This is a genomic window from Flavobacterium branchiarum, from assembly GCF_030409845.1.
GTDB lineage: Bacteria > Bacteroidota > Bacteroidia > Flavobacteriales > Flavobacteriaceae > Flavobacterium > Flavobacterium branchiarum.
Window position 1 is genome coordinate 2131737 of the sequence record NZ_JAUFQQ010000003.1, and the last position, 57671, is coordinate 2189407.

At 32.2% G+C, this 57671-nt stretch carries 52 protein-coding genes (1 of these 52 only partly in view); 42 read left to right on the forward strand and 10 right to left on the reverse strand.

Annotated elements, in window-relative coordinates; translation table 11 throughout:
- The 3 genes in view from QWY99_RS09975 to QWY99_RS09985 are tightly spaced (at most 35 nt apart) and all read right to left on the reverse strand, a layout consistent with a single transcriptional unit that may run on beyond the window.
- Positions 1–2052 carry the 5' portion of an efflux RND transporter permease subunit gene (locus QWY99_RS09975; protein ID WP_290264382.1) on the reverse strand. 1119 nt of this gene lie to the left of the window's left edge, so the window shows 2052 of its 3171 coding nt (coding positions 1–2052); its start codon is at positions 2050–2052; its stop codon lies beyond the left edge, outside the window.
- A gap of 8 nt (positions 2053–2060) precedes the next feature.
- Positions 2061–3182 (reverse strand): efflux RND transporter periplasmic adaptor subunit, encoded by a 1122-nt coding sequence (locus QWY99_RS09980; protein ID WP_290264385.1) that lies wholly within the window; start codon positions 3180–3182, stop codon positions 2061–2063.
- 35 nt (positions 3183–3217) lie between these two features.
- Complete coding sequence (locus tag QWY99_RS09985; RefSeq protein ID WP_290264387.1) at positions 3218–3712, reverse strand: GbsR/MarR family transcriptional regulator; 495 nt, start codon at positions 3710–3712, stop codon at positions 3218–3220.
- A 237-nt stretch (positions 3713–3949) separates the two neighbouring features.
- Between QWY99_RS09985 and QWY99_RS09990 the strand changes: the two genes are divergently transcribed.
- The 13 genes from QWY99_RS09990 to QWY99_RS10050 all read left to right on the forward strand — a co-directional run bounded on the left by QWY99_RS09990 (position 3950) and on the right by QWY99_RS10050 (position 17064).
- Positions 3950–5179, forward strand: a complete 1230-nt coding sequence (locus QWY99_RS09990; RefSeq protein WP_290264391.1) for an HD domain-containing protein — start codon at positions 3950–3952, stop codon at positions 5177–5179.
- 40 nt (positions 5180–5219) lie between these two features.
- Positions 5220–6263 carry a UDP-3-O-(3-hydroxymyristoyl)glucosamine N-acyltransferase gene (gene lpxD, locus QWY99_RS09995; RefSeq protein ID WP_290264394.1) on the forward strand — a complete coding sequence of 348 codons (1044 nt, stop codon included), beginning with the start codon at positions 5220–5222 and terminating at the stop codon, positions 6261–6263.
- A complete protein-coding gene (locus QWY99_RS10000) occupies positions 6256–7644 on the forward strand; it encodes a bifunctional UDP-3-O-[3-hydroxymyristoyl] N-acetylglucosamine deacetylase/3-hydroxyacyl-ACP dehydratase (RefSeq protein WP_290265385.1) in 1389 nt (462 codons plus the stop codon). Before lpxD ends, QWY99_RS10000 begins: the two co-directional genes overlap by 8 nt.
- Positions 7645–7716: 72 nt before the next feature.
- Positions 7717–8502, forward strand: a complete 786-nt coding sequence (gene lpxA, locus QWY99_RS10005; protein WP_035624097.1) for an acyl-ACP--UDP-N-acetylglucosamine O-acyltransferase — start codon at positions 7717–7719, stop codon at positions 8500–8502.
- 84 nt (positions 8503–8586) lie between these two features.
- On the forward strand, positions 8587–9153 hold the full coding sequence (gene efp / locus QWY99_RS10010) for an elongation factor P (RefSeq protein ID WP_290264400.1): 567 nt from the start codon (positions 8587–8589) through the stop codon (positions 9151–9153).
- A 97-nt stretch (positions 9154–9250) separates the two neighbouring features.
- Positions 9251–10180, forward strand: coding sequence for a UDP-3-O-(3-hydroxymyristoyl)glucosamine N-acyltransferase (locus QWY99_RS10015; protein ID WP_290264402.1), 930 nt, complete (start codon positions 9251–9253; stop codon positions 10178–10180).
- A gap of 2 nt (positions 10181–10182) precedes the next feature.
- Positions 10183–10545, forward strand: coding sequence for a nuclear transport factor 2 family protein (locus QWY99_RS10020; protein ID WP_290264405.1), 363 nt, complete (start codon positions 10183–10185; stop codon positions 10543–10545).
- 86 nt (positions 10546–10631) lie between these two features.
- Complete coding sequence (gene sucD, locus QWY99_RS10025; protein WP_072945941.1) at positions 10632–11504, forward strand: succinate--CoA ligase subunit alpha; 873 nt, start codon at positions 10632–10634, stop codon at positions 11502–11504.
- A 150-nt stretch (positions 11505–11654) separates the two neighbouring features.
- Entirely contained in the window at positions 11655–12083 is a 429-nt protein-coding gene (locus QWY99_RS10030; RefSeq protein WP_290264414.1) for a hypothetical protein, read from the forward strand.
- A gap of 122 nt (positions 12084–12205) precedes the next feature.
- On the forward strand, positions 12206–12952 hold the full coding sequence (fabG, locus tag QWY99_RS10035) for a 3-oxoacyl-[acyl-carrier-protein] reductase (RefSeq protein ID WP_195736546.1): 747 nt from the start codon (positions 12206–12208) through the stop codon (positions 12950–12952).
- Positions 12953–13019: 67 nt separating this feature from the next.
- Positions 13020–15047 carry a hypothetical protein gene (locus QWY99_RS10040; RefSeq protein ID WP_290264421.1) on the forward strand — a complete coding sequence of 676 codons (2028 nt, stop codon included), beginning with the start codon at positions 13020–13022 and terminating at the stop codon, positions 15045–15047.
- A gap of 79 nt (positions 15048–15126) precedes the next feature.
- Positions 15127–16023 carry a LysR family transcriptional regulator gene (locus QWY99_RS10045; RefSeq protein WP_290264423.1) on the forward strand — a complete coding sequence of 299 codons (897 nt, stop codon included), beginning with the start codon at positions 15127–15129 and terminating at the stop codon, positions 16021–16023.
- Positions 16024–16098: 75 nt separating this feature from the next.
- Positions 16099–17064, forward strand: coding sequence for a YeiH family protein (locus QWY99_RS10050; RefSeq protein WP_290264425.1), 966 nt, complete (start codon positions 16099–16101; stop codon positions 17062–17064).
- A gap of 228 nt (positions 17065–17292) precedes the next feature.
- Here QWY99_RS10050 and QWY99_RS10055 read toward each other — a convergent pair whose 3' ends face one another.
- Both QWY99_RS10055 and QWY99_RS10060 read right to left on the reverse strand, forming a co-directional pair.
- Positions 17293–17784 (reverse strand): hypothetical protein, encoded by a 492-nt coding sequence (locus QWY99_RS10055; RefSeq protein WP_290264428.1) that lies wholly within the window; start codon positions 17782–17784, stop codon positions 17293–17295.
- Positions 17785–17866: 82 nt separating this feature from the next.
- Complete coding sequence (locus tag QWY99_RS10060; RefSeq protein WP_290264430.1) at positions 17867–18256, reverse strand: hypothetical protein; 390 nt, start codon at positions 18254–18256, stop codon at positions 17867–17869.
- Between the two features lie 149 nt (positions 18257–18405).
- Between QWY99_RS10060 and QWY99_RS10065 the strand changes: the two genes are divergently transcribed.
- The gene (locus QWY99_RS10065) at positions 18406–19404 is read left to right on the forward strand and encodes a zinc dependent phospholipase C family protein (protein ID WP_290264432.1); all 999 of its coding nucleotides are present in this window, start codon (positions 18406–18408) and stop codon (positions 19402–19404) included.
- 578 nt (positions 19405–19982) lie between these two features.
- Here QWY99_RS10065 and QWY99_RS10070 read toward each other — a convergent pair.
- Positions 19983–22076: an LTA synthase family protein gene (locus QWY99_RS10070; protein ID WP_290264433.1), complete on the reverse strand. Its 2094-nt coding sequence runs from the start codon at positions 22074–22076 to the stop codon at positions 19983–19985.
- 296 nt (positions 22077–22372) lie between these two features.
- Between QWY99_RS10070 and QWY99_RS10075 the strand changes: the two genes are divergently transcribed.
- The 11 genes from QWY99_RS10075 (at position 22373) to hisIE (ending at position 32717) form a co-directional block, all read left to right on the forward strand.
- Positions 22373–23035, forward strand: a complete 663-nt coding sequence (locus QWY99_RS10075; RefSeq protein WP_290264436.1) for a response regulator transcription factor — start codon at positions 22373–22375, stop codon at positions 23033–23035.
- A gap of 4 nt (positions 23036–23039) precedes the next feature.
- A complete protein-coding gene (locus QWY99_RS10080) occupies positions 23040–24440 on the forward strand; it encodes a sensor histidine kinase (protein WP_290264439.1) in 1401 nt (466 codons plus the stop codon).
- A 338-nt stretch (positions 24441–24778) separates the two neighbouring features.
- On the forward strand, positions 24779–25636 hold the full coding sequence (gene hisG, locus QWY99_RS10085; RefSeq protein ID WP_290264441.1) for an ATP phosphoribosyltransferase: 858 nt from the start codon (positions 24779–24781) through the stop codon (positions 25634–25636).
- 120 nt (positions 25637–25756) lie between these two features.
- On the forward strand, positions 25757–27052 hold the full coding sequence (hisD, locus tag QWY99_RS10090; RefSeq protein ID WP_290264443.1) for a histidinol dehydrogenase: 1296 nt from the start codon (positions 25757–25759) through the stop codon (positions 27050–27052).
- A 3-nt stretch (positions 27053–27055) separates the two neighbouring features.
- Positions 27056–28105: a histidinol-phosphate transaminase gene (hisC, locus tag QWY99_RS10095; RefSeq protein WP_290264445.1), complete on the forward strand. Its 1050-nt coding sequence runs from the start codon at positions 27056–27058 to the stop codon at positions 28103–28105.
- 125 nt (positions 28106–28230) lie between these two features.
- Complete coding sequence (gene hisB, locus QWY99_RS10100) at positions 28231–29367, forward strand: bifunctional histidinol-phosphatase/imidazoleglycerol-phosphate dehydratase HisB (RefSeq protein ID WP_290264449.1); 1137 nt, start codon at positions 28231–28233, stop codon at positions 29365–29367.
- 46 nt (positions 29368–29413) lie between these two features.
- Positions 29414–30070 carry an imidazole glycerol phosphate synthase subunit HisH gene (gene hisH / locus QWY99_RS10105; protein ID WP_290264452.1) on the forward strand — a complete coding sequence of 219 codons (657 nt, stop codon included), beginning with the start codon at positions 29414–29416 and terminating at the stop codon, positions 30068–30070.
- 88 nt (positions 30071–30158) lie between these two features.
- Positions 30159–30908 carry a 1-(5-phosphoribosyl)-5-[(5-phosphoribosylamino)methylideneamino]imidazole-4-carboxamide isomerase gene (gene hisA / locus QWY99_RS10110; RefSeq protein ID WP_290264454.1) on the forward strand — a complete coding sequence of 250 codons (750 nt, stop codon included), beginning with the start codon at positions 30159–30161 and terminating at the stop codon, positions 30906–30908.
- 9 nt (positions 30909–30917) lie between these two features.
- Positions 30918–31283, forward strand: coding sequence for a four helix bundle protein (locus QWY99_RS10115; RefSeq protein ID WP_290264456.1), 366 nt, complete (start codon positions 30918–30920; stop codon positions 31281–31283).
- Positions 31284–31316: 33 nt separating this feature from the next.
- Positions 31317–32072 carry an imidazole glycerol phosphate synthase subunit HisF gene (gene hisF / locus QWY99_RS10120; protein WP_290264458.1) on the forward strand — a complete coding sequence of 252 codons (756 nt, stop codon included), beginning with the start codon at positions 31317–31319 and terminating at the stop codon, positions 32070–32072.
- Positions 32073–32117: 45 nt separating this feature from the next.
- Positions 32118–32717 (forward strand): bifunctional phosphoribosyl-AMP cyclohydrolase/phosphoribosyl-ATP diphosphatase HisIE, encoded by a 600-nt coding sequence (hisIE, locus tag QWY99_RS10125; protein ID WP_290264460.1) that lies wholly within the window; start codon positions 32118–32120, stop codon positions 32715–32717.
- Position 32718: 1 nt separating this feature from the next.
- On the opposite strand, the gene QWY99_RS10130 is transcribed toward hisIE, so the two are convergent.
- Positions 32719–33417 carry a carbohydrate-binding family 9-like protein gene (locus tag QWY99_RS10130; protein WP_290264462.1) on the reverse strand — a complete coding sequence of 233 codons (699 nt, stop codon included), beginning with the start codon at positions 33415–33417 and terminating at the stop codon, positions 32719–32721.
- A gap of 153 nt (positions 33418–33570) precedes the next feature.
- On the opposite strand from QWY99_RS10130, the gene QWY99_RS10135 reads away from it, so the two are divergent.
- A complete protein-coding gene (locus tag QWY99_RS10135; RefSeq protein WP_290264464.1) occupies positions 33571–35226 on the forward strand; it encodes a M1 family metallopeptidase in 1656 nt (551 codons plus the stop codon).
- 260 nt (positions 35227–35486) lie between these two features.
- The gene (locus QWY99_RS10140) at positions 35487–35696 is read left to right on the forward strand and encodes a hypothetical protein (RefSeq protein WP_290264466.1); all 210 of its coding nucleotides are present in this window, start codon (positions 35487–35489) and stop codon (positions 35694–35696) included.
- A gap of 255 nt (positions 35697–35951) precedes the next feature.
- Here the strand turns inward: QWY99_RS10140 and QWY99_RS10145 are convergent, their stop codons facing one another.
- Positions 35952–37496, reverse strand: a complete 1545-nt coding sequence (locus tag QWY99_RS10145; protein ID WP_290264468.1) for a hypothetical protein — start codon at positions 37494–37496, stop codon at positions 35952–35954.
- A 155-nt stretch (positions 37497–37651) separates the two neighbouring features.
- Between QWY99_RS10145 and QWY99_RS10150 the strand changes: the two genes are divergently transcribed.
- The 15 genes from QWY99_RS10150 (at position 37652) to QWY99_RS10220 (ending at position 55007) form a co-directional block, all read left to right on the forward strand.
- Positions 37652–38827, forward strand: a complete 1176-nt coding sequence (locus QWY99_RS10150) for a 2-isopropylmalate synthase (protein WP_290264470.1) — start codon at positions 37652–37654, stop codon at positions 38825–38827.
- Positions 38828–38870: 43 nt separating this feature from the next.
- Positions 38871–39989 (forward strand): 3-isopropylmalate dehydrogenase, encoded by a 1119-nt coding sequence (gene leuB / locus QWY99_RS10155; RefSeq protein ID WP_290264472.1) that lies wholly within the window; start codon positions 38871–38873, stop codon positions 39987–39989.
- 278 nt (positions 39990–40267) lie between these two features.
- Positions 40268–41941 (forward strand): dihydroxy-acid dehydratase, encoded by a 1674-nt coding sequence (gene ilvD, locus QWY99_RS10160; RefSeq protein WP_290264474.1) that lies wholly within the window; start codon positions 40268–40270, stop codon positions 41939–41941.
- Between the two features lie 120 nt (positions 41942–42061).
- Entirely contained in the window at positions 42062–43747 is a 1686-nt protein-coding gene (gene ilvB / locus QWY99_RS10165) for a biosynthetic-type acetolactate synthase large subunit (protein WP_290264477.1), read from the forward strand.
- A gap of 71 nt (positions 43748–43818) precedes the next feature.
- A complete protein-coding gene (ilvN, locus tag QWY99_RS10170) occupies positions 43819–44346 on the forward strand; it encodes an acetolactate synthase small subunit (RefSeq protein WP_290264479.1) in 528 nt (175 codons plus the stop codon).
- 17 nt (positions 44347–44363) lie between these two features.
- Entirely contained in the window at positions 44364–45833 is a 1470-nt protein-coding gene (gene ilvC / locus QWY99_RS10175; RefSeq protein ID WP_290264480.1) for a ketol-acid reductoisomerase, read from the forward strand.
- Positions 45834–46397: 564 nt separating this feature from the next.
- Entirely contained in the window at positions 46398–48305 is a 1908-nt protein-coding gene (gene acs / locus QWY99_RS10180; RefSeq protein WP_290264484.1) for an acetate--CoA ligase, read from the forward strand.
- Between the two features lie 197 nt (positions 48306–48502).
- Entirely contained in the window at positions 48503–49411 is a 909-nt protein-coding gene (locus tag QWY99_RS10185; RefSeq protein WP_290264485.1) for a GNAT family N-acetyltransferase, read from the forward strand.
- A gap of 189 nt (positions 49412–49600) precedes the next feature.
- On the forward strand, positions 49601–50731 hold the full coding sequence (locus QWY99_RS10190; RefSeq protein WP_290264488.1) for an NAD(P)/FAD-dependent oxidoreductase: 1131 nt from the start codon (positions 49601–49603) through the stop codon (positions 50729–50731).
- Between the two features lie 2 nt (positions 50732–50733).
- Entirely contained in the window at positions 50734–51447 is a 714-nt protein-coding gene (locus QWY99_RS10195) for a methyltransferase domain-containing protein (RefSeq protein WP_290264490.1), read from the forward strand.
- Positions 51444–52496, forward strand: coding sequence for a type III polyketide synthase (locus tag QWY99_RS10200; RefSeq protein ID WP_290264492.1), 1053 nt, complete (start codon positions 51444–51446; stop codon positions 52494–52496). Before QWY99_RS10195 ends, QWY99_RS10200 begins: the two co-directional genes overlap by 4 nt.
- 14 nt (positions 52497–52510) lie before the next feature.
- Positions 52511–52939: a 3-hydroxyacyl-ACP dehydratase FabZ family protein gene (locus QWY99_RS10205; RefSeq protein WP_290264495.1), complete on the forward strand. Its 429-nt coding sequence runs from the start codon at positions 52511–52513 to the stop codon at positions 52937–52939.
- Positions 52940–52963: 24 nt separating this feature from the next.
- Positions 52964–54241 (forward strand): beta-ketoacyl-[acyl-carrier-protein] synthase family protein, encoded by a 1278-nt coding sequence (locus QWY99_RS10210; protein ID WP_290264498.1) that lies wholly within the window; start codon positions 52964–52966, stop codon positions 54239–54241.
- Positions 54242–54261: 20 nt separating this feature from the next.
- On the forward strand, positions 54262–54519 hold the full coding sequence (locus QWY99_RS10215) for an acyl carrier protein (protein ID WP_290264502.1): 258 nt from the start codon (positions 54262–54264) through the stop codon (positions 54517–54519).
- On the forward strand, positions 54516–55007 hold the full coding sequence (locus QWY99_RS10220; RefSeq protein WP_290264505.1) for a 4'-phosphopantetheinyl transferase family protein: 492 nt from the start codon (positions 54516–54518) through the stop codon (positions 55005–55007). Before QWY99_RS10215 ends, QWY99_RS10220 begins: the two co-directional genes overlap by 4 nt.
- Here QWY99_RS10220 and QWY99_RS10225 read toward each other — a convergent pair whose 3' ends face one another.
- Both QWY99_RS10225 and QWY99_RS10230 read right to left on the reverse strand, forming a co-directional pair.
- Positions 55008–55604 (reverse strand): 3'-5' exonuclease, encoded by a 597-nt coding sequence (locus QWY99_RS10225; RefSeq protein ID WP_290264508.1) that lies wholly within the window; start codon positions 55602–55604, stop codon positions 55008–55010. It abuts the gene before it with no gap.
- Position 55605: 1 nt separating this feature from the next.
- Positions 55606–57522 (reverse strand): DUF294 nucleotidyltransferase-like domain-containing protein, encoded by a 1917-nt coding sequence (locus tag QWY99_RS10230; RefSeq protein ID WP_290264511.1) that lies wholly within the window; start codon positions 57520–57522, stop codon positions 55606–55608.
- Positions 57523–57671: the final 149 nt, after the last annotated feature.

Sequence of the window (57671 nt, forward strand, 5' to 3'; positions counted from 1 at the left end):
AATTTTTAATTCAAATCCATCCGCAGATCCAAAACCCTGTACACTTGGAGGTGTAAAGAATAATGCTTTGGCATCTTTAAAATGAGCTGTTCTTCCGAATAGTTCACCAACAACTGCGTCTACAGATTGATTGGCTTCTTTACGATATTGCCAGTCTTTTAATTTAATTACTGTAAATGCGTATGAACCTCCATTTACACTGTTTAATAAACTAAAACCAACAACACTCATTCTTGCTTCAACGATATCCATTGAGGCTAAAATCGAATCCAATTCATTAACAGCCTTTTGAGTTTTCTCAATTGTTGTTCCTGGAGGAAGCGTTAAATCTGCCATGATAATTCCTCTATCCTCATTAGGAATAAATCCAGATGGTGTAGTTTGAAATAAGAAAATAGTAATAGCTGTAAAAACTAATAATCCAGATATTGCTACCCATTTTTTTCTTGCTAAGAATCCTAGAGACTTAACATATTTATTATTCATTCTGTCAAAACTAGTATTGAAAGCAATAAAGAATCTATCTTTAAAGTTTTTCTTATGGTGTTCTGAATTTTCATGAGGTTTCAAAAACAAGGCACATAAAGCTGGACTTAAAGTCAATGCATTTACGGCCGAAATTAAAATCGCAATCGCCAATGTAATTGCAAACTGTTGGTAGAATACTCCTGATGGTCCGCTTAGGAAAGATACAGGTATAAATACCGCCGACATTACTAATGTGATAGAAATAATCGCTCCTGTAATTTCGTTCATTGCAGAAACAGTAGCTTCTTTTCCAGATTTAGCTCCTTCATCTAACTTGGCATGTACAGCCTCGACGACGACAATCGCATCATCGACCACAATACCAATTGCTAAAATCATTGCAAACAATGTTAACATATTGATAGAGAATCCAAATACTTGCAGGAAGAAAAATGTACCCACAATTGCTACAGGAACCGCTATCGCAGGAATTAATGTAGAACGGAAATCCTGTAAGAATAAAAACACTACTATAAATACTAATATAAAAGCTTCAATCAAAGTTGAAATTACTTTTTCTATAGATGCATCAAGGAACGTTTTTGTGTTATATGGAATAACATAATCTACACCTTTAGGAAAATCAGGTTTAGCATCATCCAGAATAGTCATAACTTCAGTAATAATATCTTGTGCATTCGAACCTGAAGTTTGAAAAACCCCAACGGCAACACCTTGTTTACCCATTGCGATATTCTTATTACCATAATTAAAAGCGCCCAATTCTACAGTTGCAACGTCTTTTAAATGAACAAAATTTCCGTTACCAGTAGCTTTGATTACAATATCTTCATAGTCTTTAATTTCTGAAAGACGTCCTTTATATTTAATTACATATTCATAAATACCATCCGCATTTTCTCCAAATTTACCTGGAGCGGCTTCTACATTTTGCTCTTGTAATGCTGCTTGAATATTTGCAGGTGATATATTGTAGGCAGCCATTTTTTCTGGATTGATCCAAATTCTCATTGAATAATCTTTGGCTCCAAAAACATTTATCTGTCCAACACCTTTAACACGTTGCAATTTTGGTACAAGGTTAATCTTGGCATAATTCTGAATATAAGTTTCATCGAAATCTTTATTGTTCGAATACAAAGCAAAGAACATCAAAGCACTCGTTTGACTTTTCAGTGTAGTAACTCCAGTTTGCACAACTGCTTGTGGTAATTTACTAGTAGCACGAGAAACTCTATTTTGAACGTTTACCGCAGCAATATCTGGGTCAACTCCTAATTCAAAATAAACAGATATTTTTGCAGATCCATCATTCGCAGCAGAAGAAGTCATGTATGTCATTCCTTCCACACCATTAATCTCTTCTTCTAGAGGAATTACGACACTATTTAATACTGTTTCAGCATTTGCTCCAGTATATGTTGCAGTTACCTGAACAGTTGGAGGTGCAATTTCGGGGTATTGTTCTACAGGTAGCGACATCAATCCTAAAACCCCAAGTATGGTGATTAAGATAGATATAACCGTCGAGAGAACTGGTCTTTCTATAAACGTTTTTAACATCTTGTATATTATTTTTTAGCTGAAGTATTTTTTGTTTCTGTTGTTTCAACAGCTGGATCCTTAACAGGTTGTGGTGTAATTTCCATATCATCTTTTAACTTAGATGCACCTTCTACAACTACAACATCTCCATCTTTAAGACCACCTGTAACGATAAAATCTAAACCTGATGTTCCGTTTGTTTCAACAATTGCAGATTTTACTTTATTACCTTTTTCAACAACATAAAGTGTTTGTTTTCCTTGCACTTCGAAAATTGCATTTTGAGGAACCAACATTACATTTTTTTGTTCAATAGGTAAGCGGATAATTCCAGTACTACCACTTCTTAAAATACCTTGAGGGTTATTAAAATCAGCTCTAAATTTTGTATTTCCAGTAGCAGGATCTACTAAACCATTCATTGCAGTAATTTTACCTTTTTGATCATATTCAGTATTATCTACTAAAATCAATGAAACTGGTGGTGCTGCTTTCAATTTTTCAGCTGTAGTTGCTCCTTTAAATGTTTTATTAAACAATAACAATTGTTTTTCATTCATTGAGAAATAAGCACGAACAATTTTAGTATCAGAAACTGTTGTCAAAGGCACTTCGCTAGTAGCGCTTACTAAGCTTCCTTCTCTAAAAGGTAGGCCTCCAATTACTCCACTTACAGGAGAAACTATTGTACCATATCCAATATTCGCGGCAATGCTACCATAATTGCTTTTTGCTTGTGCTAGTTTAGCTTTGGCAGTTTCTAATTGAACAATGCTAATAATTTTTCTATCTACTAGTGGTTTTAATCTATCAACTTCTACTTGAGCAGCTTGAACAGCAGCTTTAGCAGCAGATGCATCTTGATTTAAAGTTTGAGTTTCAAGTTTAAAAAGTAATTGTCCTTTTTTTACAACTTGACCTTCATCAACATAAATTTTTTGAATATACCCATTCACTTTTGGGCGAATTTCAACATTATGCTGTCCTTCTAGATTTGCACTATACTCTTGATATACTACAGCATCTTGCACTGAAATTGTTCTAACTGGGAACGGAGCTGGACCTTGTGGTGGAGCTTGTTCTTCCTTTTTTTTACATGAAGCAAAAACCAGCATTATAGCTATTAGGGAGAATGAAATATTCTTCATTTGAATTTAAATTTGATTTATAGATTTATTAATTATTATTGATTATTATTTTTTTCTATTTCTACGAATTCTGTAATAGTTTCGTGCAGTAACTCTTCGACTTTAATAACATGGCTTTTATAGGATTTTGCATGTTCTAGACTAATTATTTCCTCAGGACTATTCATAGTTTTCTCTCTGTAAGTAATCATTTTATCAATTATTTTCTTTTCGATCTCTATTATTTTCAAATAATTAGCAAATCGTTCACTAAAAGGGAATGGTCTAAAGTATTTCTTCCTATCACCATGTAATGTATAATAGTCAATCTTACCCATTTTTAAGAGGAAATTCAAGTTTGTTGATACTGAACTTTTACTTGCTCCAACTTTCTCAACTATTTGTTCAAATGTTAAACCTTCTTTACAAGCTTCAACTATTAACAATCCTAAAATTCTTGAACCAAGTGGTGGTAGATGATACACAGATTCGAAATGAATACCGAATAACTCAATAAGCTCTTCTTTTTCTTTTTGTGTATTATTATCCATGGCTTTTTTTTTACAAAGATAAAATTGGTTCGTAATTTACCGAACTAAACGAACTTAAATTTGTGTTAATTATTTCTTATCTAAAAAAAAACGTATTTTTGTTCATTGCATGTACTAATTTAAAGAATTTTGATAACATTTCATCAAAAAAATTTATTTGTTTACGTATTTGCATAAATGTAAAAGATAATAAGTCTGTAATTAGTTATATTTGTTGACCTAAAAAAGAACCAAATAGTGAATGTTATTAATAAGCTAAAAATTTTCAATGATCCCATTTATGGTTTCATTTCCATTCCAAATGCTTTTATATATGATTTAATTGAGCACTCCTATTTTCAGCGTTTACGCCGAATATCTCAAATGGGTTTGTCTTATTTGGTATATCCTGGAGCAAATCACACCCGTTTTCACCATGCATTAGGCTGTATGCATTTAATGCAAAAAGCAGTTGAAACATTGCGCTTTAAAGAGGTTGTAATTTCAGCAGAAGAAGAGAATGCACTATATGTAGCTATTCTACTACATGACATCGGTCATGGTCCATTTTCGCATGCAATGGAGAAAAGTATTGTTGAGGATGTAAATCACGAGGCTATCTCTTTATTATTTATGAATCAATTAAATGTTGAATTCGAAGGCAAATTAAGCTTAGCAATTCAAATATTTAAAGGAGATTACCATAGAAAATTCATGTTGCAATTGATTTCTAGTCAATTAGACATGGATCGAATGGATTACCTTAAACGTGATAGTTTTTACAGTGGTGTAGCCGAAGGAAATGTAAATTCAGGACGATTAATTCAAATGATGAACGTTGTAGATGATGTTCTTGTTATTGAAGAGAAAGGAATTTACTCTGTCGAAAAGTTTTTACTTTCTCGAAGATTGATGTATTGGCAAGCCTATTTACATAAAACTAGTCTTGTAGCAGAACTTATTTTAACGAAAGTATTAAAAAGAGCCAAAGAATTAACTTTAAAAGGAATTCACCTTCCTTGTAGCGAACCTTTGTTATTTTTTATGCAAAACAAGATTACCTTAGAAACATTTACTCCAGAAACATTGGATTTATTTGCTCAATTGGATGATTTCGATATAATAGGTGCTCTAAAATCTTGGCAAAAAAATGACGACTTTATACTTTCAACTTTAAGTAAGATGATAGTAAACAGAGACTTACTAAAAATAAAACTAACAAGCGAAAAAGTTTCTTTGGAAGAATTGCAAGTTTTAAAAGAAAAATTTGCTACTCAAAATAATATCTCTGCAATGGATGCTAGTTATTTTATATATAGAGGAAAAATAAAAAATCAGGCTTATAGCAAAGAAGCCGAACCTATACGAATATTAAAAAAAGATAAGACAATTGAGGACGTTGTAGAAGCCTCAGACCAGCTGAATTTGAAATCGTTATCTAAATTGGTAACGAAGTATTACATCTGCTACCCAAAACAACTGGCCTAAAATTAACATTTAAAACCTATTTTTTTATATTTTTGTCGCAATGAAATTTACAGCAGAACAAATAGCAGAAATTTTAGGAGGAGAGGTTGTTGGGAATCCCAATGCAGAAGTTTCTCGCTTATCTAAAATTGAAGAAGGTACTGAAGGATCTCTTACTTTCTTAGCTAACCCTAAATATATCAATCATATATATTCGACAAAAGCATCAGTAACAATTGTTAATGATACTTTTGTACCCGAAACAGAAATTAGCACAACATTAATTAAAGTTGACGATGCTTATGCGTCGTTTTCTAAATTATTAGAGTTTTATAATCAAGTAAAATTGAATAAAAACGGAATTGAGCCACAGTCTTTCTTATCTGAAAGTGTTAAATATGGAGAAAATCTTTATTTAGGTAGCTTTAGTTATGTTGGGCAAAATGTTGTTTTAGGTAACGATGTCAAAATTTATCCTAACTCTTTTATCGGAGACAATGTTGTTATTGGCAATAATGTACATATTTTTGCAGGCGCTAAAATTTATTCCGAAACGATAATTGGAAATAATTGTACAATTCATTCGGGAACAATTATTGGTGCTGACGGATTTGGTTTTGTACCAAACGAAGAAGGTATTTATAGTAAAGTTCCTCAAATTGGGAATGTAATTATTGAGGATAACGTTGATATTGGAGCAAATACAACAATAGACAGAGCTACTTTAGGATCAACAATTATCCGAAAAGGAGTAAAGCTAGACAATCAAATACAAATTGCCCACAATGTAGAAATTGGTGAAAACACCGTAATTGCTGCTCAGTCAGGAGTTGCTGGTTCTACAAAAATTGGTAAAAATGCTATGATTGGTGGACAAGTGGGTATAGCAGGACATCTAACTATTGGAAACAATGTTAGATTACAAGCTCAATCTGGCGTTGCCAGAAACATAAAGGACGACGAAATTTTACAAGGAACGCCTTCACTTGGATATAGTGATTTCAATAAATCATATGTTCATTTTAAGAATTTGCCTAAAATCGTTGCTGAATTAGAAGAATTAAAAAAACAAATATTAAACCAAAAAAATGGAAATAATGGTTAAACAGAAGACCATCAAAGAGGAAATCTCACTAACAGGAGTTGGACTACACACTGGGAAAGAAGTAACAATGACTTTTAAACCTGCTCCAATAAATAATGGATTTACTTTTGTGAGAGTTGATTTGCAAGGTCACCCAATTATTGAGGCTGATGCTAATTATGTAGTAAATACTCAAAGAGGTACAAATTTAGAAAAATTAGGTGTTAAAATTCAAACTCCAGAGCACGTTTTAGCTGCATTGGTTGGTTGTGATTTAGACAACGTTATAATCGAATTAAACGCATCAGAACTTCCGATAATGGATGGTTCATCAAAATATTTTGTTGAAGCAATTGAAAAAGCTCAAATAGAAGAACAAGATGCAAAACGTAATGTATATGTTGTAAAAGAAGTTATTTCTTTTACAGATGAAGCTACAGGAAGTGAAATTCTTGTAATGCCAAGCGACGATTACCAAGTAACAACAATGGTTGATTTTGGCACTAAAGTTTTAGGTACTCAAAACGCAACATTAAAAAGTATTGCTGACTTTAAAGCAGAAATCTCTAATTCAAGAACATTTAGTTTCTTACATGAATTAGAATCTCTTTTAGAGCACGGATTAATCAAAGGTGGTGATTTAAACAACGCAATTGTATATGTCGATAAAGAAATATCTGACTCTACAATGGAGAATTTAAAGAAAGCTTTTGGTAAAGATAAAATAACTGTTAAGCCAAACGGTATTTTAGATAACCTTACATTGCATTACCCAAATGAAGCTGCAAGACATAAATTGCTAGACGTAATTGGAGATTTAGCTTTAATTGGAGTAAGAATCCAAGGAAAAATTATCGCTAATAAACCAGGTCACTTTGTAAATACTCAGTTTGCTAAAAAATTAGCAAAAATCATAAAAATTGAGCAAAGAAATCACGTACCTGTTTATGATTTGAATCAAGAGCCATTGATGGATATTCATAAAATCATGTCGGTTTTACCTCATAGACCTCCATTTTTATTGATTGATAGAATTATCGAAATGTCTTCTAATCATGTTGTAGGATTGAAAAATGTTACCATGAATGAGAACTTTTTCGTAGGACATTTTCCTGAAGCTCCAGTTATGCCGGGTGTTTTAATTGTAGAAGCAATGGCACAAACAGGAGGAATCTTAGTATTGAGTACAGTTCCAGATCCAGAGAATTACTTGACTTATTTTATGAAAATAGACAATGTTAAGTTCAAACACAAAGTATTACCTGGAGATACTTTAATATTTAAATGTGAATTAATTTCTCCAATAAGAAGAGGAATTTGTCACATGCAAGCAAATGCTTATGCGAATGGTAAATTAGTTACCGAAGCAGAGCTAATGGCGCAAATTGCAAGAAAACAATAAAAAGAATCGTTAATTATTTAGATTTATTGTTTCAAAAAAAGACAATTTTAATTTAAAATACAAAAAATACAGATGAATCAACCGTTAGCTTATGTTCATCCTGGCGCTAAAATCGCTAAAAACGTTGTAATTGAGCCCTTTACAACAATTCACAATAATGTAGTTATTGGTGATGGCACTTGGATTGGTTCAAATGTAACCATAATGGAAGGCGCACGAATAGGAAAAAATTGTAATATTTTTCCAGGTGCAGTTATTTCTGCAGTTCCTCAAGACTTAAAATTTGGAGGAGAAGATTCTCTAGCAATTATAGGAGATAATTGTACAATTAGAGAATGTGTTACAATTAATCGTGGTACAGTTGCTTCTGGACAAACAATCCTTGGTAACAATTGCTTAATTATGGCTTACGCTCATATTGCTCACGATTGCGAGATTGGTAATAATGCAATTATTGTAAATGGTGTTGCTTTAGCAGGACACGTTGTAGTAGGAAATCATGCCGTAATTGGAGGTTTAGCAGCAATTCACCAATTTATTCATATCGGAGATCATGCAATGATATCTGGAGGTTCTTTGGTAAGAAAAGATGTTCCCCCATATACCAAAGCAGCAAAAGAACCATTATCATACGTAGGAATTAATTCGGTAGGTTTAAGAAGAAGAGGTTTTAGCACTGATAAAATCAGAGAAATTCAAGAAATCTATAGAATTTTATACCAAAAAAATTACAATACAACCCAAGCACTTAGCATAATTGAAGGCGAAATGGAGGCGACTCCAGAAAGAGATGAGATCTTAGATTTTATCAGAAATTCATCACGTGGAATTATGAAAGGGTATTCAGGAAATTACTAGAAAAAGTTCTATCGTTGATTTGTTTAATCGAAAACAAAAAAACGGTTAAACGATTAAACAAACATAAAATAAAACAAAATTACAATGGCATCAACATCAGACATAAGAAACGGACTTTGTATCAAATACAATCACGATATTTATAAAATCATCGAATTTCTTCACGTAAAACCAGGTAAAGGTCCTGCTTTCGTTAGAACAAAATTAAGAAGCTTAACAACAGGAAAAGTACTTGATAATACATTTTCTGCAGGTCATAAAATCGAAGATGTTCGTGTTGAAACACAAACGTTCCAGTTTTTATATGCTGAAGGTGATGATTTTCACTTTATGAATAATGAAACATTCGAACAAATTTCTTTGAATAAATCAATTTTGGATGCTCCAGGATTATTAAAAGAAGGAACTAATGTAATGGTTCAAATTAACACTGAAACAGATTTACCTTTATCAGTAGATATGCCAGCTTCAGTAATCCTAGAAGTAACTTATGCTGAGCCAGGAATTAAAGGAAATACGGCTACAAACGCAACTAAATCAGCAACTGTTGAAACTGGTGCTACAGTAAACGTTCCTTTATTCATTAACGAAGGTGATAAAATAAAAGTTGATACTGCTTCTGGTTCTTACATGGAGCGTGTAAAAGAGTAGTTTTTACAAGTTTTCAGTTTTCAGTCGCAGTTGGCAATTTGTTGATATAGATTGAAAACTGAGACTGAAAACTGAAGCTAAAAACTAATTTAGATATATGAAATTTCAAAAAGTTTACTCTTTAGAAGAAATTGCAAATTTGCTTAATTGCGAATTTGTTGGTGATAAAAACTTCCCAGTTTTAGGTATGAATGAAATTCATGTTGTTGAACCTGGAGATATTGTTTTTGTAGATCATCCAAAATATTATGACAAAGCTTTAAATTCGGCAGCAACTATAGTTTTAATTAACAAAGTAGTAGATTGTCCCGAAGGTAAAGCATTATTAATCTCTGACGATCCCTTTAGAGATTTTAATAAACTTACAAAACATTTTAAACCTTTTCGATTTGCTAATGTTGCCGTATCTGATTCAGCAATAATAGGGGAAGGTACATTAATACAGCCTAACTGTTTTATTGGAAACCATGTCACAATTGGTAAAAACTGTTTGATTCATTCTAATGTATCAATATACGACCATACTATAATTGGTGATAATGTTATCATTCATGCTGGAACTATATTAGGTGCAGATGCTTTTTATTACAAAAAACGCCCTGATGGTTTCGACCAATTAATTTCAGGAGGAAGAGTTGTAATAAAAGACAATGTTGGAATTGGAGCGCTATGTACTATCGATAAAGGAGTTACAGGCGACACAACCATTGGTGAAGGAACCAAACTTGATAATCAAGTACACGTAGGACACGACACTGTCATTGGAAAAAAATGTTTAATTGCCTCTCAAACTGGTATTGCTGGTTGTGTAATTATCGAAGACGAAGTGACTATTTGGGGACAAGTGGGTACGACAAGTGGGATTACAATAGGAGAGAAGGCAGTAATAATGGGACAAACAGGAGTTACTAAATCTGTAGAAGGAGGAAAATCTTATTTTGGTACGCCAATAGAAGAATCTAGAGAAAAGTTAAAACAATTAGCTAATATCAAGAAAATTCCAGAAATTCTAAATAAATTAAAATAACTATGACTGCTAAAGAATTTATTCAAAAATTTTATAAGTCGGATGCTTTAATTGATAGCGAAACCTTCAAATTATATTTGCATCCGGAAGTAATTATTGATTGGAATAGTACAAAAGGCCCTATCCAATTAGATTACAATGGAATATTAGATTTATCAAATGAATTAAGTAGAGCCTATGTGCGCTCTAAAGTTCGAATTAGTCATATTATAGAAGAAGATGATTTAGTTTCGGTACGTTATTCACATTATGTAAAAACTATCGAAAATCCAAGAGAAGAAATGTTATTAGCCCATTTTATGGCTATTTGGCAAATAAAGGACAATAAATTATACCGTGGTTATCAAATGAGTCAATTATTATAAGATATTTTGATAATAAAAAGGTTCAAAATAATTTACAAAACCTTACTTTTGCATTACAATTTTAAAAACTACATAAAATATATATCATGAGTGTTTTAGTTAATAAAGATTCCAAAATAATAGTTCAAGGATTTACAGGAAGCGAAGGAACTTTCCATGCTTCTCAAATGATTGAGTACGGTACTAATGTTGTTGGTGGTGTTACTCCAGGAAAAGGTGGAACTTCACATTTAGATCGTCCAGTTTTTAACACAGTAAAAGACGCTGTAGAACAAGCTGGAGCTGATACAACAATTATTTTTGTACCACCTGCATTTGCTGCTGATGCTATTATGGAAGCTGCTGACGCTGGAATTAAAGTTATCATTGCTATTACTGAAGGAATTCCTGTAGCAGATATGATTAAAGCGAACAGTTATGTAAAAGAAAGAAATGCTAGATTAATTGGTCCAAACTGTCCTGGTATTATTACTCCAGGTGAAGCAAAAGTTGGAATTATGCCAGGTTTCGTTTTCAAAAAAGGAACTGTAGGAATTGTTTCTAAATCAGGAACTTTAACTTACGAAGCAGCTGACCAAGTTGTAAAACAAGGATTAGGAATTACTACAGCAATTGGTATTGGTGGAGATCCAATTATTGGAACTACTACAAAAGAAGCTGTTGAGTTATTAATGAATGACCCTGAAACAGAATGTATCGTAATGATTGGTGAAATTGGTGGACAATTAGAAGCTGATGCTGCTAAATGGATCAAAGCTGATGGTAACCGTAAGCCAGTTGTAGGTTTCATCGCAGGAGTTACTGCTCCAGCTGGACGTACAATGGGTCACGCAGGTGCAATTGTTGGTGGTACTGATGATACAGCTGAAGCTAAAAAGCAAATTATGAGAGACAACGGAATTCACGTAGTTGATTCTCCAGCTGAAATTGGTAAAAAAGTAAAAGAAGTATTAGGATAATCTCTAGTATTCAAAAATAAAAAATTCCATAAAAAAGTCTCAATTTCTGTTGAGACTTTTTTTACATTAATAAAATGTATGGAATATAACAAACACTTAGTAACTTAGTTTCTTAGAATCTTAGAACCTTCGTGAAAAATCTGAAGAATTATGTACAAAGAATTAGAAAAGTTTGCAGTAAAAGGAAATTTTACTTACACACAAGACGATAGCCTAGAAGAAGTATGCAATGCATCTGAAACTGGAAGTGGAGTTTTTGTTGTTTACGCTATTGAAGGTGAAAACAAAGAATTAATTATGGTAGGTTCTACTGGAACTGTTCAAAATGATGGAACTCTAAAAAGTAAAAATGGTGGATTACATGATAAAATTGTAAACGGTCACCAATTTGCAAAAACAGGAAGAAAATATTCTTGGCCAGCACAAATGAAACTTGAAGGAATCGAAAGATTAGAAGTTTCTTGGTATGAGACATTTAATGAAGATATAAAAGCTATCCCAACAACTGTTGAAGGGCAGATTTTACAAAACTTCTTAGATGAAAATGGAAGATTGCCAAGATGGAATGTTGCTTTCTAGTCACATTTCTCTCAATATTATAAAAAAGCTTCATTTCGGTGAGGCTTTTTTGTATTACAAATTTTATAAAACGCCTAAATAATCTATATTTGTATTTAGAAAATAAAAAAGAATACCATAATATGAAATTACTAGAAGGAAAAGTTGCCATTATAACTGGCGCAAGCCGTGGAATAGGAAAAGGAATTGCTGAAGTTTTTGCAAAACATGGTGCAAACGTGGCTTTTACATACAGTTCATCTGTAGAATCAGCTTTGGCTTTAGAAAAAGAGTTAAATGCTCTTGGTATAAAAGCAAAAGGATATCAATCGAATGCGGCAGATTTTACAGAAGCACAAACTTTTGTTGAAGCTGTTTTGGCTGACTTTGGAACTGTAGATATTTTAATTAATAATGCTGGTATTACAAAAGATAATCTTTTGATGCGTATGTCTGAAGCTGATTTTGATCAAGTTATTGATGTAAACTTGAAATCAGTTTTTAATATGACAAAAGCAATTCAAAAAACATTTTTGAAACAACGTTCTGGTTCAATCATCAACATGAGTAGTGTTGTTGGAGTAAAAGGAAATGCAGGTCAAACAAATTATGCGGCTTCAAAAGCTGGTGTTAACGGATTTACAAAATCAGTAGCATTAGAATTAGGTTCTCGTAATATTCGTTGTAATGCAATTGCACCAGGATTTATTGAAACTGAAATGACTGCAAAATTAAGCGAAGATGTAGTAAAAGGTTGGAGAGAAGGAATTCCATTAAAACGTGGTGGAACTACTGAAGATGTTGCTAACGCTTGTCTTTTCTTAGCTTCAGATATGAGTGCTTACGTTACTGGACAAGTACTTAATGTTTGTGGAGGAATGTTAACCTAAAAAAAGTCGCAGTATAAAGTTTTCAGTTTGCACTGATTACTAAAAACTGGCACTGAACACTATAAATATGACTACAAACACGATTCTATTATTGGTACTTTCATTAGTAGTTGCAGGAGGTTTGTCATTTTTTCAATATTATTATAAAGCCAAAAGCAAATCAAAACTGAATTTGTTTTTGGCTTTTTTACGTTTTCTAGCTATTTTTGGAATATTAGTTTTATTGATAAATCCTATAATCACCAAGAATTCATTAGAAATCATTAAAACACCATTACCAATTGTAGTGGATAATTCCAGTTCAATTACAGCTTTAAATTCTAAGGAAAAAGTAATTGAATTGTATAAAAAATTAACTTCGAATAAAGAGTTACAAGATAAGTTCGAAATCCAATCTTATCAATTTGATGCCGATTTTAAACAATCGGAGGAATTTGATTTTAAAGGAACTCAAACCAATCTTGACGTAATTGCGAAGAATTTAAAAAACATCAATAAGAATGTAGTTTTCCCTACTGTAATTATTACTGACGGAAATCAAACTACAGGAAATGATTATGTTTATCGTTTTGATCCAAACAATAAAGTTTATCCTGTAATTGTAGGGGACACTACAACTTTTTTGGATTTAAAAATAAACCAACTCAATGTAAACAAATATGCCTTTTATAAGAACAAATTTCCAATTGAGGTATTCTTGCAATATTCGGGAACAAAAAATATAAATTCTGATTTATCGATTTCTCAGGGAGGTACTGTTTTAGCAAAAGAAAAGGTTTCATTTTCACCTTCAAAAAAAACGGCTACTTTAAATATATTGTTACCTGCAGATAAAGTTGGAACACAAATTTTTAAAGCTACTATATCGTCAAGCGAAAAAGAAAAAAACACCTATAATAATACCAAGAATTTTGCTGTTGAAATTATTGATCAAAAAACCACAGTAGCAATTGTATCGGCAATAAACCATCCAGATATTGCAACATTAAAACGTTCGATTGAGTCTAATGCACAACGCAAAGTTGTTTTAGTGAAACCAAACGAAATCAAATCACTGCAGGATTATAATATATTAATTTTATACCAACCAACTGGGGCTTTTAAACCAATTTTTGATTTAAATAAAGCAGTTGGAATTAATACTTTTATTATAACTGGAAATAATACTGACTTTAATTTCCTGAATCAACAACAAACTGCTTTCACATTTAAAATGAGTAATCAGAAAGAAGATTATTTAGCCGAATTTAATACGCAATTTAATCTATTTGCAGCTGAAGAAATTGGATTTGAAAATTTTCCTCCTTTGCAAAATTCATTTGGAACAATTACTACAAACGAAAATGTTTCAGTTTTACTTTCATCAAAAATTAGAAATGTAGCTACCAATGCTCCGTTACTCGCTTTTACTGAAAATCAAGGAAAAAGAAACGCTTATCTTTTGGGAGAGAATACTTGGAAATGGCGTATGCAAAGTCATATTGACAATCAATCATTTGCCAAATATGATATTTTTATTGATAAAATCATACAATATCTAGCTTCAAACAATACAAAAAAATCATTGGTTGTAAATCATGAGAGTTTTTACAACTCAGGAGATGCCTTAGAAATCAACGCTCAATATTTTAATAAAAATTATGAATTTGACGAGAAAGCAAATCTCACTATTTCAGTAACTAATACTGAAACTAAGCAAACCAAAAATTATGATTTATTAAAAGGGAACAGTTCTTATTCTGTAAATCTAGATGGACTTTCGGCTGGAAAATATACTTTTTCGGTTAAAGAATTAAATTCAAAAACTACATACTCAAGTCGTTTTGAGGTATTAGATTTTGATATCGAAAAGCAATTTGTAAATCCTGATGTTCAAAAATTACAACAACTGGCATTACAAACTAATGGAACAGCTTTTTTTCAAGATCAATCGGATGCACTGATAAAATCTCTTTTAGAAAATCAAGAATACAAAGCAATACAAAAAAATGTGAGTACTAAAACTCCTTTGATTGATTGGGTATGGCTTTTGATATTAATTGCTATTGCATTAGCAACCGAATGGTTTGTTAGAAAATACAATGGATTACTGTAAAAGAGAAACAAAGAGTAGGAGTTGCAAAGACTCAAAGTTAAATACTTCATTATCTTTATAATAATTAATACATTTTTCAATGGATTTTAGGCTAAAAGTTTTTTATGCTGTCGCAAACAGGTTGAGTTTCACTAAAGCTGCTGCCGAATTATATATCACGCAACCAGCTGTTTCCAAACACATTCAAGAATTAGAAGAGACCTATAAGACCAAACTTTTTGAAAGAAATGGATCTAAAATTACCCTAACCAAAGCAGGTGAAATTCTTTTAAAGCACACTAAAGACATATTCGAAATTTACCGCGAAATTGATTTTGATATGAGTACATTCCTCAATCAACGTCAAGGATTATTGCGATTGGGAGCAAGTACAACAATCTCACAGTATATAATTCCACCATTGTTAGCACGCTTTCATCAAAAATTGCAAGACATAAAAGTCAATTTATTAAACGGAAATACAGAACAAATTGAAAGCGCATTAATCAATAAAGAAATCGAAATTGGTATTGTAGAAGGACAATCTAGAAATCAATCAATCAAATATACTGAATTTTTAAAAGACGAATTAGTGTTAGTTTGTAGTAGTAAAAATCCGTTAGCCAATAAAAACGAAATTTTATTAGAAGATTTACAGAACTTACGTTTTATAACTCGTGAAAGAGGTTCTGGAACACTTGAGGTTATTGAATACGCTTTAAAACAATTCAATATCAAGTTATTAGAATTACAAATTGAAATGCAATTAGGAAGTACAGAAAGTATAAAGTCTTACCTGTTAAATTCTGACTGTGTTGCCTTCATGTCAATACACGCGGTAGGTAAAGAATTAAAAAATAATGAGTTAATAGTTTTAGATGTTGAAAAATTAACAATTGAAAGATACTTCTACATCATAACATTACACGGAAAATCAGATGCGCTTACCGAACTATTCATAAAAAACATGGCGAACTATTATAACTTGAAGTTATAGCCTATCGCCAATTACAATTGGTAATTGTTGCAATAACTACAGATCTTTGTACTGTAATTATTAAATACCATTACCTTGAAAACGAAACAACATACAACAAGTCATTTATTCGAAATTAGTACAATTTCGAAACAGATTATTTTTGTCATCTTATTATTGCTTTGCCTAACTTCAATTATATCACCACCAATAGCTTTATTATTGGGATTATTGGTAGCAAATTTATCTGGAAATCCATTTTTACATTTCAACCATAAAGCAATTACTATTTTACTGCAGTTCTCTGTAGTAGGATTAGGATTTGGAATGAATGCTACAAGCGCATTGGCGGCTGGTAAAGATGGGTTAGTTCTTACAATTGCCTCAATATTCAGTACTATAATACTAGGATATTTTATAGGAAAGTGGTTTAACATCGATAAAAAAACATCTCACTTAATCTCTTGTGGTACTGCTATTTGCGGAGGAAGTGCCATTGCTGCAATCGCTCCTGTAATAAAATCTGATGAGAAACAAACCTCTGTAGCATTAGGAGTAATTTTTATATTAAACTCAATTGCCTTGTTTTTATTCCCTTATATCGGACATGAATTAAACTTATCTCAGAGAGAATTTGGATTATGGTGTGCTGTGGCAATTCACGATACTAGTTCAGTTGTTGGAGCAGCAAATAAATTTGGGGCCGAAGCTTTACAAATTGCTACAACAGTAAAACTTGCACGTGCGTTATGGATTATTCCTATTGCATTGATTACAACAGTACTTTTTAAAAACAAACAAACCAAAATTAAAGTTCCTTACTTTATTGTATTATTTATTTTGGCAATGTTATTAAATACTTATGTACCACAAACTGCAATCATTGCACCATCATTGGTTCTGCTTGCAAAAATTGGATTAACTGTTACTTTATTCTTAATTGGAGCAGGATTGAACCTTAGCGTTTTAAAAACGGTAGGAGTGAAGCCCCTAGTTCAAGGTATTTTACTTTGGATTGTTATTGCTAGCTTGAGCTTAGCGTCAATTTTATACTTTAATTAATCCCCGTTGGGCATAATTATATTAACGCACATAGTTTAACAAAATCTAAAAAAAACGTTTCACTTAAAATAAATCACATCAGCTATGCGTAAAAAAATATTTTTCTTAAATACTCTTTGATTATCAAATTAAAGTCTATTTCTCTATGTGTTAAATGCTATTTTATGACCCGACCAAAGCGAATTGACGAAGTAATTTCAACCAACTGTTGCAACTTACAAATGAAAATTATTTTATATTAGAGAATTTAACAACAGGCTTACCAACAATTATGTACCACTTGCCATTAAATGAAAGACGTTTTACAATCATAAAATCAAATTGCTTTTTAGACTTTGACATTTCTCTTATTTCTAAAGGAAGATCTACTTCATAGTCATCATCATTCCCTTTAGCTTTTTGATAAAATCCTTTTGTAGTAATAATAAAATCTTGAAAAAACTTTTTCTTTCCATCGTTAACAACAACATAAGTACTCGACCATTCTGTATTTATTGGTCCGTTGTTGATGAGACTATAATAACCAAGTTCCATTATAGGCTGGTATTTTCCTCCAAAGCCTGCAATAAGATAAAGGTAACCAGAATAAGGAGCACCCGCTCCACCGTTTGCTTGAACTAATGTAAATGCGTATTGATCTTCTCCTATTTGCACCAATTTGGGAGAAGGAGCTCGAGAGAATGCACCAAAGGCCGCAATTGCAGGCTGAAATGATCTCATTTGCCAAATAGTACCGTTTTTTGCAAACTTAGTAATTCCTATTAGACCTCCCGAGAATCTTCCGGTTTGAGCACCATCTGTATCATATATTAGAATGATTAAATAATAGTAGCTTAAACTGATTTCCTTTTGAATCTACATAATTTATATTTTCAAGAACTCTTGTAGCAACGCCACCTTCGTAAGGAAATAGTTGATCACCTTCAATTTCATTAGCATCTTTATAAAGAGCAGGTTTGCAGTTATTACATTTCCAACTTGTAAAAGTATTATCATCTGAGAGTTTATACAATTTACCTGGGAATAATTGCTGCATTGTTTTTACAGCATTAAACGGATCAGGCATATTTAATTTTCTGTTGGTGTTTAAAATCGTATCACTAACATTTTTTAATTGTATAATGTCATCTTCTTGTGCAGAACTAACAAAAGAGAATAAGAACAAAAAAACGTTCAAGTAGATGGAGCGCATATATTAAAATTTAGAGTAAAAATAAGACATAATGTTAAATGACTTAAATAAATATGAAAATTAAAGGAATAAAAATTAACATAATCTCATTCATATTCTTTCAAATCATATTTATTAAATTACATTTGTAGCCCTAATAAATATACAAAATGAAAAATTTCAAAATGAAACCTAAGTTTATTGCAATAATTGCAATTGCAATTGGTTTTTTATCATTATCGTGGGGAAATGTTGGCCATGAACGCATCAATAAAGCGGCAGTTATGGCACTTCCACGACCATTACTAGTGTTTTTTTATAATCATATCGATTTTATCACACAAGAAGCATCAGTACCGGACATTCGTAAATATGCATTAAAATACAAAGAAGAAAATCCAAGACATTATTTTGACATGGAAAACTTCGGACCTATCGATAGTTTACCTAAAACACTAGAAGAAGCTACTAAAAAATACGATCCTAAATTCTTATCTGATAACGGAATTTTACCTTGGTACATCGAAGAAATGATGATCAAACTTACCAAAGCTTTTAAAGATAAAAACCGTGCAGAGATATTATTTCTTGCTGCAGATTTAGGCCACTATATTGGTGATGCTCACATGCCTTTACATACATCTGTAAATCATGATGGACAACTTACAAACCAAAAAGGAATTCACTCACTTTGGGAAAGTAGATTACCTGAAATATTTGCTAAGAACTATAAGTTTAACGCTCCATCTGCTCAATATATCGAGAACGTAAACAAAGCTACATGGGCTATTATTACTGATACACATAGTTTAATTGAACCATTATTGGCCGCTGATAAAAAAGTTAGAGCAACAACTAATGAAAAAGATATGTTTATCACTGACAAAGACGGAAATTTCATCAAAAGTAAATACAACTCTTTACAATATACAGACGAATATGCTAAAAAATTCAACGCTGCTTTAGATGGTATGGTCGAAAAACAAATGAGAAAAGCAATCACTGCTACATCTAGTTTTTGGTACACTGCTTGGGTAAATGCTGGAAAACCAGATTTAAGCGATTTAGATTCACCAGCGGTTACACAAAGAAACAACCAAGCTTTAAAAGATGATTTAAAATTATTTGAAAGTGGTAATCTTTTCGGAATGAAAAATCAAAATGACTAATTTTTTTTAGGCACAAAGCTTCAAAGTCTCAAAGGTTCTGAGGTTCTGAGGTTCTGAGGTTCTGAGGTTCTGAGGTTCTGAGGTTCTGAGGTTCTGAGGTTCTGAGGTTCTGAGGTTCTGAGGTTCTGAGGTTCTGAGGTTCTGAGGTTCTGAGGTTCTGAGGTTCTGAAATAAAAAAAGCATCAAATTCAATTGAATTTGATGCTTTTTTTATTTAGTCTCAGTTTTCAGTGACAGTGATCCGTGAAAGTCTCAGCATTCAGTCTCAGTATTTAATCTTATTATCAGCTCCTTAGTTTTAGTCGCAGTCTTAATATTCGGTTGTGGTTAGCGTTGCAGTGATAACTTGAAACAAATAAAACTTGAAACTTGAAACTTTTTTAACTGCAAACTGAGACTGTGACTGAATACTGAGACTGTGACTGAATACTGAGACTGAGACTGAGACTGAATACTGAGACTGAATACTGAGACTGAATACTGAGACTGAATACTGTGACTGAATACTGTGACTGAATACTGTGACTGAATACTGTGACTGAGACTGTAAACTGAGACTGTAAACTAGAAACTAGAAACTACTTATCATATTTTTTATGTTTCAGCATATCTGAAGCCGTTTGATAATACGAAATTGTTTCATTTTCTAAATCCGTTCTTTGTTTAGTTAATGGAGTTTGATCATAGTAAATCTGATATTCAGGTGCAATACCTTCTTTTGGAACTAGCTTTAACTGAAACTGTTTAACCACCTGTTTAGGCGAAAGTATAGTTAATACATTGTCTTTTATCAATCCCATATCCTGATATGTCGCAATAAAAGCTCTTGGCTTATAATCTGATTTTAAAACATCTTCACCATAAAACTTGCTTTCATAGCTAAAGTTCAGTAAACCAAATAGAGTAGGCATTACATCAATCTGTGACATTAAAGTATTGTACTTTTGAACTGGAACAAAACCTGGACTATAGATAAACGCAGGAATTCTATATTTATCAAGAGGAAGTTCTGTTTTTCCTGCACTCGATGCACAATGATCGGCTACTATTACAAAAACAGTATTCTTAAACCAAGGCTGTTTACTTGCCATATGAAAGAATCTTTTCAGTGCATAATCAGTATATTTCACACCTCCATCGCGAGATTTAGCATCTCCTGGTATATCAATTTTACCATTTGGATAGGTAAATGGTCGGTGATTACTAACTGTCATAATATGATTAAAGAAAGGCTTATTTAGTTTGGCCTCAGCATTCATAACCTTTATTGCTTTATTAGACATATCTTCATCACAAACCCCCCAAACATTTGAGAATGTAATTTCATCAGGAGTAAAACTAGATTTGTCTACAATATCATAGTGATTCCCAGAAAAGAAATCTCGCATATTGTCAAAATAAGCATCACCGCCATAAAGATATTTAGTTGTATATCCCTTTTTTATAAAGACAGAACCTGTAGTGAACTTATTCTTATTGTCTTTTCTTTTAACAACACTTTCTCCCGCGGTAGGGGGGATAGATAAAGTTACAGCCTCTAGACCACGAACCGTTCTATTTCCAACAGCATACAAATTGGTAAATTCTAAGCTTTTATCAGCTAAGCTATCTAAGAAAGGTGTGATATTCTCATCATTACCATATCTTTTCATAAACTCAGCACTATAACTTTCAATTGTTATTAAAACAACATTTTTACGATTCTCGGGTGCGTCACTTTGTATATTTCGTAAAGTACTTTCGCCAGAAATAGTGGGTAATTGTTCTTTTAATATCCCATATGCCTGAGCATTAGGAATAGTTTTATAAAATTTAAAATAATCTAAACTACTATTTACATAAGCTAAATAAAATTTATATAATCCGTTTGATTGTAATTCATCCGAAAATGTATTCTCTGAATTTTCAGTAAGTGCCAAACGTGGAATCACAAATAAAGAAAAAATAAAAAGTGTAATGTACAATGCTGAAATTTTTATCTTTTCAATAAATGAAGGAATACTATAAATGTAAGCACTTGTTCTTTTTACAATAAAATAAGTTACCGTTCCTGCAATTACAAATAAAGCCGAAAACAACGGAACAACAGGATATGACTGCATAATATTACCAATAACTTCATTAGTGTAAACCAGATAATTTACTGCAATGAAATTATATTTTACTCCAAATTCATTCCAGAAAAAATATTCACTAATTCCATTTTGTAATATTAACAGTACATACAGAAAGATTACAAATGAAAACAACCAAAATCTAATCTTATCGCGGTAATTGGGAAGAAAAAGTAACAAACCAAATAAAAATATTTTAATACCTAGAAATATAAGTACAATTCTAGGCAATCCTCCACCATATTCGTTTAAGATACTTTTGCCACTAGCTATATAAATAAATAGAGCTAAAAATATACCCAAAATAATATGCCCTGTAGGTTTTAAATATTTAGAATTAGATATAAAAATAAGATACAGCCACAAAAAAACACTGGCTATAACAAATACAAATACATCTGAAACCAATCCAAGTCCAAAGATTTTTATAGAATCGATAAAACTAAATGAAGTTTCGGTTATGGGATGAAAATATAAAACGAGTCTCAATAAAAAGCTTACTAGCAAATAAAATAAAGTGAGATAATAAAACGGGGCAAGTTTTTTATATAATGTCATAATTAAAAAGTTTGTTGCAAATTTAATTTTTTCTTCTTGTCGGCTATTAATCTAATCTTTTGTATCACTTAGTGTTAGCTTAAGATTAACTTAGGAAGTTATTATTTGTAAGAATTTACAGATTGCTAATGTAATAAAATTTAAGAGTCTTTTTCTTGTAAAAAAATTTTTTTTTTATTTGAAATTATGAGTAACAACCAATACGTACTAAAAACATTTATCTTTGAAAATAATTTGGTATGCAACTAAATTACTAGAGGCCATCGTATAATCTTATAATACAAATAAATTAAAAAATGCATATTTTAATTGTCGAAGATGAAGCTGGAATTGTGCAATTTCTAAAGCAAGGCTTAGAAGAAGAAGGATACAAAATCACCGCTGTTTCTGATGGATTGGCAGGATTCGAACTAGCTCAAAAAGAAAAATTTGATCTCATTTTACTTGATTGGATGCTTCCAAAAATCAATGGATTAGATTTATGTAAAGCCATTAGAATTAAGGATACAACAACTCCTGTAATCTTTTTAACAGCAAAAGATACTGTTCTCGAAACTATTGAAGGATTAAAAGCAGGTGCAAATGATTATATTAAAAAACCTTTTAGTTTTGATGAGCTGATTGAGCGAATTAAAATTCATTTTAGAAACCAAATTACTCCCGAAATACTAACCCTTGGAACTATCAAAATTAACTTAGCGCAACATACTGTTTGCACCAATGGAATTAAAGTTTCGCTTACACAAAGAGAGTTTGATTTATTAACTTATCTAGTAAAGAATAAAGGAACTGTGTGCACTCGAAATCAAATACTACAAGCTGTATGGCAGATTAATTTTGAATACGATACGAGTGTAATTGATGTTTTTATGAATGCAATTCGAAAAAAATTGAATTTAAAGATCGAAGAAGATTACATCAAAACAATTCGTGGTGTTGGTTACATTGCAAACGACTAATTAGATGCTACAATTATCATTTAAGGACCGAATCGCTTTCAACTATATTGCGATTACCGCACTATTAATTTTTGTGGTGTTTTTTACCATATACACCATTGTAAAACAAAATGTTTACAGTCATATTGATAATGATATTAGTGTAGAAATTAAAAATCATCTAGATGAGATAAACGTTACAAACGGTGTTTTAACTTTAATAGATGCAGAGGAGTGGAATGAACGAGAGCATAATACTGTGGATGTAAATCCAGTTTTTGTTCAATTTTTGGATTTAAATGGAACGATCATAGAAAAATCACCCAATTTAAAATCAGAAACCTTAGTTTTTCATAATCAAAAAGATAATTTCGAACTGTTTGATACTAACTTATTAGACAATCTTATAAGGCAAATTCAAGTGCCTATATATGTAAAGAACAATAAAATAGGATATTTAATAATCGCCATGTCTCTAACAAATTCTACGTTGGTACTTGACAATTTATTCTACATATTAGTTGTTGCTTTTCCGCTTATCTTACTATTATTGTTTTTTATAGCTCGTTTTTTTGCAGGAAAAAGCATTAAGCCTATTAATACGATCATAGAAACATCTAATATTATCACTAAAGACAATCTAAAAACTAGAATTCCGTTACCAGGAAATCGTGATGAATTACATGTATTGTCAAAAACAATAAATAGTTTGTTAGAAAGAATTGAGAATGCGCTTGAAAGAGAAAAACAATTTACATCTGACGCTTCTCATGAATTAAGAACACCTTTAACCATAATTAAAGGAACACTTGAAGTTTTAATTCGTAAACCACGTGATAATAAAGAATATGAGGATAAAATAAACTTTTGTATTTCTGAAGTTGACCGACTAAATACACTCGTTGATCAGTTACTATTATTAGCTCGATTTGAGAATACAGATCAAGGTTTAAAGACAGAAAAAGTATATTTAAATGCATTAATTCTAGATACAATCGCACGAAATTCTAATGCCATTCAATCTAAAAAAATTCATCTTTTAACAAAATTCCAAAAAGATTATTGTTTGGAAACTGATCCTTATTTGCTAACTATAATTTTAAACAACTTAATTTCGAATGCACTGAAATATTCTAAGCAAGATGGGACGTTAGACATTGTGGTAACTGATGTTTTAAATGGATTTGAATGTGAGATTATCGACTCCGGAATAGGAATCCCATCTGAAGATATGCAAAAAGTATTCAATCAATTTTTCCGCTCACATGCAGAGTTGCATCCTGAAATAAAAGGAATGGGCTTAGGTTTATCTATTGTAAAAAAAATAAGTTTGCTGTTAGATATTCCAATTTCTGTTTCAAGTAAGTTAAATGAGGGAACGGTAGTAAAACTTACTTTTCATCAAAATCACCTACTTAAAACTTAATAAAGTAAAAACTATTTTCCTTGAACAAATAGCAATGTTTACAGCACTTCCCCTTGTAGAATTACTTAATTTAACAATAAAATCATTTAAAGTTAAATTAAAAATTGCTTTCTAATTAATTTATCTGCTATATTTGCAAACGAATCGAAGAACAAAAACAATTCAAGTTATGCCATTAATTCAATTACATCATCATCATTTTCATTATTGCTCTCAGGCGATGTGTTAATGATATGCGTGTAAATCATCATATTTTAAAACCCGTTTGAGTACTCAAACGGGTTTTTTTATATCCAATTCTTTGTACTCAGACTAATAATTTAAACTAAAAAACTAAAATGAGTACATTAAAAATTGCAATTCAAAAATCTGGTCGTTTAAACGAAGAAAGCATTCAAATCCTAAAAGATTGCGGTATTTCGATAGACAACGGTAACGACCAATTAAAAGCCGAAGCAACAAATTTTCCTTTAGAAGTTTTATTTCTGAGAAATTCAGATATCCCACAATATTTAATCGATGGCGTTGTAGACGCTGCGATTGTTGGAGATAACCTATTAGTTGAAAAAGGAAATGGAATTCAAATTGCACAAAAATTAGGATTCTCTAAATGCAAAGTTTCAGTTGCAGTACCTAAAGCTTTCGAATACAAATCTATAAATGACCTAAACGGATTACGCATTGCAACTTCATATCCTAACACTGTTACCGATTATTTTAACTCATTCGGATTAAGTGTTGACATTCACCAAATCTCGGGTTCTGTAGAAATTGCTCCAAATATTGGTCTTGCAGATGCTATTGTAGATATCGTTTCTAGCGGAAGTACATTGTTTAAAAACAACCTAAAAGAAGTAGAAGTAATTTTAAAAAGTGAAGCTGTTCTTGCTGTTTCTCCAAAAATAACCCCAGAAAATCAAAAACTAATTGATACGCTAAAATTCAGAATAGAATCTGTTCTTAGAGCCAGAAATTCAAGATACATCTTGATGAATATCCCGAATGATAAAATAGAAGAAGTTGGAAAAATACTTCCTGTTTTAAGAAGCCTTACCGTATTACCTCTAGCACAACCTGGGTGGAGTAGTGTACACTCAGTAATAGAGAAAGATACTTTTTGGGATGTAATTGATAAACTAAAAGATGTTGGAGCAGAAGGAATTTTAGTTTGTCCGATTGAGAAAATGGTACTATAATCCCCCTAACCCCCAAAGGGGGAACCTCACAAACAAGTGTAAAATAAAATACTGATAAATATTAAAAAATACAGGTACCTCTCCTGTAACAATTCCCCCTTTGGGGGCTAGGGGGATAAAATGAACAAGATATATAGTCCAAAACCAGAAACTTGGTCAGAAATTTTAAAAAGACCAACCAAAACAATCGATGATATCGAAGTTACGGTTAAAGAAATCTTTAAAGAAGTACAGAAAAAAGGAGACGAAGCTGTTTCTAAATATACTGCCATCTTTGATGGAACTGTTTTAGATTCTAATGAAGTAACACAAGACGAAATAAACGAAGCTATAGCAACGATACCTGAGGATCTTAAAGAGGCAATTCAGTTAGCAAAAAGCAATATATACAAATTTCACTCAGCACAAAAAACAGAAAGAATAACTATTGAAACTACAGAAGGAGTTAATTGCTGGCAAGAAAAAAGACCGATTCAAAAAATTGGTTTGTATATTCCAGGAGGAACAGCTCCTTTGTTTTCGACAGTTTTAATGCTTGCTGTTCCAGCTACAATTGCAGGTTGCAACGAAATCGTTTTGTGTTCACCACCTGATAAAAACGGAAAAATAAATCCTGCTATTTTATATACGGCAAATTTATGTGGTGTTACCAAAATTATAAAAGTTGGAGGAATTCAGGCTATTGCAGGAATGACTTTTGGAACTGAAACAATACCTAAAGTATACAAAATATTTGGACCTGGAAATCAGTTTGTAACAGTCGCAAAACAATTAGCAACTCAGTTTGGTGTAGCTATAGATATGCCCGCTGGTCCATCTGAATTATTGGTTGTTGCCGATGATAGTGCTGTTCCAGCTTTTGTTGCTTCCGATTTATTATCGCAGGCAGAACACGGTACAGATAGTCAAGTAATTCTAGTTTCTACTTCAAAAAAAATAATTGATGCTGTAGAAACTGAAATTCAATCTCAGATTGCTGTATTACCTAGAAAAACGATTGCTGAAAAAGCAATTGCTAATTCAAAATTAATTTTTGTTGAAAGCAATACCGTCGCGCTTGATTTGATTAATGAATATGGTCCTGAGCACTTTATTATTTGCACAGAAGATGATGATTTTTATTCTGATGGAATATATAATGCTGGATCTGTTTTTATTGGTAATTATACTCCAGAAAGTGCTGGTGATTATGCTTCTGGAACCAATCATACCTTACCAACAAATGGATATGCTAAGAATTATAGTGGCGTAAATCTTGATAGTTTTATGAAATCAATGACTTTCCAGAAAATAACCGAAAAAGGGATTCTGAATATCGGTAAAGCAATCGAAGTCATGGCTGAAGCAGAAGGTTTACAGGCGCATAAAAATGCAGTAACACTTCGTTTAGCCGAGATTAATTCTTTAAAAAATTAAACTATGGGAAATTTTGATATAAATAACTTAGTTCGTAAAAATGTAAAGTCTTTAAAACCTTATTCGTCTGCTCGTGATGAATTTGAAGATTTTGATACTGCTAATATGGTTTTTCTGGATGCTAATGAAAATCCATTTGAAAATGGTGTAAATCGCTATCCAGATCCACAGCAAAATAGCGTAAAACAGATTTTGGCTAAACAAAAAATGATTAACCAAAATCAGATTCTATTAGGAAACGGAAGTGATGAAGTACTTGATTTATTGTTTCGTGCTTTTTGCGAACCTAAAAAAGACAATGTAATTTCATTACCTCCAACTTATGGAATGTACGGTGTTTTGTCCAATATAAACGATGTAGAAAATAGAGAAGTTTTACTTTCTGAAGATTTTCAACCTCAGATTGAGAAAATCTTAAGTTCTGTGGATGAAAACACTAAAATTATCTTTTTATGCTCACCAAATAATCCAACAGGAAACTCATTTTCTGATGAAAGCATTGTCACTTTATTGCAGAATTTTAGAGGATTAATTGTTATCGATGAAGCGTATATTGATTTCTCTAAAAAAGAAAGTTGGATTAATGAATTGGATGCTTATCCTAATTTAGTAATCACTCAAACACTTTCTAAAGCTTATGGTTTAGCTGGAATACGATTAGGGATTTGTTATGCTACAGAAGCGGTTATCTCCGTTTTGAATAAAATAAAACCTCCTTATAACGTAAACGAACTAACGCAACAAAGAGCCGGTTTACGATTAAAAGAAACGGCTAAAATAAATACTGAAATAGCGTCTATTATAAAGCAAAGAGAGCAATTACTTAAAGTATTACTTAATATAAGTTTTATAGAAAAAATATATCCTACTGAAGCCAATTTTATACTGGTAAAAGTGGACGATGCTAATAAACGATACGATGAGTTAATTGCAAAGGGAATTGTAATTAGAAATAGAAATTCTCAACCTTTATGCGAAAATTGCCTTCGTTTAACAATTGGAACTGAAGCTGAAAATGCGATTTTGATTAAAGAATTGAAGTCGCTAAAATAAAAAACATTAACCTCTAAACCGATATTGCGTGAGGGATAGAGGCGGTATCCTTTTACCAGCGAAGCAAGGTAAAAGATTAAGCCGAAAGCCCGACCCTGAGGGGCACGCCCAAAATATAATTAATTATGAAAAAAGTACTTTTTATTGATCGTGACGGAACAATGGTTCTAGAACCTGCGGATTACCAATTGGATAGTTTTGAAAAATTAGAGTTCTATCCAAAAGCATTCCAATATTTGGCCAAAATAGCTACTGAGTTGGATTACGAGCTTGTAATGGTAACCAATCAAGACGGATTAGGAACTGAATCTCATCCTGAAAGTACTTTCTGGCCGACACACAACTTTATCTTAAAAGCTTTTGAAAATGAAGGTGTTGTATTTGATGCTGTTTTTATTGATAAAACCTTTCCGCATGAAAATGCGCCAACACGAAAACCTAGAACTGGAATGCTAACACAATACTTAAACAATCCAGCATATGACTTAGAAAATTCATTTGTTTTAGGAGATCGTTTAACAGATGTTGAATTGGCTAAAAACCTTGGCTCAAAAGCTATTTTTATCAATACAGATGAAGGTTTAGGAAGTGCTGAAGTGGCTTCAAAAAGAGAAGAATTAGATTCTGTTATTGCTTTACAAACCACGGATTGGAAGACTATCTATGAGTTTTTAAAACTTGAGGCCCGTTCGGCTTCGATTACTCGTAAAACCAACGAAACTGATATCTACATCAACTTAAATCTTGATGGAACTGGGAAGAGTAAAATAGAAACCGGAATTGCCTTTTTTGATCATATGCTAGACCAAATTGCTCGTCACGGACAAATGGACCTTGAAATTTTAGTAAAAGGAGATCTTGAGGTCGATGAACACCACACGATTGAAGACACTGCAATTGCACTTGGTGAGGTCTTTGCCAAAGCTTTAGGTAACAAATTAGGTATTGAGCGTTATGGTTTCTGCTTGCCAATGGATGATTGTTTATCGCAAGTTGCTATAGATTTTGGAGGTAGAAACTGGTTGGTTTGGGAAACGGAATTTAAACGTGAAATGGTTGGTAAAATGCCTACTGAGATGTTTTTCCATTTCTTTAAATCTTTCTCGGATGGTGCCAAAGCAAACATCAATATTAAAGCTGAAGGAACTAACGAACACCACAAGATAGAAGCTATCTTTAAAGCTTTTGCAAAAGCAATAAAAGTGGCTGTAAAACGTGATACTGAGAAAATGATTTTACCAAGTACAAAGGGAATGTTGTAAGCCCCCTAGCCCCCGAAGGGGGGACTAAATTGTAAAAGAATCAAACATGAATAAAAATAAAACAGAATCAGTTTCAACTCCCCCTTCGGGGGCAGGGGGGATTGTAATTATAAATTACGGCGCAGGAAATATTCAAAGTATAATCTTTGCCATTGAAAGGCTGGGATTTAAAGCAGTTTTAAGCAATAATCCTGACGAAATACTAGGAGCGGATAAAGTTATTTTCCCTGGAGTTGGCGAGGCAAGCTCGGCAATGAAAATGTTAATTGAAAGCGGTTTAGATACTTTGGTACCTAAATTAAAGCAACCCGTTTTAGGAATTTGCTTAGGAATGCAATTAATGTGTAAATCGACAGAAGAAGGAAGCACATCGGGATTAGGAATTTTTGATGTTGATGTAATCAAATTCACCCCTGCGGTAAAAGTGCCTCAAATGGGATGGAATACTATTTATAATTTGCAATCGCCTTTATTTACTGGAATTAGCGAAAACGAATATATGTATTTGGTACATAGTTTTTATGCTCCACTTTGTAAAGAAGCAATTGCAACAACAAATTACGAAGTAGAATACGCATCGGCATTACAGAAAAATAATTTTTATGGAACTCAATTTCACCCAGAAAAAAGTGGTGATGTCGGAGAGAAAATCCTTGGGAATTTTCTAAAAATCCCCCTAGCCCCCAAAGGGAGAACACAGTAGAGATAAAGAAATAATAATAATAATAATAATAACATAAACCCTATTTACCCCTAATAGGAATTCCCCTTTCGGGGGCTAGGGGGAGAATATGAGAATAATACCAGCCATAGATATCATAGAAGGAAAATGTGTTCGCTTATCTAAAGGGGATTACAATACCAAAATTATATACAATGAAAATCCGCTTGAAGTAGCTAAATCATTTGAAGCGCATGGAATAGAATACCTACATTTAGTTGATTTAGATGGGGCAAAATCAAGCCAAATTGTGAATTATAAAATTCTAGAACAAATTGCTACTAAAACCAGTTTAAAAATTGATTTCGGCGGTGGATTAAAATCAGATACCGATTTAAAAATTGCTTTCGAAAGTGGTGCAAATCAAATTACTGGTGGAAGTATTGCAGTTAAAAACAGAGAATTATTCGAAAAATGGATTGCAGAATATGGGTCGGATAAAATAATCCTTGGAGCCGATGCTAATAATGAAAAAGTAGCTGTTTCAGGTTGGTTAGAAGATTCAGATGAAGATTTAATTCCGTTTATTCAGAATTATCAAAGCAAAGGAATTCAATACGTGATTTGTACTGATATCGCCAAAGACGGAATGCTCGAAGGTCCTAGTTTTGATTTATATGCAAAAATTTTAGAAGAATGTAATGTCAAATTGAGCGGAATCGAGATTAAACTAATCGCTTCTGGCGGAATTTCAACTTTTGACGAATTACCCAAACTAGCTGAATTAGGTTGCGAAGGAACAATTATAGGAAAAGCAATTTATGAAGGAAGAATTTCATTAAAACAACTTGAAAACTATGTATTAAGTAGTAATTATTAAGGATGAAGTATGAATGAGAACAAAGATGTTATAAAGAGTAAAAGTTTTTCTTTTGCAATAAGAATAGTTAACTTTTATAAAATATTAAATAGTAGAGGTGAATATGTCATGAGTAAACAAATACTCCGATCTGGAACTTCTATTGGAGCAAACATAAGAGAGGCTAAAAATGCGGAAAGCAAAGCTGATTTTATCCATAAAATGGGAATTTCTCAAAAAGAAGCAGATGAAACTTTATACTGGTTGGAGCTTTTACATGCGACGGATTATATTTCGCAAGAAGAGTTTTTAAGCATGAACAATGATGGAATTGAAGTTTTAAAATTGGTAAAAAGCATTATAATAAGTGCTAAAAGCAATCTTAAAAAAACTTAATACTTCATCCTTAATAATTAATACTTAACATAAATGCTTGCAAAAAGAATCATTCCTTGTCTTGATATCAAGAATGGAAGAACTGTAAAAGGCGTAAATTTTGTAGATTTACGTGATGCTGGAGATCCAGTTGAATTGGCAAAAATATACTCAGATGAAGGCGCCGATGAATTGGTTTTCCTTGATATTTCGGCAACCGAAGAAAGAAGAAAAACCTTGGTTGACTTAGTTCGAAAAGTAGCTTCTACAATTAATATTCCGTTTACTGTTGGCGGTGGAATTTCATCTGTAGAAGATGTTGCTATTCTACTAAATAATGGAGCTGATAAAGTATCAATTAATTCTTCTGCTGTAAAAAATCCGCAGTTGATTAATGATTTAGCGCAGAAATTTGGAAGTCAATGTGTGGTTGTCGCAATCGATGCCAAACAAATTAACGGACAGTGGATTGTACATTTAGTTGGTGGAAAAGTTCCAACAGAATTAAATTTATTCGATTGGGCTGTAGAAGTTGCACAACGTGGCGCAGGTGAAATACTGTTTACATCGATGGATAATGATGGTACAAAAAACGGATTTGCAAACGAAGCTTTGACTAAACTTTCAGAACTGGTTAATATTCCGATAATTGCATCGGGTGGAGCAGGAAATATCCAGCATTTTATTGATACATTTAAAGAAGGAAAAGCTGATGCTGCATTGGCTGCAAGCGTGTTTCACTTTAAAGAAATTGAAATTAAAACCTTAAAACAAACCCTAAAAAATAACAATATAGAAATTCGAATCTAGTTTTTCATTTAAGACTTTCGACTTTAGAACCTTCAACTAAATATTATGAATATAGATTTTTCAAAAAATAACGACGGGTTAATCCCAGCAATAATTCAAGATAGCGAAACTAAAAACGTTTTGATGTTGGGTTATATGAATGAAGAAGCCTACCAAAAAACAATAGAAACTCAAAAAGTTACATTTTATAGCCGTACAAAAAAACGATTGTGGACAAAAGGAGAGGAGAGCGGTAATTTTTTGCACCTAAAAAGCATCAAAAACGACTGCGATAATGACACTTTGCTAATCCTAGTACAACCTGAAGGACCTACCTGTCACACTGGTGCCGATACATGCTGGCAAGAAGAAAACAAGCAAGATTATGGATTTATCTCAAACCTTGAAAACACTATTAAATCAAGAAGGGAAAATGCCGATTCAGAGAAAAGTTATGTCGCTTCATTATTCAAATTGGGCATCAATAAAATTGCTCAGAAAGTAGGTGAAGAAGCGGTAGAAGTAGTTATTGAAGCAAAAGACGATAATGATGACTTATTCTTGAGTGAAAGTGCCGATTTATTGTTTCATTATCTTATTCTATTGCAAGCAAAAGGATTTCAATTGAACGATGTTGTAGATGTCTTGAAAAACCGCCAGAAATAAATTACTCAACAAACTCAAAAGTTTTAAACTGGTTAGGTTGATGAAATCCATATTCAGAACCACTATAAGGAGAAATTGCCTGATATTCGGTTTTATTACCATAATCAATTCTAAAAAGATTGCCTTTCCATTTTGTACCAACAACTGGAGTTACAAATCCTGAATCTTTAATAGAAATCAGACTAGAAAACGGAATCATAATTTCGACATCATAACCGTCAGTAGTAATTTTACTGGCGGTTTTCATTCCTAAAATATCCAATGAAATATCAGTATCCCAACCACCGCATGAAGGCGAGATACAATGAATAATCATATCATAATTACTCGAAAAAGCATTCACACCAATCTCTATATAATTTTGAGAATCTCCATCGGGATCTAGAAACAATTCGACTAAATCATCAGTTCTAAATAATTGTGTATCATTCTTTTTGGCTGAGCCAATAATCTTAGAATCTTTACTATTATAGGCTAGATATAAGTTTGAATTATCCCAAGAAAGAGAAACGTAGGTTTCCTGCGTAGCTTTTAATCCAGAATTATGAATAACAAATGGCCCAATGAAAGGCGTCTTCCAATCGGATAAATCTCCATCAATGGATAAAGAATGTATTATTCTATGAATAGGAAAAGTTTGAGATTGTGACGAGAAAGAAATACAAAAACATACAACATAAAAAAAACGGGGGAGCTTCATCACTTGAATTATAGTTTATACTGCACTAAAATAACAAGAATTATTAGATATTAATAAATTAAAATCAAATTAGCTTGAATTTAATTCGATTGGTTACATTTGTTGAAATAAAAATTTTACCAGAAAATTAACGACAATCCAAAACTACAATTCATGAAAAAATGTTTTAGCGCTATTTTTTTCGCTGCATTTATTTTTAATTATGCAGGTGCACAAGGACTACTTAACAAGTCCGAAACTACCTTTACAAGACAAGATACCTTACGTGGCAGTATTACCAAAGAAAGAGCTTGGTGGGATTTAAAATACTACCATTTAGATGTAAAAGTAAATCCAAAGGACAGCACAATTACGGGATCAAACACCATTAGATATACCGTTTTAAAGGATTACAACAAAATGCAAATCGATTTGCAACAACCAATGGATATCTACAAAGTAATCCAAGATGGAAAAGAATTAAAATTTGAAAGAGAAGGAAATGCATTTTTCATTCAATTAATTGCAAATCAAAAAGTAGGTGAGGTAAAAGAAGTAAAAGTCTTTTTTGGAGGAAAACCTAAAGTTGCTGTGCGACCACCTTGGGACGGAGGTATTACATGGAGAAAAGATAGTAATGGAAATGATTTTATCGCTTCATCATGTCAAGGATTAGGAGCAAGCGTTTGGTGGCCAAATAAAGATCATATGTATGACGAGGTCGAAAATATGCTTATTAGTGTAAATGTTCCTGGGCATTTAACTGATGTTTCTAATGGACGTTTGCAAAGTATTAAAAAAGAAAAAGACGGTACAAAAACCTTTAATTGGTATGTTGCAAATCCAATTAACAATTATGGCGTAAACATAAACATTGGAGATTACGTTAATTTCTCTGAAAAATACAAAGGAGAAAAAGGCGATTTAGATTGTAATTATTACGTTTTAAGAGAAAATTTAGCGAAAGCTAAAATACAATTCAAAGATGCCCCAAGAATGCTCAAAGCATTTGAACATTGGTTTGGTCCTTATCCATTTTACGAAGACAGCTATAAATTAGTTGAAGCACCTTATTTAGGAATGGAACACCAAAGTAGCGTAACATATGGTAATGACTATAAAAACGGATACAAAGGACGTGATTTGAGCGGAACTGGTTGGGGGTTAAAATTTGACTTTATCATTATTCATGAATCTGGACACGAATGGTTTGCTAACAATATCACTTATAAAGATATTGCTGACATGTGGATTCATGAAAGTTTCACTAACTATTCAGAAAGTCTGTTTGTAGAATACTATTACGGTAAAGATGCAGGTGCAGAATACGTGAGAGGATGCAGAAAAAACATCAATAACGATAAACCTATAATAGGTAACTACGATGTAAATAACGAAGGTTCTGGAGATATGTATCATAAAGGAGCAAATATGCTACACACGATACGCCAAATTATAAATAACGATGAAAAATGGAGAGGTATTTTAAGAGGCTTAAACAGTACCTTTTATCATCAAACAGTTACAACAGAACAAGTAGAAGGTTACATAAACAAAGAGGCTGGAATGAACTTAACACCTGTTTTTAATCAATATTTAAGAACAACAATGGTTCCAACATTAGAGTATTTCTCTGTTGATAATAAATTAACATACCGTTGGGCAAATGCAGTAGCGGGTTTTGATATGCCAATCAAAGTTACCTTGAATGGAGTTGAAACTTGGTTAAAACCAAAAACAGAATGGACTAATCTTAAAGTAAATTCTAAGATTACTGATTTAAAAATAGACCTTAATTTTTATGTTGCTGAATTAAACATCACTAAATAAATTAATTATTCAAACATTACCAAAGGCTTCCGATATTTAACGGAAGCCTTTTTTGTTGGTTATAATTAAGATTAAACTCTTTTATTTATTTCACTTCAATAGAACAAAAACAACTAGTACAATTTTATTTTTTGTCAATTTCATTATACTTATGATTTATTTATTTAATTTAGATAATCATAAACGTTTAACTATAAGGTAATTAAACAAAAAAGCGTAATCCGAAAAGCTGACGAGTAGGAAAATTAAATCCCTAAATTATGAAAAATTTAAAAAACCTAACAAACTTTGAAATTGTATCTAGTAATGCTCAAAAATCTATATTCGGAGGTGCACGTCTGCCTTATGTAAATCCTACAATCGGCTTATGCGATCGCCTTTGTGGTGAAGGAGGAGGAGTGTTATCAAATACTCCAGGTAAAGGTGACGTTTGCTTGCAAGGAACATCAACTTGTTGTTATTGCAGATAAAATATAACAAAAGGCTTCCAGTTTGGAAGCCTTTTTGCTTTTCTACCGATGCATTGAAGTAACCATATAGACATATAGTTAACCATCAAAAAAATAATATCCATATCGCTCACGCCATGTTTATATATTTATTTGAAATTTCGTTTTATAAAACCCCAACAGGGATGATTGGGTTAACAAGCAGCTAATATAAATCACTTCACAGTGGATCACAATTCAAAAATTGTATATACTTTCATTCTTAACCAAACAAAATTATCTATTAATAAGTTTTGCTTTTTCTCTCATGATATCAGCAATTTTACGATTCTCAATTTTACTCTCAAGCCAAGAAATAATGTCTAGATACAAAAAAGCTCTTTTTTCGTAGGTGTTTTTTTCTAACTCAATAAAGCGCTCTCGCATCTTTATAAATTCCTTCTTAATATCGTTAGGATAAAAATTATTCAAATTCTTTAAGAACTTAATAATCTCTTTCTGCACTTCGTGTAAGTCATTCATCTTTAATAAAAACTTATACGTGTTCTTTAATTGATTCTCCAAATAATAGTCTTTCCCTAATTCGTAATGAACAATGAGACATAATATTCGAGAGAAACACATTAAATCTTCTCGCATCGAAAGATTTTTATTATTTATAATTTTTTCCAAATAAAAGATAGATTCATTGTACTTCTCATTACCGAAATAAATACAAGCAATTTTATAAAAGAACAACATTTCATGATGCTCATCAAGATGTTCGTTATGCAACTTTATTTTATCTAAAATTTCAGGAATTAAATATTCGCTTTCAGCAAAAGAAGCATCAAGAATATGATAATTTAGTTTATTGTTATACAAATACAAGAACGATAAGGAAGCAACATTATCATTAACTGGAAAACGAGGATCATTAATAGTTTCTTCTAACAAATTCAAATATTTCTTGAAATTAGACTTATATTTTAGCATATAAAGTGACTCCAAGAAATAATTATTCCCTTTTAAAAAGAAAACTGGATTCAGGTAAATCATATTTGGATTATCATAAAATAAGGTAACCCATTTATAAGAATATTTATAGCTAGCTAAAAAATCCTGAACCAAGAAACTACGCCATAAATTGGCATTATAAAACCAATATTTTTCACGGAAACCAAACTTACTTTCGTCTAATTTAGCAATATGTTTATTAAAATAGTCATCAATATATTTGTATTCATCATCACTCTTTACATACCCAGTTTTCAGCATTATACCGTATAACTGCAATGATAAATTAGAAAGTTTACTAGAAATTGTATTGCGATAATTTAATTCTTTAGCCTGAATTACTAATTCATCTGCGCGTCCTTGAATACTTCGTGTGATATATTGAGACTCGATTAGTTTCTCGAACTCAACAATTTCATACGCCATGTATTTTTCGTCGTTCTCTAATGCTTGTAACTTGGTTTTATCCAAAATCTTCAAACTTTGTTTGTACAAACCTTTATTGTATAGGATGGCAGCGAAATCAATTTGCTCACGCAGTTGATAACGAATGTTTTGACTAGGAATATTCAAACGAATACTAACCAAAATCTGTTTGTATAAATACGATTTCAGATTAGATAATTGCACTTTTTTAATAATTCCACTTTTCAAAATGAGCTTCTCGTCATAGACTTCAGATTTGTCTAAAATATTAAAAAGTTCGATAAATTTTGTATTTGAGCTCGTCTCTAATCGACTAGCAAAAATCTTAAATTGTCGTTTTTCTGATTTGGAGAGGGATTTTATTAATACAAATAAAAAATCTTTTTGATGGTTAGCCATTGTAAAATATAATAATGTAATTTATTGATATTTAGATAGTTGATAGTGTTTAAATTGCGTTATGAACAGTATATTTTCATTATAATGAATTTCATACCTAAGTAATACAATATATGTTTGTTATCAGGATGTGAAATTACATTAAATATATTAAAATGAATAGAGAGAAAGTTCAAATTTTTGACACCACCTTAAGAGATGGCGAACAAGTCCCAGGATGTAAGTTAGATACAAAACAAAAGTTAGTGATAGCTGAGCGACTGGATGAAATGGGAGTTGATATCATTGAGGCTGGTTTTCCTGTGTCTAGCCCAGGAGATTTTTTATCAGTCTCTGAGATTTGCAAAATTGTAGAAAACGCTACTGTCTGTGGACTAACAAGAGCTGTAAAGAATGATATTGATGTTGCAGCTGCGGCACTAAAACATGCAAAGAAACCAAGAATCCATACTGGAATCGGAACCTCTGATTCACACATCCTCTATAAATTAAACACAACCAAAGAAGATATTATAGCAAGAGCAAAATTCGCAGTATCACATGCAAAATCTTATGTAGAAGATGTAGAATTTTATGCAGAAGATGCTGGAAGAACGGATAATGCATTCCTTGCAAAAGTTTGCGAAGAAGTAATCAAATCTGGTGCAACCGTACTTAACATTCCTGATACAACTGGATATTGCTTACCAGATGAATACGGTGCTAAAATTAAGTACTTAAGAGAAAACGTAAAAGGTATTGAGAATGTAATTCTTTCATGCCACTGTCATAATGATTTAGGAATGGCAACAGCAAACTCAATTGCAGGTGCTATAAACGGAGCAAGACAAATAGAATGTACTATTAATGGTATTGGAGAAAGAGCTGGTAATACTGCTCTAGAAGAAGTGGTGATGATATTTAAACAACATCCATATCTAAATCTAGATACAAACATTAATACACGTCAGTTAAACGAAATGAGTCGTTTGGTTTCTGAAAGCATGGGAATGATGGTACAGCCTAACAAAGCAATAGTTGGTGCTAATGCTTTTGCACATAGCTCAGGAATTCACCAAGATGGTATTATTAAAAACAGAGCTACTTATGAAATCATGGATCCGTTAGATGTTGGAGTAAATGAATCATCGATCATACTTACAGCAAGAAGCGGTAGAGCAGCATTGGCATACCGAGCTAAAAAAGTAGGTTATGAACTTACCAAAGTACAATTAGACATTATATATCTTGAATTTTTAAGATTCGCAGATATAAAAAAAGAAGTAATCGATGAAGACATTCATCAAATCATTGAAGCTTGTAAAATAGAAACTGAATTAGTTAGAAGCTAATTTTAAAAAAAATAGGATTTAAATACATAAAGAACGAGGCATTATGAATTTGAAAATAGCAGTTTTATCGGGTGACGGAATCGGGCCAGAGGTAATATTACAAGCCAAGAAAGCATTATATGCTATAGGCGAGGTGTACAATCATGAATTTGTTTTTGAAGATGCACTCATGGGAGCGATTGCAATCGAAAAAACAGGAAATCCATTACCAGAGCAAACTTTAAATCTTTGCCTGAATACTGATGCCGTTTTATTTGGCGCAATCGGAGATCCAAAATATGATAACAATCCAAATGCAAAAGTTCGTCCAGAGCAAGGATTATTAAAACTGCGTAAAGAACTTGGGTTATTTGCAAATATTCGTCCAATAAAGCCATACAAGGCATTATTAGATGCATCACCTCTAAAAAGAGAAATCATTGAAGGGGCTGATTTTACTATTTTCAGAGAATTAACAGGAGGATCTTATTTTGGTGAGAAAAAACTAAACGAAGCTGGAACTCTAGCATCTGATTTATGTGAATATTCAGAAGATGAAATTACAAGAATTGCACATTTAGCTTTTAAAGCAGCACAAAATCGTCGCAAAAAAGTAACAATGGTTGATAAAGCCAATGTCTTAGAAACTTCTAGATTGTGGAGAAAAGTTGTAAAAACAGTAAGCGAGGATTATCCAGATGTAGTTTTAGATTTTCTATTTGTGGATAATGCGGCAATGCAAATTATCCTAAACCCAAGACAATTTGATGTTATTTTGACAGAAAACTTATTTGGAGACATCCTATCAGATGAGGCAAGTGTAATTACAGGTTCAATCGGATTATTGGCATCGGCATCATTAGGAGGAAAAAATGCTCTTTTTGAGCCAATTCACGGATCTTATCCACAAGCAAAAGGAAAAAATATTGCTAATCCAATAGCATCAGTATTATCAGCGGCAATGCTATTAGAGCATTTTGGACTTTATAATGAAGCAAACAAAGTATACGAAGCGGTAGAAAAAGCTATAGAATATCAAGTAGTAACGACAGATTTAAAATCAGATTCCCAATTTGGTACAAACGAAGTAGGCGAGTTTATTTCAAATTTTATTTTAAGCAAAGACGACTTGCTATATTTCAATAATGACAATGTACATATCGGACAATCTACGATTGTTTAATACATTTTGTTAAAATCATGATATTAATCACAAGAAATAATTGAAATGTTGAGATTTTATTTTTTTAGTAGTATTACTTTTCATACATTTGACACATCTAAAAAATAAACATGAGAATTTCAATTATTATTATTTCTGTCATTAATGTCAATGTGGTAATCACATATACATAGGGGAATGGTATAAATATAATTGAAAAATAATATTATAAACCTTCCAAATACTGGAAGGTTTTTTTTTGAATAAAAATTAAAATACGAAAATACAAAAAACACATAATGGAATTAAATAAATACAGCAAAGTCATTACTCAAGACCAAACACAACCAGCAGCTCAAGCAATGTTATACGGGATTGGTCTAACTGAAGAAGATTTAAAAAAGGCACAAGTTGGAATTGTAAGCATGGGGTACGAAGGAAACACTTGCAACATGCACCTGAATGATTTAGCTAAAGATGTCAAAAAAGGAGTTGCAAATGCTGATTTAGTCGGATTAATATTTAATACTGTTGGTGTAAGTGATGGTATTTCAAATGGTACAGACGGAATGCGTTTTTCATTAGTTTCTCGTGATGTAATTGCCGATTCTATTGAAACTGTTATGGGAGCACAATGGTATGATAGTTTAATTGCTATTCCAGGTTGTGACAAAAATATGCCAGGAGCTTTAATCGCAATGGGAAGAGTAAATCGCCCTGCACTTATGGTTTATGGCGGATCAATTCATTCAGGAAAATGGAAAGGAGAATCTCTAAATATCGTTTCAGCATTTGAAGCTTTAGGAAAAAAATTCCAAAACACTATTTCTGATGAAGATTTTAAAGGAGTAATTCAAAATGCTTGTCCAGGAGCTGGTGCATGTGGAGGAATGTACACAGCAAACACCATGTCATCGGCTATTGAAGCATTAGGTATGAGTTTGCCATTTAGTTCATCATATCCTGCTTTAAGTAGTGAAAAAAGACAAGAATGCATTGAAGCCGGAAAAGCAATCAGAGTATTATTAGAAAAAGATATCAAGCCTAGAGACATCATGACTCATAAGGCTTTCGAAAATGCTATTACACTTGTAGCCGTTTTAGGAGGTTCTACAAATGCAGTAATGCACTTAATTGCAATGGCACATTCAGTTGATGTAGAAATTACTCTAGCCGATTTTCAAAGAATCAGTGACAAAACTCCAGTACTAGCAGATTTAAAGCCAAGTGGAAAATACATGATGGAAGACCTACATGATGTTGGAGGTGTACCCGCTGTAATGAAATATTTATTAAAAGAAGGATTCATACATGGAGATTGTTTAACGGTAACAGGAAAAACAGTTGCTGAGAATTTAGCTTCAGTTCCAGATTTAAATGATGGACAAGAAGTAATTTTTGAAATCCAAAAAGCACTAAAACCAACTGGAAATATTCAAATTTTATACGGAAACCTTGCTTCAGAAGGAGCAGTTGCTAAAATAAGCGGAAAAGAAGGAGAATTTTTTGAAGGAACTGCTGTAGTTTTTGAAAGTGAATTTGATGTTATTCCAGGAATTCAAGCTGGAAAAGTAAAACCAGGAGATGTAGTCGTCATCAGGTATTGTGGACCAAAAGGTGGTCCAGGGATGCCTGAAATGTTAAAACCAACATCGGCTATTATTGGAGCTGGATTAGGAAGTAGCGTTGCGCTTATTACAGATGGTAGATTCTCTGGAGGTTCACATGGATTCGTGGTAGGACACATGACACCAGAAGCTTATGATGGTGGAGGTATTGCTTTAGTAAAAGATGGAGATTTAATTACCATTGATGCTATTAAGAATACAATCAACCTAAAAATATCTGACGCAGAATTTGATGAAAGAAAAGCCAACTGGGTTCAACCAGCGCTAAAAGCGTCAAAAGGAGTTTTGCTTAAATATGCAAGATCGGTTTCAAGCGCATCTACAGGTTGCGTTACCGATAAATAAATATTAAAATAACAATATCAAAATACAATCTCAATATTTAAAAGCAATTAAATCAACTAAGAATGAAATTTTTAAAATTGACTTTTGACATTGACATTGATTTTTGAAAAAAAATATACTATGAAAATATCAGGGGCGGAAGCCGTAATAAGATGTTTATTGGCAGAAGGAGTAGACTTGGTTTATGGATACCCAGGAGGAGCAATCATGCCTGTTTACGACGAATTATATAAATTTAAAGACCAATTACACCACGTTCTTGTACGTCATGAACAAGGTGCAACACACGCAGCACAAGGATATGCAAGAGCAACTGGAAAAGTAGGAATCGCAATTGCTACATCAGGGCCAGGAGCTACAAATCTAGTAACTGGAATTGCCGATGCACAAATTGACTCAACACCAATGGTTTGTATTACAGGTCAGGTAGGGAAACACCTATTAGGATCAGATGCTTTTCAGGAAACAGATATCATCGGAATTTCGACTCCAGTTACAAAATGGAATTACCAAGTTACCGAAGCTTCAGAAATACCTGAAATTATAGCAAAAGCATTTTATATCGCAAAATCAGGTCGCCCAGGTCCTGTGTTAATTGATATTACTAAAAATGCTCAATTTGATGAATTCGAATTTAGCTATGAAAAATGTACTGGAATAAGAAGTTATACTCCAGTTCCTAAATTAAAATTAGATAAAGTTGTCGAAGCCGCTGCATTAATTAATAAAGCAAAAAAACCATTTATTGTTTTTGGACAAGGAATCATTCTTAGCCAAGCCGAAGAACAACTAAAAGCCTTGATTGAAAAATCTGGAATTCCAGCAGGTTGGACAATATTAGGACTATCGGCTTTACCAACAGACCATCCGTTAAACGTTGGAATGTTAGGAATGCACGGAAACTATGGACCAAACTTACTTACCAACGAATGTGATGTATTAATAGCTCTCGGAATGCGTTTTGATGATCGTGTTACAGGAAATTTGGCAACGTATGCCAAACAAGCAAAAGTGATACATTTTGAAATTGATCCCGCGGAGATTGACAAAAATGTAAAAACAGAAGTTGCAGTTTTAGGAGATGTAAAAGAGGCTTTAAATGCATTACTTCCATTAATCGAAAACAACAAGCACGAGTCTTGGCATAATGAATTCAAAGAAAAACAAAAAATAGAATTTGATTCAGTTATAAAAGAAGAACTAAATCCATCGAAACCTGGAATATCAATGGGTGAAGCAATGGAAATGATTAATAAGCACTCCAAGGGAGATGCTATTATTGTTTCAGATGTTGGTCAACACCAAATGTTCGCTTGTCGCTACGCCAAATTCAATTCAACCAAAAGTAATGTTACTTCTGGAGGTTTAGGAACAATGGGATTTGCTTTACCTGCTGCAATTGGAGCAAAAATGGGAAAACCAGATCGCGAAGTTGTAGCCATTATTGGCGATGGAGGATTTCAAATGACTATTCAGGAATTAGGAACAATTTTTCAAACTAGAGTTCCAGTAAAAATTGTAGTTCTAAATAATGAATTCCTAGGAATGGTACGTCAATGGCAAGAATTGTTTTTTGATAACAGATACGCCTCAACTGAAATGATAAATCCAAATTTTGTGGCAATTGCAGAAGGGTATTATATCAAAGCAAAGAAAGTAACAAAACGAGAAGATTTAGATGCAGCAGTCGCAGAAATGCTAGCTTCCAAAGATGCCTATTTCTTAGAAGTTATGGTAGAAAAAGAAAATAATGTATTCCCAATGATCCCAACAGGAGCTTCAGTTTCTGACATCAGATTAAGCTAAAGAAAAAGTTTCAGGTTTCGGGTTTCAAGTAGTTAAAATTGAAACCCGAAACAAAAAAAACTAAAAATAACATGGAAAATAGAACATTTACCATTTCGGTATACTCAGAAAACAATGTGGGTTTATTAAATAGAATATCTGGTATATTCTTAAAGCGACACATTAACATATTAAGTCTAAATGTTTCAGAATCAGAAATTGACAATGTATCAAGATTTATTATAGTTGTAGAAACAACAGAAAAATGGGTTCAGAATATTGTAGGTCAAATCGAAAAACAAATCGAAGTAATAAAGGCTTTTTATCATACAGACGAAGAAACCATATATTTAGAAAACGCTTTATTCAAGATACATTCAAATTTATTGTTTGATGAAAAACAGATTCAGAATATCATCAAAGAAAGCCAATCTACGATTGTAACAGTTTCGCGAGATTTCTTTGTGATTTCAAAATCAGGAAGACGTTCAGAAATAGAAGAAGTACATGACAAATTGAAGCCCTACGGAATTATGCAATTTGTACGTTCAGGTAGAATTTCGGTTTCTAAAGAAAAAATGGAAGTATCCACATTACTAGAAGAATTAAAACACAAATAAAAAACTAAGACTAAAAAATGGCAAATTATTTCAACACATTACCACTACGATTACAATTAGAACAATTAGGCGTTTGCGAATTTATGGAACAATCAGAGTTCGCTGATGGAATTACTGCTTTAAAAGGAAAAAAAGTAGTTATAGTAGGTTGTGGTGCTCAAGGATTGAACCAAGGTTTAAACATGAGAGACTCAGGACTTGATATTTCTTATGCGCTACGTGCAGATGCAATTGCAGAAAAAAGAGCTTCTTATAAAAATGCTACAGAAAACGGTTTCAAAGTAGGTACTTATGACGAATTAGTTCCAACAGCTGATTTAGTATGTAATCTTACACCAGATAAACAACATACAGCTGTAGTTACAGCAATTATGCCATTAATGAAAAATGGCTCGACATTAGCCTATTCTCACGGTTTTAATATCGTTGAAGAAGGAATGCAAATTCGTAAAGACATTACTGTAATCATGTGTGCACCTAAATGCCCAGGTTCAGAAGTTCGTGAAGAATACAAAAGAGGATTTGGTGTACCAACATTAATCGCTGTTCACCCAGAAAATGATCCAAATAATTTAGGTCTTGATCAAGCCAAAGCGTATGCTGTAGCAACTGGAGGACATAAAGCTGGAGTTTTAAAATCTTCATTTGTTGCCGAAGTAAAATCGGATTTAATGGGAGAACAAACTATTCTTTGCGGTATGCTACAAACAGGATCTATCCTATGTTTTGACAAAATGGTCGAAAAAGGAATCGAGCCTGGATATGCTTCAAAATTAATTCAGTATGGTTGGGAAACAATCACCGAAGCATTAAAACATGGTGGAATCACCAATATGATGGATCGCCTTTCAAATCCTGCAAAAATCGAAGCTTACGAAATTGCTGACGAATTAAAAGACATCATGCGTCCGTTGTTTCAAAAACACCAAGATGATATTATGTCAGGGGAATTCTCTAGAAACATGATGATTGACTGGGCAAATGACGATGTTAATTTATTGACTTGGAGAGCTGCAACAGGAGAAACAAACTTCGAAAAAACAGCTCCAACAGAAGCTCCTATTTCTGAGCAAGAATACTTCGATAATGGAGTATTAATGATTGCAATGGTTAAAGCTGGTGTAGAATTAGCTTTCGAAACAATGACAGAAGCTGGTATCATCGAAGAATCTGCTTATTACGAATCATTACACGAATTACCTTTGATCGCAAATACAGTTGCAAGAAAAAAACTATACGAAATGAATAGAATTATATCAGATACTGCTGAATATGGTTGTTATTTATTTGATCACGCTTGCAAACCGTTATTGACAGAATTCATGAAAACGGTAGATACAAATGTAATCGGAAAACCATTTTCAACTTCAAATGGAGTAGACAATGCGATACTTATTGCAGTAAACAAAACTATTCGTCAACACCCTATCGAAGAAGTAGGAGCATGGTTGAGAGAATCAATGACTGCAATGAAAAAAATTGGTTAATTAAATTGGGATTTCAACCTAAGTTGGAATTTGCGCTGTATCTCTATTTTTTACATAATATTTTGAATTAGTAAGCACTTATTAAGATAATATGGATATAGATGCATATTACTTTCACTTAACTACAAACGAGGAGATAGTTAAGTGGAGTAATACCTAATAAAAGACTTCGCAAATCAGTCTTTTATCTCCTAATTATATTAATAATGTTGCTGCTATTTTCAAAAAAAGGGAAAAAACACCCTAAGACAAAGAAGATAAAGCCATAACCCTCTTTACACAATAGATATAATAAAATCATTGATTAATAATTTAGCTAAGTCAATGTTTTTAGGCACTAAAATTAATTGTTGTTAATCTTGTTAATACTAAAGGCATGATAAATAATATCATGCCTTTTTTCATGTTAAAGTAAATTTATCTAGTAATCGCTAAATTTTAAGCAATTGCAAATTAATTACCACATTTTAAACGAATAGTGCAGTTTTTTGTCGTAATTAATAAATTAAATAGTTTTAAGAATACAAAGAGATTTAATACTTTTATAAAAAAAATTGAGAAACAATGAGTTATTACAAAATTGAAAATTTAGAACAATATTTTAAACACTACAATAAATCTGTTCGTGAACCAAGAAAATTTTGGGGAAAAATAGCAGAAGAAAATTTCACATGGTACCAACAATGGGAAAAAGTTGTCGATTTTAATATGGCAGATGCAGAGGTTAAATGGTTTTCTGAAGCAAAAGTAAACATTACCAAAAACTGTATCGACAGACATTTAAGTAAAAGAGGAGAAAAAACAGCAATAATATTCGAACCAAACGATCCATCAGAAAGTTCATTACACATTACTTATAATGAGTTATATGAAAGAGTTTCTAAGATGGCAAATGTTTTACGCGAACAAGGAATAAAAAAAGGGGATAGAGTTTGTATTTACTTACCAATGATCCCTGAATTAGCAATTTCGGTTTTGGCTTGTGCAAGAATAGGAGCAATACATTCAGTTGTATTTGCAGGATTTTCGGCATCGGCTGTAACTGCTAGAATAAACGATAGTGAATGTAAAATGGTTATCACTTCTGATGGAGGATTCAGAGGTAATAAAACTATTGACTTAAAAGCAATCGTTGATGAAGCATTAGAAACTTGTCCATGTGTAACTAACGTATTAGTAGCAAAAAGAACACAAACTGATGTAAATATGAAAGAAGGACGTGACCAATGGTTACAACCACTTTTAGATACAGCCTTAGATTATAATGTTGCCGAAATAATGGATGCTGAAGATCCGTTATTTATCTTGTATACATCTGGTTCTACAGGAAAACCTAAAGGAATGGTTCATACCACTGCTGGTTATATGGTTTACACAGCATATACATTTAAAAACGTATTTAGCCATGAAGAAAATGATATTTTCTGGTGTACTGCCGATATTGGTTGGATAACAGGTCACTCATATATATTATACGGTCCACTATTAAACGGAGGAACTACAGTTATTTTTGAAGGAGTTCCATCATATCCAGATTTTAGCCGTTTTTGGGAAATCATCGAAAAACATAAAGTAACTCAATTTTACACAGCACCTACAGCAATTCGTTCGCTAGCTAAAGAAAACCTTGATTACATTCAAAAATACCCTTTAAAATCACTTAAAGTAATTGGATCAGTAGGAGAACCTATCAATGAGGAAGCTTGGCACTGGTACAATGATCACGTAGGAGACAAAAGATGTCCTGTTGTAGATACTTGGTGGCAAACAGAAACTGGAGGAATTATGATTTCGCCAATTGCATTTGTTACACCTACAAAACCGACATACGCAACATTGCCACTTCCGGGTATTCAGCCTGTTTTAATGGATGAAAAAAGAAACGAAATAGAAGGAAACCAAGTTGTTGGAAGTTTATGTATTAAATTCCCATGGCCAGGAATTGCCAGAACTATCTGGGGAGATCACCAACGTTATAAAGACACTTATTTCTCTGCATTTCCAGGTAAATATTTTACTGGAGATGGGGCATTAAGAGACGAAGTAGGTTACTACAGAATTACAGGTAGAGTAGATGATGTTGTAATTGTTTCAGGTCATAACCTAGGAACAGCTCCAATTGAAGATGCTATCAACGAGCACCCAGCTGTAGCAGAATCAGCAATTGTTGGATTCCCTCACGATATTAAAGGAAATGCATTATATGGTTTCGTAATCTTAAAAGAAACTGGAGAATATAGAGACAGAGCGAACTTAACTAAAGAAATCAACCAATATATTTCAGATCACATTGGACCAATTGCTAAGTTAGATAAGATTCAGTTTGTATCTGGTTTACCAAAAACACGTTCTGGAAAAATTATGCGTAGAATTCTACGTAAAATAGCAGAAGGAGATTATTCAAACTTTGGTGATATTTCAACACTATTGAATCCTGAAATTGTAGAAGAGATTATGAAAGAAAAAATCTAATATCTTTTTCGAAAAATAAACACTAAAGCTGTCTCAATCTTTTTTGAGGCAGCTTTGTTGCTTTATAATAGTTTTTAATTTATAAATCTACTTGATATTGTTTAGCAAGTTTTTTCTATATAATTTAGAGACTGAATTCTAAATACATATTTTAAAACTAAGCCGTACTTACTACGAAATAAAAATTTTCAACAATAATGACTACTGAAAACATAAAAATAAAAGATAAAAATTATACTGTATACAAACAATATCAGCAGAACGAAAAACTTCGTTTGGAGTTCAATCGAATGACACAAGATTTCTGGGGATTTGATTTCGAAAACTTCTATCAATCTGGATTTTGGGATGATAAATGTATCTTATATTCATTATTCGATGGAGATAAAATAGTATCACATATAACCGTAAGCTTGTTCGAAAAAGAACAAAAAACTCTGATGCAATTAGGTACAGTAATGACAGACCCAAATTATCAAAACAAAGGATTGAATCGATTTTTGATGGAACGCATAACAACTGATTTCAAAGACAAAATTGAAGGTGTTTTTTTATTTGCTAACGACACTGTATTAGATTATTACCCAAAATTCAATCTTGTTCCAGCGTCTGAATTCGAACATTTTCAAACCAAAAAGAATACTGAATTTATTCAAAAACATACGAAACGAAAATTAGATTTAGAAAATGAAAAAGATCTTAATTTGTTTGAAATACTGGTAGAGAATTCCATTGCAAATAGTAAATTCCAAACTAAAAGTAAAGGGCTGAGTTTTTTTTACTGCCATTCTTATCCAGAAATGGGTTTTAAAAACAACATCTTTTTTATTGAAGAATTAAATTGTGTAGCCGTAATACAACTAGAAGAACAAGCTTTGCATATTGTTGAGATTTTCTCTCCAAACGAAATCAAAATGAATGATGTCATCTGTGCATTTGCAGATTTATCATTTGAAGAAGTTGTTTTAGGTTTCACCCCAAAGCAAACAATAGAGTTTCAACACAGAGATTATAAAGAAGAAGATTTACAACTTTTTGTTTCTCCTGAATTACAATCACTATTTAAAGAAAATCAATTACGAATTAATTCACTATCACATACTTAGATAATACAAATTCAAATAAAATATCTTCAATTATTAAACTAATTTAAATTAATCAATCCCAAATACTATTTCCTTCAAAAAATGATTTTTATATTTATAAATTACTTAAATTAGCAATAGTCTTAAACAATTAGATTTAAAAATCCAATTAAAGACACCATTACTGTTAAAAACGAATAATATCTACATATGAAAAAAAATCCTGATGTAGTAATTATTGGTGGGGGACTAGCAGGGCTAACTTGTGGCATTCATTTATCTAAAATGAAGCTAAAAGTAATTTTGATTGAAAAAAAAGAATTCCCAAAACATAAAGTTTGTGGAGAATATGTTTCTAACGAAATCAAACCTTATCTGGATTGGCTTCACTTAAAAATTCAGGATTTAAATCCTGTAACAATTACACAATTAGAATTGGCTGCTCCGAACGGAAAATTAATTCACTGTGATTTACCTCTTGGAGGATTCGGACTCAGCCGTTACACATTAGATTATCATTTATATAAAAAAGCAATCGAAAATGGATGTGAGATAATCCATGATACTGTTGAAGATATTAATTTTGAAGATGATTTATTTACAATCACAACCTCTGAATTAAAAACATTCGTTACTCGTTTCGCTGTAGGAGCATTCGGTAAACGCTCGAACTTTGATCAAAAACTGCATCGAAAATTCATTCTCAAAAAAGCGCCTTGGCTCGCCGTTAAATCACATTACAAAGGTGAATTCCCAAATAACCTTGTTGGCTTATATAATTTTGAAGGGGGCTATTGTGGCGTTTCAAAAGTTGAAAATGACATAATTAACATTTGCTACTTAGTCAATTTTGATTCATTTAAGAAATACAAAAACATAGATGAATTTCAAGTTAATATAATTTATAAAAACCCACATTTAAAAGAGTTATTCACCAATAGCAAATCTTTGTTTGAAAAACCACTAACTATAAGTCAAATTTCCTTTGAAAAAAAAACAGCAATAGAGAATCATATCTTAATGGTTGGGGACAGTGCTGGTCTAATCCAGCCTTTATGTGGAAACGGAATGGCAATGGCAATTCTTAGTGCCAAAATTGCTTCTGAATTAATTATAGAATATCATACTCAAAAAAATATTTCCAGAACAGAACTTGAAGATAAATACACCAAATTATGGAACTATAATTTCAAAAAAAGACTTAAAACAGGGCGATTTCTCGCCTTATTATTACAAAATAAAAAAAGCACAACAATCGTAATGTGGTTTTTAATTCAGTTTCCATTTTTACTCTCTCAGGTCATCAAAAGAACACATGGCAAATCTTTAATTCTAAATTAATAATGGCTATAAAAACCAAATATAGAACTGATAATCCAGAGATAATGGATGATTTCAATTTAAAAGGAGATGCTTTACAAGATGCTTTAGATAAAATAGCCAAAATAAATCAACTCCTTGGAGGAAACCAATTAACATTAGAAGGAGTTGAAAAATTATTAAATGGTATTAGCAAAGATAAAACAATCACAATTTTAGACATAGGATCCGGAAATGGTGACATGCTTAGGAATTTAGCCGATTATGCATTTAAACATGATTGGGATTTTAAACTTATTGGAATCGATGCAAACACTTTTACAGTAAATTATGCTCGAAAATTATCCATACATTATCCCAATATATTTTACCGTTGTGAAGACGTTTTTAATGAATCATTTAGTAAAATAGAATACGATATTGCATTGTGCACCTTAACTTTACACCATTTTAAGAACAACGAAATTATGAACCTGATAAACATTCTAAACACCAATGCAAGGCTAGGAATGGTAATTAATGATTTACATAGAAGTATTATTTCCTACCGCTTATTTCAAACAATGTGTTTTGTAACTCAATTAGACGGAATGTCAAAGAAAGATGGATTAACATCTATTTTAAGAGGATTTAAAAAAAGTGAATTACTTCAATTCTCAAAACAATTGAGCCTAACAAAATACACCATTCGTTGGAAATGGGCTTTTCGATATCAATGGATAATTTCAAAAATATGAGTGTAAAAATAACCGCCATTGCCAAACAATTACCCAAATATTCGAGAACCACCAAAGAAATTATTCTTTTTTTAGATTCATGGCTCTCGGGGCAAGACGAACGCTTTATCAGAAAAGTAAAGAAAATATTTGAAGGAGCAGCAGTTGACAAACGCTATTCAATAATGGATCCTACCGAAGTTTTCACAAATACATCTTTTGAAGATCGAAATGATATTTACGTACGAGAAGTTATCGATTTAGGAGAAAAGGTTTTAAAGAAAGCCTTAGATAAATCAAACTGGAAACCTGAAAGCCTTGACTATATTATTACGGTAAGTTGCACAGGTATTATGATTCCATCTTTGGATGCGTATCTTATAAACAAACTAAAACTACGACAAGATATCGTACGTCTTCCCGTAACCGAGATGGGCTGTGCCGCTGGAATTTCAGGAATAATTTATGCGAAAAACTTTTTAAAAGCCAATCCTGGAAAACGAGCTGCAGTAATAGCAGTCGAAAGTCCAACAGCAACTTTCCAATTAGATGATTTTTCGATGGCAAATATTGTATCAGCAGCAATTTTTGGAGATGGAGCTGCTTGTGTATTGCTTTCTTCACATGCAGCCGATAATGGACCAGAAGTTCTAGACCAAGAAATGTATCATTTTTACGACAATATTCATATGATGGGATTTAAGCTTGTAAACACGGGGTTACAAATGGTACTCGATATTGAAGTACCAGAAACAATTGCATCACATTTTCCCAATATCATTCACCCCTTTTTAGCAAAGAACAATTTAAAAATAGAAAATATAGATCATTTGATATTTCATCCAGGAGGAAAAAAAATCATTCAAACCGTTGAAGAACTTTTTTCAGATTTAGGTAAGAACATCGACGACACAAAAGAAATACTGCGTCTATACGGAAATATGTCTAGCGCAACTGTTTTATATGTTTTAGAGCAAATTATGGACAAAAAACCTAAAAAAGGAGATAAAGGCTTAATGCTGAGTTTTGGACCTGGCTTTTCGGCTCAGCGCGTTTTATTGCAATTTTAAATTAAATTCCAAAAATGACAAATCAAGATATTATAGACAAATTACCCTATAGCAAACCTTTTTTGTTTGTCGATGAAATTATATCCATATCCGAAAATAGAGTAGAAGGAACCTATTATTTTGATGAAAGTTTAGATTTTTATAAAGGCCATTTTCTATCAACCCCAGTCACTCCAGGTGTAATATTAACCGAAGTAATGGCACAAATAGGATTGGTGTGTTTAGGAATTTTTATATTAAACAAAGAGTTAGAGAAACCTACTTCAATTGCTTTAACATCAATTGAAATAGATTTTTTAAAACCTGTTTATCCAAACGAAAAAGTAGTTGTTATTTCAGAAAAAATATATTTCCGATTTGGAAAATTAAAATGCAAAGTAAGCATGAAAAATCAACTCGGAATTGAAGTTTGCTCTGGAACGATTGCCGGAATGATAGTTTAGTTTACAATTAAAAGACAAGTAAAAATGCAAAAAAGAGTTGTCATTACAGGACTGGGAATTGTTGCTCCAAATGGAGTAGGACTTGACTCGTTTACATTTGCATTAAAAAATGGAATATCAGGCATTAAACACGATACTGAATTAGAACGCTTACAATTTTCTTGTCAAATTTCAGGAAAACCAGAATTATCTACTGAATTAATTGCAAACTATTTTACTGAGCTTGAATTACGGAATTTTAATGCCACAGGAATTTTATATGGTGTAATTGCAGGTTTAGATGCTTGGAAAGATGCAGGATTACCAATTCTAGAAAGTGAAAACCCAGATTGGGACAGCGGTACTATATTTGGAGCTGGAACATCAGGTATAGAGAAATTTAGAGAAAGTATTTATAAAATTGACGATCTACAAACTAGGCGTTTAGGAAGTACTGTCGTAGCACAAACAATGATTAGCGGTGTAAGTGCTTATTTGGGTGGTAAACTCGGACTTGGAAATCAAGTCACCACAAACTCATCAGCTTGTACAACTGGTACAGAAAGTGTTTTAATGGCTTATGAACGAATAAAATTAGGACAAGCCAAACGTATTTTAGCAGGAAGCACCAGTGATTCTGGTCCCTATATTTGGGGAGGATTTGACGCCATGAAAGTTTGCACTTTCAAACATAATGACTCTCCAGAAAGAGGCTCAAGACCAATGAGCATGAGTGCATCAGGTTTTGTTCCAGGTAGCGGTGCTGGAGCTTTGATACTCGAAGATCTAGAAACTGCCCTAAACAGAGGAGCTCGAATATATGCCGAAGTTTTAGGTGGAAATATCAATTCAGGTGGACAACGCGGAAGCGGAAGTATGACAGCCCCAAATGCAACTGCTGTACAAAAATGCATTCGTAATGCTGTAGAAAACGCAGGTATTTCTACTTCAGAAATTGATTTAATTAACGGACATCTAACAGCAACATCAAAAGATGCTTTGGAAATTGAAAATTGGAGCATTGCATTAAATCGTAAAGGAAAAGATTTTCCATATATAAACGCTTTAAAATCAACTATAGGTCATTGCTTATCTGCAGCAGGAAGTATCGAGCTAGTTGCTTCGGTTTTACAGTTACATCAAGGATTTATTTTTCCAAATGTAAATTGTGAAGATATAAATTCCGAAATCACATCAATTATTGATAAATCCAAAATTCCAACTCAATTAATCAACACTGATTTAAATAGTATCGCCAAAGCTAGTTTCGGTTTTGGTGACGTTAATGGTTGCGTGATTTTAAAAAAATATAACAAATATTAACCTAAAACTAACTATCAGATATGAATAACCAACAACAACTATTAACCGAATTAAAGTCAATTGTTAAACCTTATGTGAAAAATGATACTGCTTTTGAAAATTTTACAGAAGACACAAATTTTATAACTGATTTAAATATTAATTCTGCCAACTTAGTAGATATTGTCTTAGATGTCGAAGAGTTTTTTGACATTATAATTGATAACGAATCGATGGAAAAATTGGTTAACGCAAAAACCGCTCTAAGCATCATTCAATCCAAACTAAATGAAAAATGATCGGAAATGATATTATAGATCTCGAAACTGCAAAAAGAGAAAGCAATTGGAAACGCAACCGTTTTTTGGATAAAATTTTTACTCCTCAAGAGCAATTTCTTATTCTCAATTCTGATGTACCCGAAATAATGGTTTGGAATTTATGGAGCCGTAAAGAAGCTGCCTATAAAATATACAATCGTGATACGAATATAAACGGTTATTTCCCAACGAAATTAATCTGCTTTTACGAAAGTGCTAATTTGGGTACAGTATCTATAAACAACAACTTATATCACACCAAAACAATAATTACTAAAGATTGTATACATACCGTTGCTGTATCTCAAAAAGAAAACTTGACTAAAATTATCAAATTAGATTACAACACAAAAATATTTAAAAATCAAAGGCTTCCATATATAATAGATACTTTAACAAAAAATGCAATACCAATTTCGATAAGTCATCACGGTCGTTTTATTGAAGCAGTAAGAATCAAGCAGTAACTATTTTATGCCTAACCTTGATTTGAGTTTCAAGAAAAGCAATGCAATTCTGTAAGCATCCTCTGAAGAGGAGTTTCTCTCGCTATTTGGTATTTTATAGATAGCACATAATTCATCCAGAGAAAACTGTCTATCATTGATATCATGCAATTTACGATACATAACATCTACATCTAGCGCTTCATTTTTAAGTCTTCCACAATCCAATTTCTCCAGAGCAGCGTTAATCATTTCGACATCAAAATTAATATGATGACCGACCAAAACACCATTACCAATATATTCAATTAAAGATTTAATTGCTTCTGGTTCTGGTAATTTCTCCATTTTGCTTTCAATAATAAATTCATTCGTAAGTCCGTTATCATGGAAAAATTTGTATTGCAACAAGACAGCTTCAAAACTATCTTGAATGACAATACTATTATTTATTACAGCAAATGAACCAATAGACAATATAACATCTTTTGTTGGATTCAACCCAGATGTTTCTGTAGATAACACAACAAAACGTTCCGATTTATTCTCAAATTTAGAAAGGTATTCTTTCCAAAAATCAGGATATTCTTTGTTTATATTTTTCAGCCATTCTAGCATATTACGAAAATTGGGTCAATTGAAATTTACTTTTTATAAGCTCTTCTAGCTCTCTCATTGGAGCCAATGCATTTTTTAATTTTTCTTTATCGCTTTTTGATAATTCTCTTAAGTTGATATATTGTCCTGAATCATCATTCTTCAATCCCTCAATAGTTCTAAACTTTGACAAGGTTAAGAAAGCCTCAGCACAACTAAGATAAATATCAGCATTCTTAGAATCTGTAATTGCTAGTTGCTTAAATCTTAAATAGGTATTTTTAATTCCTTTTATATTCGAACTTAATATTAGCAAACGTGCTCCATCAATTAATGGCATCAATGCACGAGTTTTAATATCGAATTTAAACTTATACGGCCCTTCTTCTTCAACATTAAATTTCTTAAAGAAACTCAACGGTGAGTTTTTTCTCAACGCATCATTACCTAAGAAATCAAAGAATAAAACATTGTTTATTGCGTTTTTAAATATCACATTCTCAATTGCTTCTTCAATTTTAGGTTCTCCAAAAACAATTTCATAATCAAAGAAAATACTACTTAAATCATTGCTGTTTTCACCTGGAGTGTTCATCCAACTGTTATACTGTTTCGTCCAATCAGTCAATGACTTACACCACATCATATTACTAGCCATATGCCCGTTTGGACAATATTCATATCCAATTTTCTCTAAGGTTGCTGTAGTTCTTTTAGCCAGATTCAAGAAATAATCTTTTACATCGCGGTATTTTTCTGCAGTCACATCTTCAAAAATCAAAATACTATCCTGATCCGTCAATAAAAGTTGTTCTTTTCTTCCTTGACTTCCAATACTTAACCATGCAAATCGAGCAGGAGGTGAGCCCATCTCTAAAATTGAAAGCTCAACAGAACGTTTTATTAACGCCAAATTAATCTCATTTGCAATATTACTAATATGTGAAAGCGGTATGTTTTTTTGTATATAATTTTGAATCAAATCTGATAAACGATCTCTAATTTGCTTTAAATCTTTTGGTGATTGCGAACGTTTGATTTCTTTTATCAACACTCCAGGATTACTGGCTTGTGCAACAATTAAGTCATGCTCTGAGATAACTCCTTTTACAGCAGATTTGCTTGTTCCATCTTTTGTAACACATAAATGACTCACATTATGCTTAAGCATTAGCAATTGTGCTTCGGCTAATGAAACATTTTCAATTACTGTTACAACAGGTGAGGACATTATTTTATCAATAGTTTCATCAATTGAGAATCTACCTGTAGCAATTTTAGATGATAAATCAGCTTCAGTTACAATTCCAATTGGATTGTTATTTTCGCAAACAACAATATTATCTACCATAGCATCTGTCATACGCAAAGCAACATCTTTTACAATGTTATTTGCTTGAGCTTTTAGTGGAGAATTATTATAACTTAATGACTGAATATATTGTATTTCTGACTGTTGATCAGAATAAAACATATTATCAGAAATATGATTTCCTTTAGTATCAGAATTGTCTTTTGCATGACGCGTATTTGCAGCAAAACTTTCTAACAAGAAATTTAAAACATCTGGATTGTTTGCAACAAATGGTCTAAATACAGCGATTGGTATTGCATACACAATACTTTCTTCTCTGGCTTTTGCAGTCATCATGTAGTTATTCTTAGCGAAAAAAGGACGTAATCCAAATATATCACCTTCATGACATTTATTAAGCAAAGTTTCTTCAGCATCGGCAATTACCGATAAATTAATTACACCCGAAGCTACCACGTAAAAACTATCGTGTAAGGGATCATTAATTTGAAACAATACAGCGTGTTTTTCTAAATTAATAACACGAATATTGGTTGCAATCTCAGATAATTCTTGAAAAGTTAAATTATCGAATGGCGGATATTCCTTCAAGAAATCTGCAATATGCTCAGCAATTGTATTCATAAGTCTGATAAATTTTTAGAAAGTATCGTTTGTAAAATTAATAAAATAAACCCTTACAATGAAAGCATAATTAATTTTGAATCTATTTATTTTACCATATATTAAGCTAAAATAAGCAATTAAAGCATGCAATTACAAAGATAAGGTTT

Excerpts from the sequence above, each read along its gene's own strand:
- QWY99_RS09980 (WP_290264385.1), bottom strand. The coding sequence starts at position 3,182 with ATGAAGAATATTTCATTCTCCCTAATAGCTATAATGCTGGTTTTTGCT.
- QWY99_RS09985 (WP_290264387.1), bottom strand. The coding sequence starts at position 3,712 with ATGGATAATAATACACAAAAAGAAAAAGAAGAGCTTATTGAGTTATTC.
- lpxD (WP_290264394.1), top strand. The coding sequence starts at position 5,220 with ATGAAATTTACAGCAGAACAAATAGCAGAAATTTTAGGAGGAGAGGTT.
- QWY99_RS10000 (WP_290265385.1), top strand. The coding sequence starts at position 6,256 with ATGGTTAAACAGAAGACCATCAAAGAGGAAATCTCACTAACAGGAGTT.
- lpxA (WP_035624097.1), top strand. The coding sequence starts at position 7,717 with ATGAATCAACCGTTAGCTTATGTTCATCCTGGCGCTAAAATCGCTAAA.
- efp (WP_290264400.1), top strand. The coding sequence starts at position 8,587 with ATGGCATCAACATCAGACATAAGAAACGGACTTTGTATCAAATACAAT.
- QWY99_RS10015 (WP_290264402.1), top strand. The coding sequence starts at position 9,251 with ATGAAATTTCAAAAAGTTTACTCTTTAGAAGAAATTGCAAATTTGCTT.
- QWY99_RS10020 (WP_290264405.1), top strand. The coding sequence starts at position 10,183 with ATGACTGCTAAAGAATTTATTCAAAAATTTTATAAGTCGGATGCTTTA.
- sucD (WP_072945941.1), top strand. The coding sequence starts at position 10,632 with ATGAGTGTTTTAGTTAATAAAGATTCCAAAATAATAGTTCAAGGATTT.
- QWY99_RS10030 (WP_290264414.1), top strand. The coding sequence starts at position 11,655 with ATGTACAAAGAATTAGAAAAGTTTGCAGTAAAAGGAAATTTTACTTAC.
- fabG (WP_195736546.1), top strand. The coding sequence starts at position 12,206 with ATGAAATTACTAGAAGGAAAAGTTGCCATTATAACTGGCGCAAGCCGT.
- QWY99_RS10040 (WP_290264421.1), top strand. The coding sequence starts at position 13,020 with ATGACTACAAACACGATTCTATTATTGGTACTTTCATTAGTAGTTGCA.
- QWY99_RS10045 (WP_290264423.1), top strand. The coding sequence starts at position 15,127 with ATGGATTTTAGGCTAAAAGTTTTTTATGCTGTCGCAAACAGGTTGAGT.
- QWY99_RS10055 (WP_290264428.1), bottom strand. The coding sequence starts at position 17,784 with ATGAGATCATTTCAGCCTGCAATTGCGGCCTTTGGTGCATTCTCTCGA.
- QWY99_RS10060 (WP_290264430.1), bottom strand. The coding sequence starts at position 18,256 with ATGCGCTCCATCTACTTGAACGTTTTTTTGTTCTTATTCTCTTTTGTT.
- QWY99_RS10065 (WP_290264432.1), top strand. The coding sequence starts at position 18,406 with ATGAAAAATTTCAAAATGAAACCTAAGTTTATTGCAATAATTGCAATT.
- QWY99_RS10070 (WP_290264433.1), bottom strand. The coding sequence starts at position 22,076 with ATGACATTATATAAAAAACTTGCCCCGTTTTATTATCTCACTTTATTT.
- QWY99_RS10075 (WP_290264436.1), top strand. The coding sequence starts at position 22,373 with ATGCATATTTTAATTGTCGAAGATGAAGCTGGAATTGTGCAATTTCTA.
- QWY99_RS10080 (WP_290264439.1), top strand. The coding sequence starts at position 23,040 with ATGCTACAATTATCATTTAAGGACCGAATCGCTTTCAACTATATTGCG.
- hisG (WP_290264441.1), top strand. The coding sequence starts at position 24,779 with ATGAGTACATTAAAAATTGCAATTCAAAAATCTGGTCGTTTAAACGAA.
- hisD (WP_290264443.1), top strand. The coding sequence starts at position 25,757 with ATGAACAAGATATATAGTCCAAAACCAGAAACTTGGTCAGAAATTTTA.
- hisC (WP_290264445.1), top strand. The coding sequence starts at position 27,056 with ATGGGAAATTTTGATATAAATAACTTAGTTCGTAAAAATGTAAAGTCT.
- hisB (WP_290264449.1), top strand. The coding sequence starts at position 28,231 with ATGAAAAAAGTACTTTTTATTGATCGTGACGGAACAATGGTTCTAGAA.
- hisH (WP_290264452.1), top strand. The coding sequence starts at position 29,414 with ATGAATAAAAATAAAACAGAATCAGTTTCAACTCCCCCTTCGGGGGCA.
- hisA (WP_290264454.1), top strand. The coding sequence starts at position 30,159 with ATGAGAATAATACCAGCCATAGATATCATAGAAGGAAAATGTGTTCGC.
- QWY99_RS10115 (WP_290264456.1), top strand. The coding sequence starts at position 30,918 with ATGAATGAGAACAAAGATGTTATAAAGAGTAAAAGTTTTTCTTTTGCA.
- hisF (WP_290264458.1), top strand. The coding sequence starts at position 31,317 with ATGCTTGCAAAAAGAATCATTCCTTGTCTTGATATCAAGAATGGAAGA.
- hisIE (WP_290264460.1), top strand. The coding sequence starts at position 32,118 with ATGAATATAGATTTTTCAAAAAATAACGACGGGTTAATCCCAGCAATA.
- QWY99_RS10130 (WP_290264462.1), bottom strand. The coding sequence starts at position 33,417 with ATGAAGCTCCCCCGTTTTTTTTATGTTGTATGTTTTTGTATTTCTTTC.
- QWY99_RS10135 (WP_290264464.1), top strand. The coding sequence starts at position 33,571 with ATGAAAAAATGTTTTAGCGCTATTTTTTTCGCTGCATTTATTTTTAAT.
- QWY99_RS10140 (WP_290264466.1), top strand. The coding sequence starts at position 35,487 with ATGAAAAATTTAAAAAACCTAACAAACTTTGAAATTGTATCTAGTAAT.
- QWY99_RS10145 (WP_290264468.1), bottom strand. The coding sequence starts at position 37,496 with ATGGCTAACCATCAAAAAGATTTTTTATTTGTATTAATAAAATCCCTC.
- QWY99_RS10150 (WP_290264470.1), top strand. The coding sequence starts at position 37,652 with ATGAATAGAGAGAAAGTTCAAATTTTTGACACCACCTTAAGAGATGGC.
- leuB (WP_290264472.1), top strand. The coding sequence starts at position 38,871 with ATGAATTTGAAAATAGCAGTTTTATCGGGTGACGGAATCGGGCCAGAG.
- ilvD (WP_290264474.1), top strand. The coding sequence starts at position 40,268 with ATGGAATTAAATAAATACAGCAAAGTCATTACTCAAGACCAAACACAA.
- ilvB (WP_290264477.1), top strand. The coding sequence starts at position 42,062 with ATGAAAATATCAGGGGCGGAAGCCGTAATAAGATGTTTATTGGCAGAA.
- ilvN (WP_290264479.1), top strand. The coding sequence starts at position 43,819 with ATGGAAAATAGAACATTTACCATTTCGGTATACTCAGAAAACAATGTG.
- ilvC (WP_290264480.1), top strand. The coding sequence starts at position 44,364 with ATGGCAAATTATTTCAACACATTACCACTACGATTACAATTAGAACAA.
- acs (WP_290264484.1), top strand. The coding sequence starts at position 46,398 with ATGAGTTATTACAAAATTGAAAATTTAGAACAATATTTTAAACACTAC.
- QWY99_RS10185 (WP_290264485.1), top strand. The coding sequence starts at position 48,503 with ATGACTACTGAAAACATAAAAATAAAAGATAAAAATTATACTGTATAC.
- QWY99_RS10190 (WP_290264488.1), top strand. The coding sequence starts at position 49,601 with ATGAAAAAAAATCCTGATGTAGTAATTATTGGTGGGGGACTAGCAGGG.
- QWY99_RS10195 (WP_290264490.1), top strand. The coding sequence starts at position 50,734 with ATGGCTATAAAAACCAAATATAGAACTGATAATCCAGAGATAATGGAT.
- QWY99_RS10200 (WP_290264492.1), top strand. The coding sequence starts at position 51,444 with ATGAGTGTAAAAATAACCGCCATTGCCAAACAATTACCCAAATATTCG.
- QWY99_RS10205 (WP_290264495.1), top strand. The coding sequence starts at position 52,511 with ATGACAAATCAAGATATTATAGACAAATTACCCTATAGCAAACCTTTT.
- QWY99_RS10210 (WP_290264498.1), top strand. The coding sequence starts at position 52,964 with ATGCAAAAAAGAGTTGTCATTACAGGACTGGGAATTGTTGCTCCAAAT.
- QWY99_RS10215 (WP_290264502.1), top strand. The coding sequence starts at position 54,262 with ATGAATAACCAACAACAACTATTAACCGAATTAAAGTCAATTGTTAAA.
- QWY99_RS10220 (WP_290264505.1), top strand. The coding sequence starts at position 54,516 with ATGATCGGAAATGATATTATAGATCTCGAAACTGCAAAAAGAGAAAGC.
- QWY99_RS10225 (WP_290264508.1), bottom strand. The coding sequence starts at position 55,604 with ATGCTAGAATGGCTGAAAAATATAAACAAAGAATATCCTGATTTTTGG.
- QWY99_RS10230 (WP_290264511.1), bottom strand. The coding sequence starts at position 57,522 with ATGAATACAATTGCTGAGCATATTGCAGATTTCTTGAAGGAATATCCG.